We start from the raw sequence: 57,671 nt of genomic DNA, 5'->3' as shown, positions 1-57,671 counted from the left end.
ATAAAAAAAGACAAACAAACGGGTGCTCGATTAGGTGTTGTACACACACCTCATGGATCTTTTGAAACACCTGCATTTATGCCAGTAGGTACACAAGCAACTGTAAAAACAATGGCTCCAGAAGAGATCAAAGAGATGAATGCTGGTATAATTCTTAGCAATACCTATCATTTATGGCTTCGTCCAGGAAACGAAATTATTCGTGAAGCAGGCGGACTTCATAAATTTATGAACTGGGATCGTGCAATTCTTACAGATTCTGGAGGATTCCAAGTATTTAGTTTGAGTGATATGCGTAAAATTGAAGAGGAAGGTGTTCATTTTCGTAATCACCTCAACGGGGATAAATTATTCCTAAGTCCTGAAAAGTCGATGGAAATTCAAAATGATTTAGGCTCTGATATTATGATGGCATTTGATGAATGTCCACCTTATCCCGCATCTTTTGAATATATGAAAGCGTCTGTAGAACGTACATCGCGTTGGGCAGAGCGTTGTTTAACCGCTCATACAAATACAGATAAACAAGGGCTATTTGGAATCATCCAAGGTGGAGAATTTGAAGAATTACGCCGTCAATCTGCACAGGATTTAGTTTCTCTTGATTTTCCTGGATATGCAATTGGAGGATTATCTGTTGGTGAACCAAAAGATGTGATGAATCGTGTACTTGATTTTACAACACCAATGATGCCTGAAAATAAGCCTCGTTATTTAATGGGAGTTGGTTCACCTGACTCATTAATAGATGGTGCTATTCGAGGTGTAGACATGTTTGACTGTGTATTACCAACACGTATTGCACGCAATGGTACATTCTTTACTCATCAAGGTCGTCTAGTTATTAAAGGCGCTAAGTTCGCTCGCGATTTTGGACCTATCGATGAAAAATGCGATTGTTACACATGTAAAAATTATTCACGTGCATATATTCGCCACTTATTCAAAGCGGATGAAACATTTGGTTTACGTCTAGCGTCTTACCATAACCTGCATTTCCTAATGAAATTAATGGAAAATGTAAGACAAGCAATACGTGAAGATCGTCTACTTGATTTTAAAGAAGAATTTTTTGAAGAATATGGGTATAACAAACCAAATGCAAAAAACTTCTGATTCTTGTATACTAGGTAAAGAGATAAAAGGGGGGAAATAAATACATGGATACATTAGTAGGTTTGTTGCCAATTATTGCTATGTTCGCAGTAATGTGGTTCTTCATTATTCGACCAGCACAAAAGCGCCAAAAAAACACAGCTCAAATGCAAAACAATATTAAACGTGGCGACGATATCATCACTGTAGGCGGGTTACACGCTAAGGTAGATGCAGTAGATGATCAAACTATCTTCGTTACCGTTGCAGATGGCACTCGTTTACAATTCGAGCGCGTAGCAGTAGGACGAGTAGTGTCAGAAACTAAGTAATAATGAAATGTGAAAGCGCCTATGAAAAGTCTTTGAACATTTGCGACTCAGATAGGCGCTGGAACAAACTACATAACTTCGTAGTACACTAATTAGATCCGAGACTGATTATCTAAACTAAGATACATAAGAAAAAGAACTTATTCATTTTATGAGTAAGTTCTTTTTCTTTGGGCAAGGTAATTATGAGGTGATTATGTGCAAGATTTACTCATAATTATGATTCGGACATTTATTTTGTATTGGTTTATTTTGTTAATTCTTCGTCTGATGGGGAAAAGAGAAGTCGGCGAGCTAAGTATTTTCGACTTAGTTGTCTTTCTTTTGATAGCGGAGGTCGCAGCATTTTCATTGGACGATCCTCACAGTAGCTTTATCCATGCAATTGTTCCAGTGATTATATTGTTTCTCATTCAGATTGGAGTATCCTACTTTTCTTTAAAAAGCAAAAAGTTTCGTGATGTGATGGAAGGCGAGCCTTCTATACTAATCAGAAATGGGATTATCATTGAAAGAGAGATGAGAAAACAACGTTATAATTTAGATGACCTGCTTCAACAACTACGAGAACAACAGATTGGTTCGATTCAGTCTGTCTCCTATGCTTTTTTGGAGCCATCAGGGAACTTATCTGTCTTTAAAAAAGAAGGAGAACAATACGTTTTTCCTCTCATCATCGATGGCGATATACAACAAAGACATCTAGAGCACATTGGTAAAAATGAAAAGTGGTTGATACAAGAACTAGAGCAAAAGCAAATCATGAACTATAAAAAAATATTTTACTGTAGCTATGAAAACGAAGTACTATATATTCAGCTAAAGACTTCTTTTTAGCAGTGATTTCTCAAAATCTGTTTTTAGATGTTTTTGCAATCTTGAAAATGACGCTTAGCTCTTTTCGTTTAATCTGTCTAAAAAGTACTAAAGCAACTGTTAAATATAGCATAGTCAATAGACAATCAATTAGTAAAGGACGACTTCCAATAGAAAGTATTAATGGTCTTGAGATGATAGTTAATAAAAAGACAGCATAAGGAATTACAAAGAATGAGAAGCCAATTTGTGCTTCTTTTTTTTCCTTTAAAGAAGCGATATGTAAAAAAGAAGTAATCAATACTCCAAATCCAATCGCAACAATAGCACCTTTTTCTTGAATAGTTGCTTGAGAAGCAAGGAAAAATAGTAGCAATAGTTTTCCTACACCACCATATAGGGAATTGAGAAAGGCAGCTTTTGAATTATTTAAGGCCTGCAAAATAGAAAACAAAGGGCTTTGGATATAATAAAAGAAAAAAATAGGCGACAGAATTTTCATATAAACCGTTGCATTCTCTACATGAAATAGCTTTTCTACTAGCTCACCACCATGTAGGTAAAACAGTGTAGCTGCATAACAGCCCGTTAACGTGGAGAATTTTAGAGAAAGGTGAATTCTTTCTTTTAATAGCTTGAAATTTTTCCGTGCAAATGCATCACTAACTGCTGGTATTAGGACAATAGAAAGTGCGTATGGGATGAAAGATGGGAACAATAACAAAGGAACTAAAACACCTGAAATAACTCCATAAAGTGTAGTAGCTGCAACGGCAGTAATTCCTGTAATAGCTAAAGCCTTGATAAAGATAATCGGCTCCAAAAACCATGTGAAGGATCCGAAAAGTCGACTTCCTGAAGACGGTAATGCAATTGCGAAAAGTGGAGAAAGTGGATATCCTTTTGATGTTTTGTTATAAGTTTGTTTTGCTTTCCATCTGTCATACTTCCATTTTAAGTATAGTAGTGCTACAAGTTCAGCGATTAGAGCTAAGACCATCGCATATGCAGCGGCTTCTTGTGGAGTAGCAGCAGTTAAAAAGAAAGGAAGTAGAAAACTTATTAAAATAATGCGAACGATTTGCTCCATTAATTGTGCAACTGCTGTTTCTTCTAATCGTGCTATTCCTTGGAAAAAACCTTTCAATATTCCTCCAGCTGCAGCAATTGGAACGATTGCGATAGATACATATAATGTCATAGTGATTGCATCATTTTTTAATAGACTACCTGAAATATATGGAGTTACAAAGATAAAAAGTGGCGTGAAAAGTAAGATGGAAACAACCGTAACGATAACAGAGGTTCGCATAACTGAGAAATAGTCCGATGTCGCACTTCTTGCGCGTAGTTCCGCAATAATTTTAGCCATTGCAATTGGAATACCAAGTTGTACCAAAGAAAGAAAAAAGATAAAAGCTGGATAGGCAGTCATATATATCCCAACTGTTTCTTCACCAGTTAAGCGAACAAACTGCATACGATAAATAAACCCTAAAAACTTAGATAAAAAAATTGAAATCATTAACAAAATAGACCCTTTTAAAAATGTTGACAACTAAACACTTCCTTCTCAAATACAGGAACTTCGTATACAATAACAATATGCATATTGCTTGGTACATTATTCTTTAAAAGAGGTGCGATATTATGGAAAATAATTATGAAGCTATTTTTACGCACGTACTACCAGCTATAGAAAGTAAGAGAAATGAGTTTGTCGTTTATCAATACAATACGGTTACGGAAAAGGACATTTGGAAATTTTGTGTGACCAAAAAATGGAGAAAAAAAGATATAGCTTCCTTGCCTTTATATCAAATCATTAATGATATTCTCACCATTTCTCCAGCAGAATTTATGACGTTTGAACAAATTGAAAATCAACGAACATCTAATTGGTTTTCTGAAATTAATCAAGATGAGTTGCAATTGTTATTAAACCCTGGTTTCGAAGAAAAATAAGTGCATGGTTATTTGACAGTGAGAGCAACGTGTTTCATAATAAACTTGTTGCTTTTTTTTTGAGGAGGAAATCTACATATGAAAACTAGAGGACGCATAGTTGCGTTTTTATTGCTACTCGTTATTTTTGCAGGTACAATCAGTCCCACAGTTACAGGCGTATTGAACAATATTAAACTCGGTCTAGATCTTCAAGGTGGTTTTGAGGTTCTTTATCAAGTAAATGAATTAAAGGATGGGCAAGAAATAACGGAAGATGTTGTGGCGGATACTGCTTCAGCACTTACGAGTCGTATTGACGTATTAGGTGTAAGTGAACCTAGTATTCAAATTGAAGATGGCAACCGAATTCGAGTACAACTTGCTGGTGTGGATGATCAGAGTTCTGCCAGAGAGTTACTTTCTACACAAGCGAATTTAACATTCCGAGATTCCAATGATAATATAATGCTAGACGGGATGGACTTGAAGGAAAGTGGAGCTAAGGCAGCTTTTGATCAACAAGGACAACCTATCGTTACATTAGAATTAAAAGATGCAAATAAATTTGCAGAAATTACTTCAGAAATAGCTGCTAAACCAGCACCGGACAATGTTCTAGTTATTTGGTTAGACTTTGAAGAAGGTGTGGATTCATACAAAGAGGAAGCATTGAAGCCTGTTGAAGAACAAAAATTCACTTCAGCTCCACGAGTTTCTCAGCGTATAAACTCAGATAGCGTAGAAATTTCCGGTGCATTTACAGTTGATGAAACAAAACATTTATCGGGAATTTTAAATGCAGGTGCTCTTCCAGTTGAATTAGAAGAAATATACTCTACCTCAGTAGGTGCACAATTTGGGGAAGAAGCATTAAAGAGTACTATTTTAGCTAGTATTATTGGTATTGCGGCAATTTTCATCTTTATGATTGGATATTATCGTTTACCTGGTGTTATTGCGGTTTTATCTTTAGTGGTATATATTTTCTTAATCTTAGTTATTTTTGATTGGATTAATGGTGTATTAACACTTCCAGGAATCGCGGCAATTGTTCTAGGGGTAGGTATGGCAGTAGATGCAAATATCCTAACCTATGAGCGAGTGAGAGAAGAATTACGTGTTGGTAAATCAGTGAAGAAAGCATTTGATGCAGGAGCGAAAGAATCCTTTACTGCAATTTTCGATGCAAATATTACAACATTATTAGCAGCGGCGGTATTATTCTTCTTCGGTACAAGTTCTGTAAAAGGATTTGCTACACTGTTAATCATAAGTATATTAGTTATTTTCATCACAGCAGTATGGGCTTCGCGTATTTTACTTGGGCTACTTGTTCATAGTGGTTACTTCGATAATAAACCAGGTTGGTTTGGTATTCCGAAGAAAAGAATGCACGCTCCAGAAGAAGAGGTAGATACTCTTGACTTAACAACAAAATTCGATCGTTTTGATTTTGTTCATAGTCGTAAAATCTTCTATATTGCTTCTATCACACTGACGATTGCGGGAATTATTATCTTGAGTGTGTTCAAGTTGAATCTAGGTATTGATTTTTCTTCTGGAACACGTGTTCAAATAGAGTCTACTCAGCCGTTAACTCAAGCAATTGTTACTGAGAAAATCGAAAGCATTGGATTGCCTTCAGATGACATAGTAATTTCTGGAGAAAACGGGAATAGTGCAGTAGTCAGATACAAAGATGACTTTACACAAGAAGAAGTTAAAACACTAAAAACAGAAATGACTGAACAATTTGGTGTTGAACCTGCAGTAAGCACCGTTTCTGATACTGTAGGAAAAGAGCTTGTGAAAAATGCATTAAAAGCATTAATGTTTGCTGCTCTTGGAATAGTTATTTATGTTGCTTTCCGTTTCGAATGGAGAATGGGTCTTGCATCAATCGTTTCGCTGCTACATGATGCATTCTTAATGGTTACCGTATTTAGTATTCTACGGTTAGAAGTAGATATTACGTTTATCGCAGCAGTATTAACGATTGTCGGTTACTCTATAAATGATACGATTGTAACATTTGACCGTATTCGAGAAAACCTACATCGTAGTGCTAAGATTACATCAGAAGATGAACTGGCAACGATTGTAAATAAATCACTACGACAAACATTAGGTCGTTCTGTCAATACAGTTCTTACCGTTATTTTAGTAGTTGTAGCTCTATTGTTATTTGGAGCAGAAGGAATTCGTAACTTCTCTATCGCTTTATTAATCGGGTTATTAGCCGGAACGTATTCTTCCATTTACATTGCAGCACAAATTTGGTTTGATTTGAAAGTGAAAGAAATGCGTAAAAATGGTGGTATTGAAGTGAAAAAAGAAGAGAAAAAATGGGGTTCTGATGAGCCAGTCGTTTAATGTTTAAGTATAATATGGAGCAGGGTATAACAACATATACTCTGTTCCATTTTTTTCTATACTAATAAGAAAAGGAGTGACATGATGAAATTTCAATGGTCATTATTATTTGGTTTGCTATTCGCTATTATTATCGCTTTATTTGCTATTTACAATGTAGATACTGTTCCAGTTAATTATGTGTTTGGAACAGCACAATGGCCACTTATCCTTGTTATCTTGGGCTCAGCACTATTAGGGGCACTACTAAGTGGTTCTGTAGCAATTTATCGGTCATTTATGTTATCCCGGAAAGTTAAACACTTGGAGAAAGAGCTTGAAAAGAAAGAGGCTACCATTGGTGTTTTACAAAATGAGGTAGTTGCGTATAAAGAAAAACCAGTAGAATTTTTTGATAAGCCAGTAACAGTAAAAGATGAGAATTCAACTATTTAAGGACGAAACCTTTTGACATTGTCAGAAGGTTTTTTATTGGGAGAGAGGAAAGTGTACTAGGAAAAACTGGTTTTTAACAACGTTTCAACTTATGTTAAGGTATAATAGATTACAAGGAAGTGAATAAAATGATTCAATCTCAAAAAAAATGGCAAGTTTCAAGGCCTAATATACAAGTAGTAGAAATGCTAGAAAAAGAGCTTTCAATTCCGAGAGTTTGTGCAAAAGTATTGGCATCTAGAGGATTTGAGCATGTAGAGGATGCGAAATCATTTTTAAATGTAACGGAACAACAACTACATAATCCTTTTTTACTTCCAGGCATGGAAGCGTTAGTTTCTCAGGTGCATCAATCAGTTGATGCAGGAGAACGTATTATGGTTTACGGAGATTACGATGCGGACGGTATTACGAGCACAACTATCATGGTTAAGACTCTAGAGTCACTAGGTGCTGATGTCATCTATAAGATTCCAAATAGATTTATAGATGGCTATGGACCAAGTGAACGTTTGTTTCAAGAAGCCTATGATGAAGGCGTGAAACTAATCATTACTGTTGACAACGGTATTTCTGGTTTAAAACCTATTGAGTTTGCGAAGGGGTTAGGGATGGGCGTAATTGTGACAGACCACCATGAACCTGGTGAGAGTTTGCCAATGGCTGATATTATTATTCACCCAGGCTTAAAAGATACAACCTATCCATTTCCATATTTAGCAGGAGTAGGTGTGGCGTTTAAAGTAGCTCATGCATTACTTGGGGAAATTCCAAAGGAGTTCTTTTACTTAGTTGCGATTGGTACAATAGCGGATCTTGTTTCATTGACAGGGGAGAATCGTTATTTAGTCCAACAAGGGTTAAAACAAATGCAACATACAGATTCTGTAGCGATAGAGGCATTAGCAAACGTTAGCGGAGTAGAGCTACGTTCAATCGATGAAGAGACGGTTGGATTTATGTTTGGTCCACGGATTAATGCGGTAGGAAGACTAGGAGAAGCAGCACCTGGTGTAGATTTGTTCTTGACAGAAAATCCTAACCAAGCACTGGCATTGGCAAATATGCTCAATGAAAAAAATAAAGAGCGTCAAGCAATCGTCAAGCAAATTACAGATGAAGCAATGGAGCAACTAGAGCAATTTCCACCCGGGGAGGGACCAAGTGTCATTGTAGTAGGGAAGGTAGGCTGGAATCCAGGTGTGCTAGGTATTGTTGCTTCTAAGCTAGTCGAAAAATACTATAGACCTGCTATTGTATTAGGTTTTGATGAAGAAAAAAATATTGCAAAAGGTTCCGCTCGCAGTATCGAGGGATTCCATATGTATAAAGAGCTTGCAGAGAACCAAGATATTGTCCCTCATTTTGGTGGACATCCTATGGCTGCAGGTATGACATTGGCTTTAGAAAATGTAGATGAGTTTCGTGTTAGACTCAATGAACAAGCCAAAACAAGTTTAACAGAAGAACAGTTGATACCTATTGTATCTATTGATGTGCCGCTTGAGATGGATGAAATATCTACAGATTCCATTGAATCCCTAAAAAAACTAGCTCCGTTTGGTATGGACTTTGCAAAACCAGTTTACTGCATTGAAAATGTAGAGGTTTCGAGCGTTCGAAAAATTGGCTCTGCGCAAAATCATTTGAAAATGGAATTGAAACAAGGTGCTGTCTTATTAGATGCGATAGGATTTGGAAAAGGGCAACTAGCAGACGAGATAGCCCCAACAACCCAACTATCTTTTATTGGAGATTTACAGATCAATGAATGGAATGGACGTAAAAAGCCACAGTTAATGATACAGGATATAAAAACAGATGAATGGCAGCTTTTTGATATTAGAGGAATCCGACAAGTAAATCGTTGGAAATCACTTATTCCTGAAAAAGATACAGTATATGTTGCTTTTAATGAAATGACGATTAAGCATTTCAGTTCTACAATCGACAATAAAATCTATTTGATGAGTGAATTGGTAGAACAGTCTATCCAAGCACAATATGTTGTACTATTGGATTTACCTGGAGACGAGCAATCTCTGATTAAATTAATGCAATATCATTCTTGGAAACGGATATACGCACACTTTTATACGAATGAATCTTCCTATTTTGAGGGATTACCGACGAGAGATCAATTTAAATGGTATTTCTCTTTCCTAGCAAAAAGAAAAACATTTGCATTGAAACAGCATATTCACGAATTATCTAAGCATACCGGTTGGAGTCCAAATACATTTAATTTTATGTCGAAGGTGTTTTTTGAACTAAGTTTTGTTAGAATAGACAATGGGATGTTGGTGCTTAATGAAAGTCCAGCAAAAAAAGATTTATCTGAGGCACCATCATATAAGCATAGAGAGAAACAGATGGAACTTGAACAAAGATTATTATACGCCCCGTATATAGAGTTGAAACAATGGTTTGAAGAGCGAAAAGCAGTACAAACCGTTCCTGAGGAGGAGCAAATATGGATTTAAAGCAATATGTAACAACAGTAGAAAATTGGCCAAAACCAGGTATAAGTTTTAAAGATATTACAACAATTATGGATAATGGCGAAGCATATAAGTATGCGACAGACCAAATTGTAGAATATGCAAAAAAAGTTGATGCTGAACTTATTGTAGGACCAGAAGCACGTGGATTTATCACTGGATGTCCGGTTGCTTATGCACTTGGAATTGGTTTTGCACCAGTACGTAAAGAAGGCAAGCTTCCTCGTGAAGTGGTTCGTGCTGAATACGGCTTAGAGTATGGTAAAGATGTTTTAACAATGCACAAAGACGCTGTTAAACCAGGACAACGTGTGTTAATCGTCGATGATCTTTTAGCGACAGGTGGCACTATTGATGCTACTATTCGATTAGTAGAAGAAATGGGTGGAGTAGTGGTAGGTTGTGCATTCTTAATAGAACTTACATACTTAGAAGGACGCAACAAATTAGAAAACTATGATATTTGCACACTGATGCAATATTGATCATTGTGTGAATAAATGCTTGTAATTAGCAAGCTTATTTAGGGTGGACTTTACAAGTCCCTCTTTTTTTTTATACAATGTAGTTTATATACTATTTTAGAAATATAAAATGAAATCAGGTGAGTTGGCATGGCTAAAGATCAAGTGAAGACGGCAGAAGATGTGTTTGAAACACTCTCTACTTATATGAATGAGGAACATGTGAACTTTGTGAAAAAAGCCTATGAACTAGCAGAGCATGCACATAGAGAACAATTCCGAAATTCGGGTGAACCTTATATTCTACATCCTATTCAAGTAGCTGGTATTCTTGCTGATCTTCAAATGGATCCAGAAACCGTTGCTGCTGGTTTTTTACATGATGTCGTAGAAGATACAGAATATACCCGTGAAGATATAGTTAAGCAATTTAACGAGGAAGTAGCTCTGTTAGTAGAAGGAGTTACTAAACTAGGTAAGATTAAGTACATGTCAAAAGAAGAACAGCAAGCGGAAAACCATCGGAAAATGTTTATAGCAATGGCGCAGGATATACGTATTATTCTTATTAAGCTCGCGGACCGCTTACATAATATGCGTACATTAAAACATCTACCAGAAGAAAAACAACGTAGAATCTCCAATGAGACATTAGAAATATTTGCACCACTTGCTCATCGACTAGGTATCTCTGCTGTCAAATGGGAGTTAGAAGATACTGCATTACGATACTTAAACCCTCAACAATATTATCGAATTGTTAATTTTATGAAGAAAAAACGTACAGAACGTGAATCCTATTTAAATAATGTAATGGAAGATATACGAAAACAGTTAGTTGAAATGGAAGTTGAAGCTGATATCTCTGGTCGTCCTAAGCATATTTATAGTATTTATCGTAAAATGGTCGTCCAGAACAAACAATTTAACGAAATTTATGATTTACTGGCAATGCGAATCATAGTAGACAGCATTAAAGATTGTTATGCCGTCCTAGGTGTCATTCATACGCTTTGGAAACCGATGCCTGGTCGTTTCAAAGATTATATAGCCATGCCTAAACAAAATCTATATCAATCGCTGCATACAACTGTTATAGGTCCAAATGGAGAGCCTTTAGAGGTTCAAATTCGCACGGAAGAAATGCATAATATTGCAGAATTCGGTGTCGCTGCACACTGGGCTTATAAGGAAGGTAAAAAAGTAGAAGCGGATAAAAAAACGATTGATTCTCAACTGAATTGGTTTAGAGAAATTTTAGAATATCAGCATGAATCTTCGAATGCAGAAGAGTTTATGGAATCCTTAAAATTCGATCTATTTTCCGATATGGTCTATGTTTTCACGCCTAAAGGAGATGTGGTAGAACTTCCGGCAAGCTCTGTTCCAATAGATTTTGCTTACCGGGTACATTCAGAAGTTGGCAATAAAACAATTGGTGCAAAAGTTAATGGTAAAATGGTTCCACTTGATACGAAACTAAAAACAGGCGATATCATTGAAGTGCTGACTTCCAAACAATCATTTGGTCCTAGTAGAGACTGGATTAAAATAGCTCAATCATCTCAAGCAAAAAATAAAATCAAACAGTTCTTTAAGAAACAGTTGCGTGATGAGAATGTTATTAAAGGAAAAGAACAAATAGAGAAAGAAATTAAGTCACAAGACTTTGATATAAAAGAAGTATTAACTACTGAAAATATTAAGCGTGTATGTGATAAGTATGCATTTACAGGAGAAGAAGACTTATATGCAGCTGTAGGCTTTAATGGCATTACCGCGCAGCAAGTGGTGAATCGCTTAGCAGAAAAAATGCGGAAGATTCGAGATCAGGAAGAAGCATTAGAGAAAATAACAACCGAAATGCAGACTCCAATAGTCAACAAAACTACAGAATCAGGCGTGTTCGTTAAGGGAATTGAGAATATGCTCATCCGCTTATCGCGTTGCTGTAGCCCTGTTCCAGGTGATGATATAGTTGGATTTATCACAAAAGGACGTGGAGTATCAGTCCATCGATCAGATTGTCCAAATGTACGCAACGATGTCACAAATTCTCGGATCATTGAAGTAGAATGGGTAAAATATGATTCTCCAACTAAAAAAGAGTACCAAGTGGATATAGAAGTATCCGCATATGATCGATCGGGCTTGTTGAATGAAGTTTTACAAGTAGTAAATGAATCTAAAACTAATATCGCTGCTGTAACCGGTAAATCAGAAAATGATATTGCTATCATTCATTTAACTATTCTAATTTCAAACACTGCTCACCTAAACAGGATAGCAGATCGTATAAAGCAATTGCCGGATATATATTCTGTACAACGAATTATAAATTAAAGTGCTGTTATTATAAAAAATTAGCAGTGCCTTAGTAAAAAGGAGTTTTCTTTTCATGAAAGTATTGCTTCAAAGATGTAAAAATGCAAGTGTGACAGTGGATGGACAAGTCACTGGAAAGATAGACAACGGCTATTTATTGTTAGTTGGTATTACTACAACGGATACCGAAAAAGAAATAAATTATCTAGTGGAAAAAGTTGTTGGACTACGCTTATTTGAGGATACGGATGGTAAAATGAATCACTCCATCGAACAAGTTCGGGGAAGTATTTTGTCCGTATCTCAATTTACTTTATATGCCGATACTAGAAAAGGCAGAAGACCTAGCTTTACCGATGCGGCGAGACCAGATATTGCAAAACCTTTATGGGAACTCTTCAATGAGAAACTACAAGCAAAAGGTCTGCAAGTAGAAACTGGCGTATTTGGTGCTATGATGGACGTCACGTTTACGAACGATGGTCCAGTCACGATTATGTTAGAAGCTTAACTAAAAAAGTTGTATAAATTACTCTAATTGAGAGTAATTTGTACAACTTTTTTTAAAGAGAGCAATATTACTACAGATTTCCGTTTCAGGCGGACGCTTTCCGCGGGGTGAGCGATGAGCTATCACCGTAGCTCACTCATCCCGCTGGAGTCTCCGCCTTTCACTCCAATCAATAATTTGGGTAGTACTCAAGAATAAATTTAGAACCATCCTATCGCTAAGATTAAGTATTAGTTTTAGTAATTGTAGTGAACCATCCTGTGCTATGAACCAAGTGTTCCTAGTATTTTAAGAGTAGGTTCTATTAAATATTCTTGCAGATTTTCGTTTTAGGCGGACACTTTCCGCGGGGTGAGCATGAGCTATCACCGTAGCTCACGCGTCCGTTGTGATAGCTCATCTGTCTCACTCATCCCGCTGGAGTTGCCGCCTTTCACTCCAATAAATAAAGTGAGTAGTACTGAACATTAGGATTTAGTCCAATGTAGGTTTATTTTAAAATATTGGAGTTACAAAGAATAGTTAGTTTTTACCCAATAAAGAAGAAGGGGAGCGAACAAAATTGTATCTTCTGGCGCTTTTCCGATGGGTAGGAAAGAGTTTTCTTCTCTTCTTCCAAAAAGCAGTACTAATCCAGTACCTAAAGTTGAAAAAAGGCGACGGACAGATAAATACCGTAAGATTTCCGAAAAATGAGAGGCTGGTCGTGACGTCAGTCACGACCAGCCTCTCTAAAATTATATTGCAACCAGTCTGTACAAAGCCGTCTGAAAACGATAGAAACAGATTTTGACCTTTTATGATTAATCTAATTGAGCATCAAAATAATTTATAATCCCATTATAAATACCATGAGTAGCTTGTTCTCGATAGTTTTGAGTAGTTACATTCCGTTCTTCAGAAGGATTACTTAGATAACCCAACTCTATTAAAATAGCATTCTGTTTATTCTCTCGTAATACCAAATAATCCCCTGGTTGAGTGCCTCTATCTTTTAAAGAAATCATTTCACCAAGCCCACTATGGACATACTTAGCCAATTCTTTTTGGTAATTATGCATATAGTAGGTTGTGAAGCCTCTTACCGAGCTATTATCGATTGCGTCATAGTGTAAGCTTATGAATGCATCAGCATCGACTTGGTGCCCAATGGAGACGCGTTTTCGAAGGTCTACATATTCGTCCGATTCTCTAGTCAAAATTACATTAGCACCAGCTGCTTGTAATTTGGATGAAAGTAATTCTGATGTTATTAAAGTAATATCTTTTTCATCTGTTCCAAGTGCACCAGTCGTGCCACGGTCATTTCCACCATGCCCTGCGTCGATGACAATAGTTAATCCTTTTAAGGTACCCTTTTTACGTGTAACATCCTTTTTCTCCTCTTTTTCACCTTCGTGTTTTTCCTCTGATTGCTCAATTACATTAGATGCTGTGGATGAAGATGAAACTAACCAACTAGCTACATAAGCTGTTTGTCCATTATCTAAGATAATTTTATACCAATCATTTGTCTTTTCTGCTACTGAAAATGTAGTTCCAGCGTCAGCTCTTGAGACTACTTCACTACTCGTTGTGCTATCAGAGCGAAGGTTTGTCCCATTGTATAGAATAGTAATGGTTCCTTTTGTTTCTGCAGATTCAATACTTTCAGAAGTTGCAGAGAAGGTTCCATAAAAGCTATACAACCATCCTTTTTCTCCATTTTCAAGTTCTACTTGCACCCAATTATGATCAGAGTCAACAACTGAAAATTGATCTCCCTTATTAACCAGTCCTATTTTTTTGGAAGTTAAATCTGCTTTTGAGCGAACATTTAGTGCATCGACGGATACTTCAAATACACTTTCAGTAGTGTTCGTATCTTTGCTTACAGTTTGGTCGGTCACAGTGATATAGGTTTGATTGACCCAACCTTTTCGACCTTGAAAGTCTATTTCAATCCAATCATCTTGAGATTTGTAGGCAATTGTAGAATCACCCTCTTGTAATTGACCTATCACTGCGGAAGAGGTATTAGGTTCCGTTCGAACATTCAATCGATTTACTTTCGATACAATCTGCTTGTTTGTCAACTCAAGCGATTCTTTTGTTGTGTACCAGCTAGCTACCCAACCAGTGGAACTCCCAAAATTAACCTGAAGCCAATCATTTTCCTTGCCGATTACGTCTAATTTGTCATTTTTTGTAACAGCACCGATCGTATCATATGTAAGGCCTGGACCTGATCGTACTTTTAAAGAAGCAACATTTACGGTCACTTCATTCTCCTGTGCATCTACTTGCAAGTATGGTATAAGGAAACATGCACATAAAAAAATAATAGTCATTTTATGTATTATTTTAGCGTTCATTGAATCACTCCTATCCCTATTGTAAATAGTCTGATAAAAAAATTCTACCTTTTCTTCAAAAGGGTTGACTTATTTGTCTTACGTCATTAAGATAAAGTATAATCAAAAACTAAAACAAACCGATGACCGAAAAAGTAGCTGTCTAAAACGGATGACAAGAGAAGGAAAGACGTGGCTGAAATCTTTCCTACATACGCATTCAGTGAACAACATTCGAGAGGATTTTTGTCGAAAGAGATTATTCTTTAGTAGGCAGAAACGGAACTGGTCGTTATCCAGAATTGAGAGGGTCAATTTTTTGACCAACTAGGGTGGAACCGCGGAAGCTTATATAAGCTCTCGTCCCTTGCTATTTATAGCAGGGGATGAGGGCTTTTTTATATGCAATGGAAAGGGGCAATTGCCATGGATATTAAAGTACCTAGAGGAACACAAGACATTTTGCCATCAGAAACTAGTAAATGGCAAGCAGTAGAAGAACTAATTAGAGAGCAATGTCGTATGTATCAATACAAAGAGATTAGAACCCCTGTTTTTGAACATACTGAATTATTTACTAGAAGCGTTGGAGACACCACGGATATTGTTCAAAAAGAAATGTACACATTCCAAGATAGAGGGAATCGTTCCCTTACATTGCGACCAGAAGGTACAGCATCAACGGTAAGAGCGTTTGTAGAACATAAAATGTTCGGTTATCCAGATCAGCCAGTTAAGCTCTACTATATGGGACCGATGTTCCGTTATGAGCGTCAGCAGGCAGGTAGATACCGTCAATTCGTACAGTTTGGTATTGAAGCAATAGGTAGTGCGGATCCAGCAATAGATGCCGAGGTTATTTCTTTAGCAATGTCTGTCTATCAAAATGCAGGATTGAAAAAGCTAAAGCTTGTTATAAATTCCTTAGGGGACACTGAAAGTAGAATTGCTCATAAAGCGGCACTAGTTGGTCACTTTGAGCCACATATTGAAGAGTTTTGTTCGGATTGTCAAAATAGATTACAAAAAAATCCACTTCGTATTTTGGATTGCAAGGTAGATCGTAACCATCCGTTAATGGAAACAGCACCTTCCTTAGCAGATTTTTTAAATGAAGAATCAGCTGCTTATTTCGAAAAAGTAAAAGAATATTTAACGATATTAAATATTCCATTTGAGGTAGATCCTAATCTGGTACGTGGATTAGATTATTATAACCACACTGCTTTTGAAATTATGAGTGCTGCAGAAGGGTTTGGAGCAATTACAACACTAGCAGGCGGGGGAAGATACAACGGTCTGGTAGAAGAACTAGGTGGACCAGATGCTCCTGGAATTGGATTTGCAATGAGTATTGAAAGATTATTATTAGCTATTGAAGCAGAAAACAATGAATGGTCTGCTAAGTCGACATTAGATGTCTATGTAATTGGACTAGGTGAAGCCGCTAAGAAAAAAGCGGTCGAACTTACGTATCAACTTAGACACCACAAAATTACAGCAGAGATGGATTATTTAGATCGTAAAATGAAAACACAAATGAAATCAGCCGATCGTTTAAATGCAAAATTTGTATTAGTAATTGGCGATGATGAATTAGAAAAAGAAAGTGCTATGTTGAAGGATCTAGCAACTGGTACTCAAAATTTAGTTCCATTCAGTTCATTAATCGAACAAATAAAGACTAGTTTAACACAGTTGGAGGCAGAGGAATAATGAGTAGAACACACACAAGTGGACAATTAAATGAACAGCAAATAGGTGAATCCATCCAATTAATCGGATGGGTACAAAAACGTAGAGATTTAGGTGGATTAATATTTGTTGATGTACGTGATCGCACAGGGCTAGTACAAGTAGTTTTCAATCCGGAATTTTCAGAATCAGCTATTCAAATTGCAGATAAATTGCGCAATGAATATATAATAGAGGTAAAAGGTACTGTAGTTGCACGTGCAGCAAACCAAGTGAACAAAAATATTTCATCTGGAGCAATTGAAGTACATGCTAGTGAAGCTCGCATTATTAACGAAGCTAAAAACCCTCCATTTGCAATTGAAAACCAAACAGATGCAGGTGAAGATATTCGTTTAAAATATCGCTACTTAGACCTAAGACGACCAGTAATGTATGATACCTTCAAAATGCGTTCAGATATTACTAAAACAGTGAGACGCTTCCTAGATGATGAGGGATTCTTAGAAGTAGAAACTCCAATTTTAACTAAATCTACTCCTGAAGGAGCACGTGACTATTTAGTGCCAAGTCGTGTACACGATGGAGAATTTTATGCACTTCCACAATCACCACAGTTGTTCAAGCAGCTTCTAATGGTTGGAGGATTTGAAAAATATTATCAAATTGCTCGATGCTTCCGTGATGAAGATTTACGTGCAGACCGTCAACCAGAATTTACTCAAATTGATATGGAAATGAGTTTCCTATCGATGGATGAAATTTTAGAAATGAATGAACGCATGATGAAAAAGGTTATGAAGGACGTTAAAGGTGTAGATGTGACCATTCCTTTCAACCGTATGAATTATGATGAAGCGATGAATCGCTTTGGATCAGATAAACCGGATGTTCGTTTTGGATTAGAACTTGTTGATCTTTCGGAATTAGTGAAAGACAGCTCATTTAAGGTTTTCGCTTCAGCAGTGGAAGCTGGAGGGCAAGTAAAAGCGATTAATGTCAAAGGTGCAGCAGATAACTATTCTCGTAAGGATATTGATGCACTTGGAGAATTCGCTGGAGTTTATGGTGCTAAGGGGCTTGCTTGGTTGAAAGTGGACGAAGAAGGTTTGAAGGGTCCAATTGCTAAGTTCTTCGAGGGCGAAGCAGCTACAAGCCTTATCCAAACATTAGAGGCAACAGCAGGAGATTTATTATTGTTTGTTGCTGACAAATCCTCCGTTGTGGCAGATGCATTAGGTGCGTTACGTTTAAAACTTGGAAAAGAGCTTGAGTTGATCGATGAATCACGCTTTGAATTCTTATGGGTAGTTAACTGGCCGTTATTCGAATATGATGAAAAAGAAGGTCGTTACTACGCAGCGCATCATCCATTCACAAGACCTTTTGAGGAGGATCTTGCATTAATGGATACTGATCCAAGTAAAGTACGTGCGCAAGCGTATGACTTAGTATTGAACGGTTATGAATTAGGTGGAGGATCTCTACGTATATATTCTAGAGAAGTTCAAGAAAAAATGTTCGAGATACTTGGGTTTTCGGATGAGGAAGCTAAAGCTCAATTTGGTTTCCTAATGGAAGCTTTTGAATATGGAACACCTCCACATGGCGGAGTTGCATTTGGACTAGATAGATTAGTAATGCTTCTTTCTGGTAGTACAAATTTACGTGATACGATTGCATTCCCGAAAACAGCAAGTGCAAGTGATTTATTAACTTCTGCACCTAGCCCAGTGGCAGAGGCTCAGTTAGATGAGTTAAGCTTGAGCTTAAAATTGAAAACGAAGTAAATTATAGAAGGATTTGTCGTGACAATAGTCGTGATGAATCCTTCTTTTTTAGATTAAAGACTTTCTTGACACTTAACTCTGTGATCCAGGTATTTTGGAGAATCAGATATATGACACTGCTGATTTTCGTTTCAGGCGGACGCTTTCCGCGGGTACGGCTTCAATCTCCTGGTCACTACGTTCCTAATAAAATGTGTAAGACTCCATCTATAGCATAGCTTACTGCTAAGAAGATAAGATTTGTTAAGTTTTAGAAAGTGATAAAATTATTTGTAATCGTTTTTGAATTAGAAATACAATTATTCAATTTTGATGAAGTTAGATTTCATTTTTTACTAGTGGAATAAAGAGAAATAGTAAGTATTTACTAATAAAGAAGCGAAATAGCGAACGAAATTGCATCTTCGAGAGCTTTCTCTATGAATAGTGATGTATCCTTTCTCTAGTTATCCAAAAACGCATTAACCTGCTTATAGAAGTTGTAGGAGGGCGTTGGAAAGAGAAACGCCATATAATTACCGAAAAAAAGATGCTAGTTGGTTGTGGCGGATGTCACAACCAACTAGCATCCCTAAAAATTCACTCGGTAATAATATAGCAAGACGTCTGTCTAAGGCTCTTCGAAAACGATAGAAACAGGTTTTAAATTACAGGTGCTTGCGCTGTTCTTATAAACATATTTAAGGTGTTACTCAAATAATACTTACGATGTTTACATATAATTTCAATAGTACATATTCTTTTATTAAAGAGAGGTAGAAGATACTGATTATTGAGAAGGCATTATTATTTATTATCATACTTAGATTACTTTCAGGAAGTATAGAGTTATCTGCAGCAATGCTTATGATTAAATTTAATGATTTAGAAAAAGCTTTTTATATTAACTCTTTACTAGCTTTAGTAGGTCCTGTTGTTTTAATAGTTACAACTGGCATAGGTTTAACTGGCTTATCTGAAAAAATATCTTTAACAAGAATGGTATGCTTATTTGCAGGTATATTGCTCATCCTTTATAGTTTAAAGTCAAACTGAAAATATAAAATGGACTGGTTAGCTTATCGCTTTCCAGTCCATTATATTTATACTTTATGATTTTGTCCCTCAATTTCCTCTACTTTTATAAGTTTCATCGCAAGGAAAAACAAAGTAATTCCAATCACTCCAGCAACAATATAACTAATATTAAGATAATTTTTCATGACTAGTGACATGATTGGTGGGCCAGCTGCAACTCCGATGAATCTGGCAGAACTATAAAAAGAAGAGATCGTGCCTCGCTCTTCTTTTTTTATATTTTCGGTAATCAGTGCATCCAATACTGGTAACAATGCACCAATGGCTATTCCCATCACACTTGTTATAAGTAATAATAGAAACAGTTTTTCTTTTGTAAATCCTATAAATACTACAGAGATAGACATGACTATTAGACAAATCATCGTCATCTTTTTCATAGTGGAAACATTTCCTTTTATATTTCGACCAGTTATATAAGAAGCAATACAAAGCATGAGAAGTGGAATTGCTAATACAAATCCTTTTTTTATTCCTTTTATATCATGTGTTTTTTCAAGCATTTCGGATAGAAAAAACAAAACCCCGAATAATAGGAGCATAACAAAAGCGCCGTTTATAAATACAGTTAAAAGCCATTGACCTTCCTTTTTAAATGTCTTCCTTGTATTCCTCAAAAAGTCCTTGAATTTTATGGGTTCATCTTTTTCCTTTGGTACTTTTACAAAGAAAAATATCATCACGATGGAAATTAAACTAAAAATCGAAATTGAAAAGAAAGGTAAAAACCATAATACCGCTGCTAAAACAGATCCAAGAATAGGGCTTAAAACCTTTCCGAAGGTATTGGAGGTTTCGATAATTCCGAGACAGGAACTGGTTTTTTCATCATCATCTTTATATAAATCTCCTACTAGCGGCAATACTATTGGCATGGCACCAGCCGCCCCTATACCTTGAAGGATTCTTCCTATAATAATCCAAAAAAAGGGGTCATCTATTTTCCACGAGGCAAAACCAGCAATAATACCTCCGAGTAGCGCTAATATCAAGCTTGGTAAAATGACGATCTTTCTCCCGAAACGATCAGATAGGTATCCCGCCACTGGTATAAGAAAAATAGCTGCAATTGAATAACTTGTAATAATCATACTTGACTGGAATGAGCTGATACCTACCTTTTTTTCTAGAATAGGTAAAATAGGGATGAGCATAGAATTGCCAAGTGTCATGACGAGTGGGATAGAAGCCATACTAATAACGCACCATATACTTACATTGTCAGTTTGACTATTGTTATTTATCATATACACACCTCAACTAATGATCTTTAAGGTATGTTCTCCATCGTGAACTACAATATACGTTTCAAAAATCTACTAAAACAGAGCTTGAAATGCTTGCATGCCAAAATAGATACCGAAACCAATCATACCTAAAGAAGAAATAAAAGAAATAGCTTTTAAGAGAGGGGTGGACAATAAATTTCGTGAACTACTCGATAAGAAAGCCATTATAAAATCTACAAATCCAATACCAACTAATATGGCTATGCTTATGATAATCGTTTCAATACCAGATATTTCACCGCCGCCACTCACTAAAATAGACCCGTAAATACCTAGCCAAAATAGAATTGTTAACGGATTTAAAAAAGCCATTAGCAAACCAGCAAGTAGAGAGTGTCTGAACCGCACAATTTTCCGGAATTTTGGGTCCATAGAAATATTGTTTAACGTAAGTAAATTTTCAATTCCCGTATACATTAGTACAAAAAAGCCGAAGCACCATAAAAATATCCGCATATGAGGAGAATCGATAAATTGCCCTACTCCAAAGTAAACCATTAGCATATAAATTATGTCTGTTACTATTGCACCGAGTCCAAAAAACCATGCATGGAAAAAACCGTTTTTTATACCGGTGTTTAGGAGTGTTGCTTTAACAGGACCAATAGGCGCTGCTAAAGATATGCCTAACAAGAAATATGTACTTAACGAATTCATTCATGTCCTCCATTTTTGTTATATGATGCATCATATTCATGATGGACTTACCTTACAACTTATGGAACTAAATATTATTAAGTATAAGTTAAAGACGAATAATTATATTTACCTATTATTCAGAATAGTCAATTAAGTACATGATAAAATGATTGAATTTCGAAAATTTATATGTTATTATTCAATTAACACGAATCCTGATGTGTTCGCAATTTGCTAATCAGTTTTGACCGAACAACTATATCGTTGGGAGTCTAACTTTTATTATGAATGACATGCCTTTAATCGGGACGCCAAGATTAATAAAGAGGACACCCACCTGCTTCTTGCGGGTTCAAAACGATACGCTTTATTTGTCGGCACGATTGGGATTCGTATCATTTCTTAAATATCCTCTGGCGAATTTGCTAGAGGTTTTTTCTTGGGATTTAATCCTACTAATCTGATTTAAAATGGAGTGTTTTAAAATGTTGCATCAATTTTCTAGAAACGAACTTGCAATAGGTAAAGAGGGAATAGATTTATTGAAAGGTACTACTGTTGCTATATTAGGTGTCGGTGGAGTTGGATCTTTCGCTGCTGAAGCTTGTGCACGAAGCGGTGTTGGACGTATTATTTTAGTGGATAAAGATAATGTAGATATTACTAATATTAACCGTCAATTAGTAGCTTACATATCAACGATTGGACGTTCAAAATCAGAAGTGATGAAGGAACGGATTGCTGACATTAATCCTGAATGTGAAGTAATAGATATGCATATGTTTTATACTGAAGAAACGTATGAACAATTTTTTGCGATGAATATTGATTATGTTATAGATGCTTCTGATACGATCATTTATAAAATTCACTTAATGAAAGAATGTTTGAAACGTAATATTAAAATTATTTCAAGTATGGGTGCCGCAAATAAAACAGATCCGACTCGCTTTAAGATTGTGGATATTTCTAAAACACATACAGATCCAATTGCAAAAGTAATACGCACAAAGCTGCGCAAAGAAGACCGAATTACGAAAGGGATTCCAGTTGTATTTTCAGATGAGAGTCCAATTGTAGTTAGAGAAGATGTAGTTGAAACAGTAGGTAAACCAGAGGCAGCTATTAGAAAAGCTAAGATGCCACCTTCTTCAAATGCATTTGTTCCATCAACAGTCGGTTTAATATGTGCCAGCTGGGTAATAAACGACATTTCAAAAGATATTCATATTAATAGAGTACAGTAATTGCTTGAAGTTTTTTCCTGATGATTTATACTAAATTTATATAAACAAGGAGGGGAATAAAATGACTGAAACAAATAACCAAGAAGCACCTAAAAAGAAAATGACACTACAAGAAGCTGTTAAGCAAAAGCTTGAAGAGAAAAAGAATCAATCTGCCGGTGGTAAAGCTTCCCTTAACGGATCTACAGGAAGCCAAAAAATGAAAAGTCAACAAACTAAAAAGGTTAGTAACACTAGACGTAAAATGGGTGTCTAAAACATCAAAAATCCAGTCCCTATAAGGTGACTGGATTTTTTTGGGGATTTATAAAACTAATGCATGTAAATAATTTTCTATGAGTGATTTCCCGTCCGGACTCAAGCGATTTTGCTCAATTATATATATAAAGTTCCCATTCCATAAATCCAGTGATCCAGGTATTTTGAGGAATAGGATCTGTCCCTTAATACTGCTGTTCGAACTGTTTTTTTTAGTTGTAGGAGGGCGACGGACAGACAACGCCATAAGATTACCGAGAAAAGAGAGGCTGGTCGTGACGTCAGTCACGACCAGCCTCTATAAAGAACAGTCGGTATATAACAACAAGTCTGTCCAAAGCCTACCGAAAACGATAGAAACAGGTTTTAATGGCCGTTTGCGCATTCACTTTTGTTGTTTTCTTATTTTTGTGTTTTAAATTTCTCTAATCGCTTATAAATAGCCGCTAATCTTTTTTCTTCTCCAGCTTCTACTGGTTTGTAGAAGGAACTCCCTACAAGATTATCAGGGAGGTATGTTTGATTGACCCAGCCTCCAAAGGTTCCGATTTTATAGTCATGCGGATAAATATAGCCGCCATGACCTAAATCAGCAGCCCCTGCATAATGCGTATCCTTTAAATGACTTGGAATATCCCCAGTTTTTCCTTGGTGAATACTAGCTATTGCAGCGTCTAAAGCCGAATAAGCTGAATTGGACTTCTCGGAAAGACACATTAGGACAACTGCATTGGCTAAGGGGATTCTTGCTTCGGGTAATCCTAATCGTTCAGCAGATTGAATAGCAGCTAACACTTGGGGTCCAATAGAAGGATTGGCAAGACCTATATCTTCATAGCTCATCACAAGTAGCCGCCTAGATACAGCTACTAAATCTCCATTTTCCAATAAATGTGCTAAATAATATAGAGCAGCATCCGTATCACTACCGCGAACAGATTTCTGTAGGGCTGAAAGCAAGTTATAAAAATGAGAGCCTTTTTTATCTCCAAATACCCCGACCCGATCTACAAGACTTTTTAAGGTTGAATCCTCTACAATGGTTACCCCATTTTCTTCGAAACTTGCAAAGATGGTAGATTCTAATAGGGTTAAAGCTTTCCTAGCATCCCCATTTGCTGCATCTGCAATAAGTCTTCTTTGCTGCTCAGTAATTTGAATGTTCAATTGACCTAGACCTTTAATTTTATCTTCCAACGCTCTATTTAATAGTAAGTCTATGTCGTCTGTTGTTAATCTTTTGAGTTGTTTGATCTCTCCACAGCGTGATCTTATAGCTGGATTTACATCATGATAAGGATTTTCTGTTGTTGCGCCGATTAAAATAATGGATCCATTCTCGACGTGTGGAAGCAATGTATCCTGTTGTAGCTTGTTGAAACGATGAATTTCGTCCAGAAATAAAATAACCTTTCCACTTATACGTGCATCGGCTACTACATCTTCCACGTCTTTTTTCCCCGCTTTTGTAGCATTCAATGCAACAAAAGGTAGCTTTGTCGTACCTGCGATGGCGAAAGCAAGAGATGTTTTGCCTACGCCCGGGTCACCGTATAATAGCATAGAGGGTACATGTCCGTTTTTTATCATTTTATATAGAGCGGTGTTTTCTCCGATAACATGCTGTTGTCCAGCGAGGTCGTCAATAGTTTGAGGTCTCATCCGATATGCTAAAGGTTCATTTTGCAAAATGATCTCTCCTTATTTCGTACGTTTGTTCTTTTATTATATAGAAGATTGTCTGAAAAGTCATTTTGAAGTCGATATAGCGTGTAATTATGCTATACTAGGGAAAGAATTTTTTTAATCTTATGAGGTGAATTATATTGAAATTTTCAACAAAGGGAAGATATGGTTTAACGATAATGGTCGCTCTAGGCAAGCAATACGGAGAAGGCCAAATTGCCCTTCGACAAATCGCTGCAGAATATAATTTGTCCGAAGCGTATTTAGAGCAGATAGTCTCTCCTCTTAGAAATGCAGGGCTTGTGAAGAGTGTCAGAGGAGCATACGGAGGATATATGCTTTCAAGAACTCCAAGCGAAATAACTGCAGGAGATGTAATTCGAGTTTTAGAGGGTCCTATTCAAATCGTTGAGGGTATTGAAGAGGAAGCACCTCCACAGCGTGAATTATGGATGCGTATACGAGACGCAGTAAAAAATGTACTAGATACAACTACGATCGAAGACCTTGCAAAATACACTGAAGAAGATCCAGGGAACGCTGGATATATGTTTTATATATAAGGAGTTTAAAATGACTAGAATATATTTGGATCATGCAGCCACAACACCAATGGCCAAAGAAGTAATCCAAGTCTATACAGCTGAAATGAAGGAAGAGTTCGGAAATCCATCTAGCATTCATCAAACTGGAAGAAAAGCAAGAAAAAAAGTGGATGAGGCTAGAGTAATTTTAGCTAAAAGTATTGGAGCACATGAAACGGAAATTACAATTACTAGCGGAGGTACGGAAGCAGATAATTACGCTATTTTTGGAACTGCGTACGCAAGAAAGAACGAAGGAAAGCATATTATTACAACTCAAGTTGAACATCATGCCGTACTTCATGCATGTGAGCAACTTGAAAAAGAAGGTTTTGAGGTAACTTATTTACCAGTAGATAAAAATGGTTTGATCAGTATCGATGACTTGAAAAATTCACTGAGAAAAGATACTATTTTAGTTTCCATTATGTTTGCAAATAATGAGGTGGGCGTTGTTCAACCTATTGTGGAAATTGGAGAGCTACTGAAGGATCACCTTGCCTATTTCCATACAGATGCTGTACAAGCATATGGTTGTTTATCAATAGATGTTCAACTAGCCCAAATTGATTTACTAAGTGTTTCAAGTCATAAGATAAATGGACCTAAAGGGATAGGTTTTTTATATCAACGAAAAGGTGTTTCTCTAAAGCCTATTTTTTACGGAGGGCAGCAAGAGCGAAAAAAACGAGCAGGTACGGAAAATGTGCCGGCTATTGTTGCATTTGCAAAGGCAGTACAATTGAAACAAACAGCGATTATTGAGGGGACTGCAGCTTATAGTCAGTTTAAGAAAGTTTTCTTAACTGAATTGGAGAGATTAGACGTTCCTTTTAAAGTTAATGGCTCGCCTGAATTTGTTCTTCCACATGTATTAAATATTAGTATCCCCAATACAGATGTGGAGACTTTTTTGGTGCAATTAGATTTAGCTGGTATTGACGCATCTAGCGGGTCTGCTTGCACTGCCGGTTCGATTGATCCATCTCATGTACTAGTAGCGATGTATGGCGAAAACACACCGGAGCTACGCAATTCGGTTCGTTTTAGTTTTGGCTTGAACAATACGGAAGAGCAAGTGAAGGAAGCTGTAAAGAAAATAAGTAAGATAGTATTATAGTTCAAACTCAACTAAAGGTTTAACTTCATTTAGCTTGAGTTTGAATGTTACTACAATGAAGTTAAAGATTTAAGTGAAAAGAGTGAATACGATGAAAAAAATAGAAGATACAAGAGTAGTAGTTGGAATGTCCGGAGGGGTAGACTCTTCAGTTGCCGCTTATCTACTGAAGGAACAAGGTTATGATGTTATCGGCATTTTCATGAAAAACTGGGATGACACCGATGAATTTGGTATGTGTACTGCTACAGAGGATTATGAAGATGTTATAAAAGTCTGCAACCAAATAGGCATCCCTTATTATGCAGTAAACTTTGAAAAACAATATTGGGATAAGGTTTTCACTTACTTTTTAGAAGAATATAAAGCAGGGCGAACTCCTAACCCAGATGTTATGTGTAATAAAGAAATTAAATTTAAGGCCTTTTTAGAGCACGCATTAGCATTAGGAGCAGACTACTTAGCGACTGGTCACTATGCACAAGTAGAAGTTCGTGATGGACAAACTCGTATGCTACGTGGAAGAGACAATAATAAAGATCAAACATATTTTTTAAATCAATTAAATCAAGAACAATTAGAAAAGGTAATGTTCCCAATTGGACATTTAGAAAAGAAAAAAGTGCGTGAAATTGCATTGGAACAAGGTCTTGCTACAGCGACAAAGAAGGATTCCACTGGTATTTGTTTCATTGGCGAAAGAAACTTCAAGGAATTCTTGAGTCAGTATCTTCCTGCACAACAAGGTGCTATGGAAACGATGGATGGAAAAGTAATGGGACAGCATGACGGATTGATGTACTATACAATCGGTCAACGCCATGGTCTTGGAATTGGTGGTTCAGGTGATCCATGGTTCGTAATTGGGAAAGATTTGGACAGAAATGTACTTCTAGTTGGGCAAAATATTAACAATGATGCATTATTTTCAACTAGCCTAACTGCAACTGATTTATCCTTTACAACAACAATCGAAAAACCTCAATCTTTCCAAGCAACAGCGAAGTTCCGTTATCGTCAAGACGATGTAGGTGTATTCGTGGAGTTGATAGATTCTAATCGAGTTAGAGTTACATTTGATGAACCAGTACGTGCTATTACACCAGGACAGGCCGTAGTATTCTACCAAGGTGATGAATGTCTAGGCGGTGCTACAATTGATGAAGTATTCAAAGATGGCGTTAAACTGGATTATGTTGGATAACTGGAGGTAATAACATGAACTACAATGAACTAGGAATTCAAGCTATTCAAGAAGAGAATTACGAAAAAGCGGTTGAGTTTTTTACGAAAGCAATTGAAGAAAATCCAGATGAGGCTATCGGTTATATCAATTTTGGAAATCTTTTATCCTCGATGAATGAAGATGAACGAGCAGAGAAATTTTTTCAAAAAGCGATCACACTAGATGAGGGTGCAGCAACGGCCTATTATAGTCTTGCAAACTTATATTATAATGCGGAACGATTTGAGGAAGCTGCTAAGTTGTATGAAAAAGCAATTTCTAATGGTATTGAAGGACCGGACGCTTACTATATGCTTGGGAAGAGTCTTGAAAAAGAAGGTTTAACGAAGCTTTCACTTCCATACTTTCAAAGAGCATATGAACTAGCTCCTGAGGATACTCAAGTGAAATTATCTTATGGAATTGCACTGGCTAGTTTAGAAATGTTCGATCAAGCAGAACCGGTTTTTAAAGAGATAATTGAGACGGATGCTGAAAATGCAGATGCTCACTATAATTTAGGTGTTTTATATGCTGTTTCTACATCTAACACTGATGCTGCATTATCCCATTTAAAAGAAGCTTTTACGCTTCAACCCAATTATGATCAGGCACGCTATGTGCACGACATGATTTCCCTACGAAATTAATGAAACTCTGGAGGCGATAGCATGACCAACGAAATAAATAATGAAAAACAATTTATTACGGGTCGTCCTATCGTTTCGATTTTTCATAACCCTCAAAACTTATTCTCAATTATTAAAGTGAAAATCAAATCCACCAACACTACATACACAGACAAAGAAGTAATTGTATCTGGTTATTTCCCTCCATTAGTACTGGAAGAACCGTATAAATTTATTGGATATATTAAAAATCACCCGAAATATGGCGTTCAATTTCAAGTGGAAACGTTCCAAAAAGAAGTACCAGCGACAGAGCAAGGAATCATTCATTATCTTTCGAGCGATATGTTCACTGGTATAGGTCGCAAAACAGCAGAACAAATTGTAAAAAAACTCGGACCAAACGCCATTAACAAAATATTAGATGATCCAGAAGCACTAGATGTAGTGCCACGTCTTTCAGAAGAGAAAAAACAGACACTACGTGCAGTATTAGAACAAAATTTAGGTTTGGAAAAAGTGATGATTCAACTCAATGAATGGGGATTTGGCCCTCAAATAGCTATGAAAATCTATCAAGCCTATAGAGAAGAAACAATCACCGTCCTTACTAAAAATCCATTTCGTCTAATTGAAGAGGTAGAGGGGGTAGGTTTCGTTCGAGCAGACGAGCTTGGCTATAAATTAGGTATTCAAGGTAACCACCCAGATCGTATTAAAGCGGCGGTATATCACTTGCTACAATCTGCTTCGCTAGGAGAAGGTCATGTATTTTTATATGCAGAGCAATTATTAGAATCAGTTAAAAAGCTATTAGAAAATGCTCAGCGTGAAGAGATCCCGTATGAGGCAATAAGCAAATGCTGTATTGAACTTGCTGAAGAAAGTCGGATAGTCGGAGAGGTGAATCGTTTTTATATTCCTTCTTTATATTATTCCGAAGTTGGAATTGGTTCTAAAATTGAAACACTTCTAGCTGAAAATGATACACATCATCAATTTCCTTTAGCTGAGATGAAAAAGCATCTTGGGGGTATTGAAGAACGTTTAGGGGTGCAATATGCCCCGACACAGATTAATGCGATTGAAACAGCATTAAATGCAAGTATGACCTTACTAACGGGAGGTCCTGGAACTGGAAAAACAACCGTTGTTCGAGGGATTGTCGAGCTATATGCAGAGTTACATGGACTCTCACTGGATCCGAAGGAGTGGGTAAAAGACAAGAAACCATTTCCGGTAGTTTTAGCTGCTCCAACTGGTAGAGCGGCCAAACGACTAAGTGAATCGACAGAATTACCGGCTATGACTATTCATAGATTATTAGGCTTTAATGGTCAAGAAGATGCGGATGTCGAAGGCAAAGAGATAGAAGGTAAACTAATTATCATTGACGAAACATCTATGTTAGACACCTGGTTAGGATATCAACTATTAAAGGCTATACCAAAGGATGCCCAAGTTATTTTTGTAGGGGACCAAGATCAACTCCCACCAGTAGGACCCGGGCAAGTATTAAAGGATTTACTTGCTTCCAAACGAATCCCTACAGTTGAACTAAAGGATATTTATCGACAAGCAGAAGGGTCCTCGATTATAGAACTGGCACATGAAATGAAGCAAGGGATGGTCCCAGCATCTCTATTAGACAAGACAAAGGATCGATCCTTTATAAAAGCTACTACTGATCAGATCCCGAAAGTGGTGGAACAAGTATTAAAAAGTGCATTATCCAAAGGACATTCCATTCGAGAAATGCAAGTATTAGCACCTATGTATAGAGGTCCGGCAGGTATTGACGCTCTTAACAAAATGATCCAAGAAATGGTCAATCCTAATACGGACGGAAAGCGAAAAGAAATGGTATTTGGTGAAACTATCTACCGTATTGGGGATAAAGTTCTACAACTAGTCAATCAACCAGAGAGTCATGTGTTTAATGGAGATATGGGGGAAGTTATTAGTATTTTCAGAGCTGCAGAAACAGTCGAGAAAAAAGAGATGTTAATAGTTTCATTTGATGGCAATGAAGTAACCTATGAAAAAAATGATTTGAATCAGCTTACACTTGCTTATTGCTGTTCAGTCCATAAATCACAAGGTAGTGAATTTCAAACGGTTATTATGCCCATAACAAGAAGTTATATGAAGATGTTAAGAAGAAATTTACTTTATACAGGAATTACTCGTGCTAAAAACTTTCTCATATTATGTGGAGATCCTGAAGTGTTTAAGTTCGGAGTTCAAAGAACCGATGATCTTCAGCGATTAACAACATTAAAAGATCGTTTATCTAATGTAGAAGAATCAGAGCAAGAAGATAAAGAAATAGTAAAAGAATTAGAATCAGAATCAGATGGGACTCAAACTGACTTCACATACTTAACTGCTGAAAATTATCATAAGATAGACCCTCTTATTGGGATGAATGGTGTCACGCCATATCAATTTATGGATACAGACAATTGACACAGGACGATTTGTTTTTTATAATCAATTGCATATAGTAAAATGTTGACGGAGAAAGTACTAATTGTTATCTGACTAGAGATGAATTCCTTGGCTGAAAGAATTCACTGATCTAACATTTAGGAAAGCTACTCCTGAGTACAGTTAAAACCTGTCGTTCGGCCGCGTTAAGGCTTCTTGAGAGACATAGTAGCAATTCTACTATGTAACTAGGGTGGTACCGCGAAACAACAGCTTTCGTCCCTTTTTTAGGGATGAGGGCTTTTTTTATTTGTTTTGGCTTTTATAACATCTACAGTTTAAGTCTTTTAATTAGTAGGGAAATGTTTTTCTAAGATTTCTAAGAAGTAATACTATTGATTTCCGTGTCAGGCGGACGCTTTCCGCGGGCGAGTCCGAGCCTCCTCGTTCGCTGCGCTCACTGCGGAGGCTCATGCGTAGCGTGCAGCAGCTCACATCCGTATAGAAAATCCTATTTGGCTCACTTTACCACAACTTAAATCAATACTTACCGTAAGCTGATCCAAAATTAAATCATCAACGTATACCGACCCAAAATACAAATTATTAGGAGGAACTAAACATGAAACAATTAACTGGTGCTCAAATTAGACAAATGTATTTAGACTTTTTTATTGAAAAAGGTCATTCCCAGGAACCATCAGCTCCACTTGTACCAATCAACGACCCATCTTTACTTTGGATAAACAGTGGTGTAGCTACATTAAAAAAATATTTTGACGGTCGTGTTGTTCCTGAAAACCCTCGTATCACGAATGCGCAAAAATCCATTCGCACAAACGATATTGAGAACGTCGGAAAAACAGCAAGACATCATACTTTCTTTGAAATGTTAGGTAACTTTTCTATTGGCGACTACTTTAAAAAAGAGGCAATCCAATATGCATGGGAGTTTTTAACAGATTCTAAGTGGATGGCTTTCGATCCAGAAAAATTATCTATTACGATACATCCAGAGGATGAAGAAGCATATAATATTTGGAAGGATGAAGTTGGAATTCCGGAAGAAAGACTTATTCGTCTGGAGGGCAACTTCTGGGACATTGGAGAAGGTCCAAGTGGTCCTAACTCAGAGATTTTCTACGATCGTGGAGTAAGCTATGGTAATGACATGAACGACCCTGAGTTGTATCCAGGTGGGGAAAATGAACGTTATTTAGAAATTTGGAATTTAGTGTTCTCCGAATTCAATCATAATCCAGACAATACGTACACACCTTTACCAAAACAAAATATTGATACTGGTATGGGACTAGAGCGTATGGCAAGTGTAGTGCAAGATGTTCCAACAAATTTTGACACGGACTTATTTATGCCAATTATTCGTCAAACAGAACAGATTTCTGGTAAGCCGTATCGTTCAAATGATGTTGATGATACTGCATTTAAAGTTATTGCTGACCACATTCGTACAGTAGCTTTTGCTATTGGAGATGGTGCATTACCATCAAACGAAGGAAGAGGATATGTTCTTAGAAGATTACTTCGTAGAGCTGTTCGTTTTGCAAAACAATTAGGGATTGAAAAGCCATTCTTACATGAACTTGTTCCAGTGGTAGGAGAAATTATGCAAGATTTCTATCCAGAGGTTACAGAAAAACAAGATTTCATCATGCGAGTTATTAAAACTGAAGAAGAAAGATTCCATGAAACACTTCATGATGGCTTAGCTATATTAGAAAAGGTTATTGAGGAACAACAAGCAAAAGGTGAATCTTCAATTCCAGGTACAACGACGTTTACGTTATATGATACGTACGGATTCCCAATTGAATTAACGGAAGAATATGCAGAAGAAGCAAATATGACCGTTGATCATGAAGGATTCAAATCAGAAATGGAAAGTCAACGTGCACGTGCTCGTGCAGCTCGTCAAAATGTAGATTCTATGCAAGTACAATCCGAAGTGTTCGGAAATCTTCATGATGAAAGTGAATTTATTGGATATGACACAATTTCTGTGTCCACAAAAGTTACTTCAATTGTTCGAGATCAAGTATTAGTAAAAACAGCACACGAAGGTGAAGAAGTTAAAGTTGTTTTAACAAAAACACCTTTCTACGCTGAAAGTGGTGGGCAAATTGCCGACCATGGAGTAATTGAAAACGATACATTTAAAGGATACGTAAAAGATGTCCAGAAAGCTCCTAATGGACAAAACTTACACACAGTAGTTATTGAATCAGGAGAAATCATTGCTGATGCTGAAATTTTGGCAACTGTCGACAATTCTCTTCGTGGACATACGATTAAAAATCACTCAGCTACACATATTTTACATCAGGCTTTGAAAGATGTATTAGGAACACATGTAAACCAAGCTGGTTCTTATGTTGGTCCTGATCGTTTACGTTTTGACTTTTCTCATTTTGGACAAGTCACAAAAGAAGAGCTTGAACAAATAGAACGTATAGTAAATGAAAAAGTGTGGGATAATATCCCGGTGGTTACTGGTTTCCATAATATTGATGAAGCAAAACAAATGGGTGCAATGGCATTATTCGGAGAAAAATACGGTGATATTGTAAGAGTGGTTAAAATGGGCGATTTCTCATTAGAGCTATGCGGTGGTATTCATGTCCAAAACACTTCAGAAATTGGATTCTTTAAAATCCTTTCAGAAAGTGGAATCGGAGCTGGTACTAGACGTATTGAAGCTGTAACTGGTAAAGGTGCTTATGAAATGGTTAAGGAAGAGGAACATATGTTAAATGAGGCAGCAAATTTATTGAAGGCACAGCCAAAAGATTTGATGAATAAGGTTGCTCAAACATTACAAGAGCTAAAAAATGTTCAAAAAGACAATGAGTCCCTATCTGCAAAAATAGCAAATAGCCAGGCTTCTTCTGTATTGTCATCAGCACAAAAAGTGAATGATGTTACCGTGTTATCCGTAAAAGTAGACGCGAAGGATAATAACCAATTACGTCAAATGATGGACGATTTAAAACAAAAGCTAGAAAAAGCGGTCATTGTTTTGGGTGCAGTTGATGGGGATAAAGTAATGATTTCTGCAGGAGTAACAAAGGATATAGTTGGTGGGAACTACCATGCCGGTAATATCGTTAAACTAGTGGCGGAGCAATGCGGAGGTAAAGGTGGAGGTCGTCCAGACTTTGCAATGGCTGGTGCTAAAGATGCAAGTAAGCTAGAAGGTGCCTTAAGTTCTGTATTGGATTATATTAAATCTCTTTAAACTATTTCCAAAATAGGGTATACTGATACAATAGATACATTAGTTACTAACTACAAATGGAAAGCGAGGTGCTGATCATGAGCTCTTTTGATAAAACGATGAAATTTAATTTCCCTGAAGAATCGATGGAACAAGAAGTAAAACATGTGATGATACAAGTTCACTCTGCACTAGAAGAAAAAGGGTATAATTCTATCAATCAAATTGTAGGCTATTTATTGTCAGGTGATCCAGCTTATATTCCTCGCCATCAAGATGCACGAAATATGATTCGAAAACTTGAACGAGATGAAATATTAGAAGAACTAGTGAAGTTTTATATTAAAAAAAATAATGAGGCTTAATGATGCGAATTATGGGGTTAGATGTTGGATCTCGTACCGTTGGAGTAGCAATTAGTGATGCACTAGGTTGGACTGCACAAGGTATTGAAACGATAAAAATACATGAAGAAAATTTAGAATTTGGTCTAGAACGAATTGATGAACTCGTGAAAGAGCATAATGTAACTGAATTTGTTGTAGGTTTTCCGAAAAACATGAATAATTCTATTGGTCCACGTGCTGAGGCTTCAGAACAATATGCCAAGCTATTAACCGAGAAATATCATTTCCCTGTAACATTATGGGATGAACGATTGACAACGATGGCTGCAGAACGTATGTTAATAGATGCTGATGTTAGCCGTAAGAAACGTAAGCTAGTGATCGACAAGATGGCTGCTGTAATGATTTTACAAGGCTATCTTGATAGAAAAAATAGATGAGGTGACTGCAAATGGACCACGGTCAAGAAAATATTACAATTGTAGATGAGAATGGAAACGAACAACTTTGTAACGTGCTTTTCACATTTGAATCAGATGAATATGGAAAATCCTATGTACTTTATTATCCAATAGGAGCAGAAGAAGATGAAAATGAAGAAATCGAAATTCATGCATCATCCTTCACTCCAAATGAAGACGGAGAAGACGGAGAGTTACTTCCGGTAGAGTCTGATGCTGAATGGGATATGATCGAAGAAATGTTAAGTACATTCCTAGATGAGCAAGAAGACGAAGACGAAGAATAAGATTATCTATTCAAGGTGGATGAGGGAAGCCTCATTCACCTTTTTCTTTGTTTAGGAAATTGTAAAATCCTGGAACTGTTTATAACTGTCTACAAGTAATTCACAGTCTAGATATAGATGGTTTAATTTAAAGTAGGAAAAATATTGTCCTCACTAAAAAATCATTAATTTTAATCTAGCAACAAGTCTATAGAAAGCTCATCGAAAACGTTAGAAATAGGTGTCTACTTTAGCCGGCGCTTGCGCTTTTGTTCTTTTGTATGTTTTCTTGTATAATGAGATGGGATAAAGTGAAACTTCAATCAGAGGGGAGTTATTCGTCCCCTCTGATTGTTAGTTGAACCATTCGGGCTTTTACGGGCAGTTATCTCCCACTTATGCTTTATTACTTTGGCTAAACCTTGAAGTGGGAGTCTTACTGAACAGTTAATGCGTGATAAAGGGGGAGAACCCGTGGAAAATGAAACAAAAAAAGATATTATGTTTAAAAAAATGAAAAAAAAGAAAAAAGAAGTGAAACTTGTTAGAAAAATTGTTTTAATCATTACGTTTCTGTTAATCGTCGTAGGGGGTATAGGTGGTTTAGTTGTCTATAATTTTGTAGAATCAGCACTTCTACCATTAGATCCTAATTCTGAAGAGACCATAACAGTGGACATCCCTATCGGATCAGGATTAGATACTATCTCCAACGAGTTAGAAGAAAGTGGAATTATAAAAAACGCTAAAATTTTCAAGTATTATGCAAAGTTTAATAATGAATCTCAATTTCAGGCTGGGGAGTATAGTTTAACGAAGGCAATGACATTAGATGAAATTATTGAAAGCTTAAAAACTGGTAAAGTGTACAGGAAACCAGTTTTCTCGTTGACTATTCCTGAAGGATTAACAATCGAGCAAATAGGACAAGTAGTTGAAAAAAATACAAACCATTCTGCCGATGACTTCTTCGCCCTCGTAACAAGTGAGGAATTTGTGGACAGAATGATGATTAAATATCCAAATTTATTAGGTCCGGAGATTAAAGGAGAAAATGTACGCTATGCTTTAGAAGGATATCTTTTCCCAGCGACTTATCCATTTTTCGAGGAAAATCCTTCTATCGAGGCGATAGTAGATACAATGCTTGCTAATACTGATAAAGTAGTAACTTCATACGTAGACCTATTGCAAGCAGAAGAAAAATCAGTTCACTGGTTATTAACTTTTGCATCCTTGTTAGAAGAAGAAGCTACAGCCCAAACAGATCGAGCAACCATAGCAAGTGTCTTTTTTAACCGTATAGAAGAAGGTATGCCATTACAAACAGATCCAACTGTCCTTTATGCAAAAGGAACGCATAAAGATCGTGTGTTGTTTGAAGACTTAGAGTTTGATAACCCTTATAATACGTATCAAAATCCTGGTTTACCACCTGGACCAATTGCAAATGCTGGTAAATCATCTATTGAAGCTACACTGGATCCAAGTGATACAGATTATTTTTACTTCTTAGCCGATAAAGATGGAACTAATCACTTTTCTGTAACTTATGATGAACATCTTCAAAAAATTGACGAATTTTTAAAATAATTTTAGTGCAGGAGAGGGAGTGATGTCGCATTCCTTCTCCTGCTATGTTATTATAAGAGTTGTTTTTTTACATAATAGGGATTACTATTTTATTGACCTAAAGGGGTTAGTTTTGATGAATATAAGTGATGATTTTTTGAAGGATCTGATTAAACCTAGATCCGCTATTTTTTTGGAAATGGAACAATATGCAAAAGATAATCATGTGCCTATTATGCAACTGATGGGTATGGAATCGTTATTGCAGCTTCTTTCTTTACAAAAGCCTAAGTCTATTTTAGAACTTGGAACTGCGATTGGATACTCTTCCATGCGTATGGCGACTAAACTAGAGCAAACAACCATTGTGACTATTGAGCGAGATGAAACTAAGGCAGAACTGGCTAAAAATTATATGGAGCGTGCGGATTTGCAACACCGAATTCGAGTAATTGTTGGAGACGCATTAGAAATTTCAGCAAAAGAGCTTGAAGACTCCAAATTTGATGCTATTTTCATTGATGCAGCTAAAGGTCAATACAAAAATTTCTTCGAAAAATATGCCCCATTTTTGAATGATGGTGGCGTTATTTATTGTGATAATTTATTGTTAAATGGTTTGTCTGAATTACCGATGAGTGAAGTGCCTAGAAGAAAAAGAACTATGGTCCGAAACCAACATCAATTTATGGAGTGGCTGATGAATCATCCGGATTATGACACTGCATTCTTACCTGTTGGAGATGGAATGTTAGTAAGTATTAAGAGGTGAAAGATATGAACAAAACAGAATTATTAGTTACACCAGCAAGTATTAGTCACTTAGAGGATTTAATCGTAGCTGGAGCTGATGCCTTTTTAGTTGGTGAACAGTTTTTTGGTCTGAGACTTCCAGGAGAATTTACATTGGAAGAAATTGCAACAGCAAGAACTCTCACCTCTAAACAAAACAAAAAGCTATATGTTGCGATGAATGCCCTTTTCCATAACGATAAATTAGAAGCACTGGCACCTTACATGACAAAGCTTCAAGAGATTGGCGTAGATGGAATTGTGTTCGGAGATCCAGCAGTTATTATAGCTAGACGTGAAGCTGAAGTAACCATTCCCCTACATTGGAATACGGAACAAACTGCAACCAATTATTTTACAGCGAATTATTGGGGGAAACGTGGGTCAACCAGAGCCGTTCTTGCAAGAGAACTAAGTCTAGATGAGGTAGTCGAAGTAAAAGAAAATGCTGAAGTTCAAATAGAAGTACAAGTCCAAGGTATGACTTGTATTTTTCAATCTAAGCGGTCACTGTTAGGTAATTATTTCTTATTCCAAGAAAAAGCAATGGAAGTAGAAAATCGTTCGAAAAATAAAAATATGTTTTTACATGACAAAGAACGATCTAATAAATATCCGATTTATGAGGATAGCAATGGTACTCATATTTTTAGTCCAAACGATATGTGTATGATCGATGAACTAGATGAGTTATTAGATGCTGAAATTGATAGTTTAAAAATAGATGGAATCTTACAAGACCCATCTTATGTAACAGCTGTTACAGGCTACTACCGTCAAGCAATCGATGCTTATTATGAATCGAGAGCAGCTTATAAAGCTCGCAAAAAAGAGCTATTTAACAAAATAGAAGAAATCCAACCAGCATTAAGACCATTAGATACTGGCTTTTTCTTTAAAGAAACTGTGTACTAAAGAAATTTTGTTTTTGTAATTACATATAACTGAAAAGCTTAAGTAATGCTTATCAGTTAGGAAAGGGTAGGTTGTATTTGAGTAATACAAAAATAGATAAAATAAGTGAGCTAATTGATGGTAAACGTGTTATTACGAAAAAACCTGAATTATTAGCGCCTGCTGGAAGTTTAGAAAAGTTAAAAATTGCTGTGCATTATGGTGCCGATGCTGTATTTATAGGTGGACGAGAATTTGGACTTCGATCTAATGCGGGAAACTTTTCAATAGATGAAATGCGTGAAGGAGTAGAATTTGCTAATCGGTACGGTGCTAAAGTGTACGTAACCACTAATATATTTGCCCATAATGAAAATATGGATGGATTAGAAGAATACCTACAAGCAGTTGAATCCACCGGAGTCACTGGTATTATTGTTGCAGATCCATTAATAATTGAGACGTGTCGGACCGTAGCTCCCAAACTAGAGCTTCACTTAAGCACACAACAATCCTTGTCCAATTGGAAAGCTGTGCAGTATTGGAAAGAAGAAGGGCTTGATCGAGTTGTACTTGCTCGTGAAACAAGTGGAGACGAAATTCAACTGATGAAAGAGAAAGTTGATATTGATATTGAAACGTTTGTGCACGGTGCAATGTGTATTGCTTACAGTGGTAGATGTACACTTTCCAATCATATGACTGCCCGTGATTCGAATAGGGGCGGATGCTGTCAATCGTGTCGTTGGGATTATGATTTATATGAACAGACAGACACAGAAGAACAGGCGTTATTCACTGGAGATGATGTTCCATTTGCCATGAGTCCGAAAGATTTAAAATTATTGGAATCGATACCGCGTTTAATCGAATTAGGGATAGATTCTTTAAAAGTGGAAGGTCGTATGAAGTCAATTCACTATATTGCTACTGTTGTTAGTGTTTATCGTAAAGTAATTGATGCATATTGTGACGATCCTGAAAACTTTCAAATGCAACCGAGCTGGGTAGCAGAACTAGAAAAATGTGCAAATCGTGAAGCAGATACAGCTTTTTTTGTGGATGAACCTGGTTTTGAACAACAAATGTACGGGGTACATGATAAAAAATTAGGGTTTGATTTTGTGGGACTTGTGTTAGAGTATAACGAAGAAACACAAATAGTTACACTGCAACAACGTAATTATTTTAAGCCAGGAGACAAAGTAGAGTTTTTTGGCCCAGAAATAGAAAACGTTGAGATGGTTATAAATGAAATTACAGACGAAAAAGGACAGGTGTTGGATGCGGCTAGACATCCTTTACAAGTTGTCCAATTTAAATGTCTAACAAAATTATATCCAAATAATATGATGAGAAAAGGGATGAAATAATGACTAAGAAAACTCCTCTTATCATTGGGATCACAGGTGGATCAGGATCGGGTAAAACGAGTGTAACTAACGCAATAAGTGAAGTATTTAAGAACCATTCAGTAGTAGTAATACAACAAGACTTTTATTATAAAGATCAAAGTCATTTAAAATTTGAGGAAAGACTTGATACAAATTATGATCATCCTCTAGCCTTTGATAATGACTTATTACTTGAACATATTCACAATTTGTTAGACAATAAGGCAATTGAAAAGCCAGTATACGATTATGCAAAACATACTCGCTCTTCGGAAACGATTAAAATAGAGCCTAAAGACGTAATTATTTTAGAAGGTATACTAGTATTAGAAGATGAGCGCCTTCGAAATATGATGAATATCAAATTATTTGTGGATACAGATGCAGATTTACGTATTATTCGTCGTATATTACGTGATATTAACGAAAGAGGACGTACAGTAGACTCAGTTGTGGATCAGTACCTCAATGTAGTTCGACCAATGCACAATCAATTCATCGAGCCAACTAAAAAGTATGCTGACGTAATCATTCCAGAAGGTGGCCAAAATGAAGTGGCTATCGATTTAATGGTAACAAAAATAAAAACTATTCTTGAAACGGATGTTATTGTATAATATGATGATTGAGATTGACAATAATTTCATGAAATTCATAACATTGTGATTAGATGCATATGAATAATACATGATAGAGTTTTAAGTGTGTATTTAAAGGAGTGTATGGGAGTGTCAACAGAGAAACAATATCCAATGACCGTTGCTGGTAAACAAAAATTACAAGATGAATTAACGCATTTAATAACGGTGAAACGTAAAGAGGTAGTAGAACGTATTAAAATTGCTAGAAGTTTTGGCGATCTATCAGAGAACTCTGAATATGATTCAGCTAAAGAAGATCAAGCGTTTGTAGAGGGTCGAATCTCAACTCTTGAGTCAATGATTCGCAATGCAGTAATCATCGAAGAAGAAGGAAACAACGATATTGTTACGCTTGGTAAAACTGTAACATTTGTGGAGATTCCAGATGGCGATGAAGAAACTTACACTATTGTAGGTTCTGCAGAAGCTGATCCAATCGAGGGCCTAATATCAAATGATTCTCCAATTGCTAAAGGTTTAATTGGCAAGTCTACAGGAGATCGAGTGAAAATCCTTACTCCTGGCGGAGAAATGGACGTAGAAATAAAAACCATATCATAAAATGAAGAGGTAAACGAAACCGTTTACCTCTTTTTTTGAGAAGAAAATATATGAAATGCACCGTGTATACTGGGTTCATGGGGCTTAGAAGAATGAATAATACTACTGATTTCCGTTACAACCCACTTTCATGTTTCGAAGCTAGCATAGCGATGCAGAAACAGGTGGACGCTTTCCGTGGGCGTTGCCTTAGCCTCAGGCCAATAGGATGTTGGTCATGAAGGCGTTGCCACACGAGGTGGCGTTCTTAGCCTTCCTACTATAGTTCGCTGTGGGGTCTTCGCCTAACGCTTTTCCCGCTGGATTCGCTACCTTTCACTACAATCAATTAAGTGAGTAGTACGCAGGCTATAAGTTATAGCATAGCATATCGCTAAGATGGTAAGAATTTTCAAAGTTAATATAACGATATAACCATCTGTTGTATTAGGGATGTTTTCTGAAAGAAGGATGAAGAAAGTAGATTTCCTTTTTTACTAATGAAAATTAAGAGAGATAATAAGTAGTTACTAAATAAAGAGGCGAAATAGCTCACGAAATTGCATCTTCGTGAGCTTGCTCTATCAATATGTAAGTATCTTATCTCTAGTTATCCAGAAACGCACTTACTTGTTTCTAAGAGCTGCAGGAGGGCGCCGGATAGACAAATGCCATAAGATTACCTAAAAAAATTCCTCGGTAGTCATATAGCAAAACGTCCGTCCAAAGTCCTTTAAAAACGTTAGAAACAGGTTTTGACTTAGAAAGGACGCTTTCACTTTTCGAAAATAGAATCTTTTACCTAAACAAGAGGTCTTGTAGTACAGAGAAAATAGTCTTGATAAAATAAATCATAAAGATCAATTGTCCTATTTTTGAGTATGTTGAAACATAACCCTATTAATATCGTCTATTTGTAGTATATTCTCTTATATAGAAGGAGGAATTACATGCCAGAAAAAAATTCGAAATTTGACACGCGGTTAGATCAACGAAATCACAAGAGAAAAAAGAATAATATTCTAAATATCCTTATAGGAATAGTAATTCTCCTAATAATTATAGTGACAGTAAATATTGTTACAGGTGACGACGAGAAAGAGAGTGCTAATACATCTACCACAAACAGTGAACAAGAAGAAAATACTGAAAATGAATCGACAGAGCAAGAGAAAGAACAGGAATCTGAAGAAGTAGTGGGCAATAGCACGGAATCCATAGATTCTACTTCGTCAAATGAAGAGACAACTTCAGAAACAGAAGAGAATGAAAGTACTGATACAGAAGAAAATGAAGCTGGTACTGTTACTACTGAGCCATCAAACGATAATAATGTTGAATCAGTGGTTATAGATTCTGGATGGGCGCCAATAGGAACAGAGCAATCCGGTAATCACGTTTCTAGCTATGATAGTAATTCTGTAGACTGGGATGAAAAAGTTAAAGCATTAGCCTATGCTGCTAATTTAGATACGTCCAATATGTATGTAAAATTTTTAGGTAATGGTGGAAGCCCTCAAAAATCGATAGGAACCGTTACTTCAAAGGATGGCAGTGAAATTTATCGCATATCCATAGAATGGATTGATGGTGAAGGATGGAAACCAACTAAAAAAGAAAAACTTAAAACATTAGAATAGTGACCCGAATATATTTGCAAAAAGAAAAGCTTCTTGACTTAAGAAGCTTTTTTCCTTATTTTTAAAGAAGTGCATTTTAGAGAGGGGCAACTAACAATGAAAATAGCAGTTATAGGTGCAATGGAAGAAGAAGTAGAGCTTCTGAGAAATGAAATAGAAAATCCTAAAATACAGAACATAGCAAATAGTGAATTTACAAGCGGGACATACAAAAATCATGAAGTTGTTTTATTGAAAAGTGGAATCGGGAAAGTGAATGCGGCAATGACAACTTCCATATTATTAAGCGAATACAAACCTGACTATGTGATTAACACTGGATCAGCAGGTGGTTATGATCCGAATCTAGAAGTAGGGGCTATCGTAATTTCAGATGAGGTAAGACATCATGATGTAGATGTAACCGCATTTGGTTATGAAATCGGTCAAGTACCTCAGCTTCCAGCAGCATTTAAAGCAGACGAGCACTTAATGAAATTAGCAGAGGATGCTGTATCCGAAATTGGTGAACACCAAGCTGCAACGGGTTTAATTGCAACGGGGGATATCTTTATGCATGATCCTGCAAAAGTTGAACAGGTTCGTATTAATTTTCCACAAATGAAAGCTTGTGAAATGGAGGCTGCTGCAGTTGCGCAAGTTTGTCATCAATTTGAAGTTCCTTTTGTGGTAATCCGTGCACTTTCTGATATTGCTGGAAAAGAGTCTTCTATCAGTTTCGATGAATTTTTACCGGTTGCTGCAAAACATTCGACACAAGTAGTGTTACATGTAATTGAAAAATTATAAGTTTGTCATTAATTTGCCATACTGAGTAGTTTGCCGCATATTAATAATTCTCTTATTATGTGCTATGATAAGGTCATCAAGCGCTTTCAATGTAAGAGGGGGAGATCGAATGTTATTTATAATGGCGATGTCAGTTTTAGTAACAGCAGTTTTAGCATTTATCATGATCGCAGAGACAAGTGAAGATTGATCTTAGCTAAGCTCTTTTGGTGTTTGATACATCAAAAGAGTTTTTTTCATGTATATAGGATTGATACAGTTTAACTAATGCGCGTTTTTCAATCCGAGATACGTAACTTCTAGATATTTTTAATTGTTTAGATATATCTTTTTGAGTCATCGGTTCATGACCAAGTAATCCATATCTTCGGACGATAATTTCTAGTTCCCTGCTTTCGAGTTGAGACAAATGGCGGTATAAGCTATTCGTATCCTCCTCCTCTACTAGTTGTTCATCTGTGCTTTTATCGATACCTGGAAGTAGGTCTGTAATTTCTAAAGAGTGACCATCTTTATCCATACCAATTGGCTCATGTAAGGAAACGTCTTTTTGTACTTTCTTTAATGATCGCAAATACATCAATATTTCATTTTCAATACATCTGGCAGCGTATGTGGCTAGTTTAGTTTTCTTAGTAGGAGTATAGCTATTGACGGCCTTCATCAGACCAATTGTACCTATGGAGATATAATCATCCAATAATTCATGTTTTGGGTGAAACTTTTTTACAACATGGGCAACCAAACGCATATTTCGTTCGATAAGTTCGTCACGAGCTGTTAAATCTCCGCCTAAAAAACGATCTATCATGACTTTTTCTTCTTCCGGAGTGAAGGGTTGATGAAATGCCTGGCCTTTCAAATAACCAATAACGAGAGGGAAATCTACAAAGATGCTTATAAAGGCAGTCATTAGACCTGTAATGAGGTTCACCTCCATCTTGTTGTTAGACCAATATATGTCGAAAGCTGACAAAATATGAAAAAAAGCGACCGCAATTTCGCAGCCGCTTTTCCTATTAAACTTTTCTTAATGTAAATGTACTGATCATAAGTAATGCGAGGATAATGAATAAAAACATGTACGAGACAGATGGTACATATTCTATCGCAAAATAAGAAAGCGTTAAGATCACACCAGCTACAGTAATTGGTAGACCTGTAAAAAAACCATTCGGTTCAGAAATATTAAATCGTGCGAGCCTGAAAGCACCACATGCTATATAGATAACGGTTATTATCATTCCAGTAACACTAAACTCTTGTAATACTAATGAATACATCAGTAATGCAGGGGCTATCCCGAATGAAATAATATCGCTCATGGAATCTAGTTGTTTGCCTAATTCGGATTCAAGATGAAATTTTCTTGCTACAATTCCATCAAATCTGTCCAAGAGGCCAGCTATAAATATAAATAATACACTAAACGTGTAATTTTCATTCATCGTTGCCATGATGGCTGCACCACCAAAAGCAAGATTGCCAATGGTGACCATATTCGCCGCATGTGATTTCAATTTTTTTACTGTTTGATACATTGCGTTTTGTAAAAACATTGCAAATCACTCCTTTACAAATAACATATTTGTTCATTATACTTCGATTAAGTAAAAATAGTAAGTTTAATTTTTCCTAGGGAGCTAAAAAATGAAAGAAAAATTATACCAAACCATGATTGAATTAACCAATGGGAAATGGTCTTCGTCACTGATCCGAAGCTTTACACAGTCTAATGTTAGTAGACGTATGATTCCCTTTTATATTAATTATTTTAATATATCAACTCACGATACGATACAAAAAAGTAATGATTTCACAAGTTTACATGAATTTTTTATTCGTAAGGTTAAAGAGGAAAGCCGTCCGATTGATCAGGAAGCCAATAGCATTATTAGCCCGGTAGATGCTACAATAGAGACCTTTGGGGATATTACAGGGGACGGGCTCTTTTATGTAAAACAGAAAACCTACACGTTACAAGATATGCTAGGTTCAGAGAAAATAGCCTCGTCCTTTCAAAATGGAAAGTATATCATTTTATACTTAAGCCCTGCAGAATATCACCGAATACATTCTCCAGTAGATGGGAAAGTACTAAGTCAATATAGTCTTGGTGAAAAATCGTATCCAGTTAATAAATGGGGACTTCAGTTTGGAAAACAAACGATAAGTGGTAACTACCGTTTGCTAACAGAATTAGAAATGCCTAACGAAAAAAAATGTATACATATAAAAGTAGGTGCCATGTTTGTAAATTCAATTGAGCTTACAAATAATTCTACTATATGGAATAAAGGAGAAGAGGTCGGATATTTCTCCTTTGGATCGACAGTTGTTATGCTATTCGAAGCAGATAGCGTGGAGTTCTCAAGTAAAGTTCACCCTGGTAAATTTGTCCGAATGGGTGAGAATGTAGCAAATATGCTATAATCATAAATAGAAAAAGCCTCGAATTGGAGTGTTCGTCTTTGTATTCATATTTTATACCTAGTGAATTTGTAAGAAGTGTCTTTCATATAACACCTGAAATGCTAAAAGATAAAGGGATAAAGGCCATTATTACAGATTTAGATAACACATTAGTTGAATGGGATCGACCAGATGCTACCCCTAAATTGATCGAGTGGTTTGCAAGTATTAAAGCTGCCGGGATTCAGGTAACAATTGTTTCAAACAATAAAGAGCTGCGAGTTAAATCCTTTGCAGATCCACTTGGAATTCCGTTCATATTTAAGGCTCGTAAGCCACTTGGAAAAGCATTTCTCCAAGCATTAAGTATTATGTCGGTGAAGCGAGAGGAAGTAGTAGTCATTGGTGACCAGTTATTAACCGATGTGTTTGGCGGGAACAGACAAAAACTTCATACGATTTTAGTCATTCCGGTTGCGAAATCAGATGGATTTGTGACCAAATTTAATCGTATGGTGGAACGAAGAATTTTTAGTTACTTGGACAAAAAAGGACAAGTTACATGGGAGGAAGAAGCGTGACAGAAGCACCAAAATGTATCGGTTGCGGTACAACAATTCAAACAGAAAAAGTAGGAGAGCCTGGTTATGCGCCAGTTTCCTCTTTAGAAAAAGAAGATATTATATGTCAGCGTTGTTTCCGATTGAAAAATTACAATGAATTACAACCAGTTTCATTGACAGATGATGATTTTCTTCGAATTTTAAACAGCTTAGGTACTCAAAAAGGATTGATCGTTAAAATAGTTGATATCTTTGATTTTAATGGTAGTTGGTTACCTGGTTTGCATCGTTTTGTAGGCAATAATCCTATTTTATTGATAGCAAATAAGGCTGATTTATTGCCGAAATCAGTGAAAAAAAATAAAGTCATCAATTGGATGAAACAGGAAGCTAAAAAACTAGGCTTGTCTCCAATAGACGTATTGTTTGTTAGTGCACATAAAGGTACAGGTATGCCAGAAGCAATGGAAGCAATCGAGCATTATCGAAAAGGCGAAAATGTTTATGTTGTTGGTTGTACGAATGTTGGTAAGTCAACTTTTATTAACCGTATTATTAAACAAGCAACTGGAGAAGATGCAATTATTACTACTTCACATTTCCCCGGAACTACATTAGATATGATTGAAATTCCATTAGATGACACTAAGTCATTATTTGATACACCTGGTATTATAAATCACCATCAAATGGCGCATTATTTAGATCCGTCGGAATTGAAATATATTACACCCAAAAAAGAAATTAAGCCGAAAGTATTTCAGCTAAATAGTGAACAAACATTATATTTAGGTGGCTTATCTCGTTTTGACTTTATCAAAGGTGACCGTGCAGCGTTTACCTGTCATATAGCAAATGATATTCCAATTCACCGCACAAAATTAGAGAATGCGGATAATTTATATAAAGAGCATAAAGGTAAATTATTATCTCCACCTAGTGAAGAGTTTGCTGATCTATTGCCTCCTTTAGTTCGTCATGAATTTAAGATCAAAGATGACAAAACAGATATTGTATTTTCTGGATTAGGGTGGATTACTGTACAACGTGGCGGAGTTATTGTAGCTGCGCATGCCCCTGCAGGTGTAGAAATATCTATTCGTCCATCGTTAATATAGGGGGTTTAGGTTTGAAAAAATGGTTTGCAGTTATAGGAAATCCGATATCTCATTCCTTATCACCTAATATGCATGATACATGGTTAAAACAGCTGAATATTGATGCAAGTTATATTCCTATACATGTAGAACAAGATCAATTAGAGCAAGCTGTGGAATCGTTAAAGCTTCTAGGATGCAGTGGCTGGAATGTGACTGTTCCTTTTAAAGAGGCGATTATTCCATTTCTTGATGATGTGGATGATTCTGCAAAAGGAATTGGAGCAGTAAATACAGTAGTGAGAACATTGGACAATAAGTATGTCGGGTATAATACCGATGGATTAGGTTTTATTGAATCCCTTGGCTACATTTTACCTGAGCATAACATATTGCTGATTGGAGCTGGAGGAGCTGCGCGCGGTATAGCTCATGCTTTTGAGCGTCTTGGTTTTACACAAATAACAATAGCGAATAGAACGTTAGAAAAGGCAATAGTATTAGTGGATGAACTACAGACAGGACAGGCATTGACTCTTGATGAAGCAGAAAATAATTTGAACAAGTTTGATATCATTATTCAAACGACACCACTCGGCATGAAAAGTAGCGAGGCATCGTTACCAATTCAGCTAAATCGATTAAAAGAGAATGCAATTGTTGCGGATATCGTATATAATCCTTTAGTTACCCCTTTTATAGAGGAAGCGAAGAAATACAATGTTCGAACAATTAATGGTCTAGGAATGCTTGTACATCAGGGAGCACTGGCCTTTTCATATTGGAATGGAGTAATACCCGATACAGATGGGATGATCCAACAATTGATAGAGCAAATAGGAGGAAATTATGTTAACAGGTAAACAAAAAAGATTTTTACGTAGTCAAGCACACAATCTATCTCCGATTTTTCAAGTCGGTAAAGGTGGAGTGAACGATGCGATGATTAAACAAATCGGAGAAGCACTTGAAGTTCGAGAATTGATCAAAATCAGTATTTTGCAAAACTGTGAAGACGATAAGCACGAAGTAGCAGAGGCGCTTGTAAAAGGAACAAAGTCAGAACTAGTACAACTGATTGGTTTAACAGTAGTACTGTACAAACCGTCAAAAAATAATAAACGAATCGAGCTTCCAAAAGCGAGTCGTGCATGAGAAAAAAAGTAGGGATTTTAGGTGGAACTTTTAACCCGCCGCATATTGGTCATTTGATAATTGCAAATGAAGTACTACACGCATTGAAATTAGATGAAGTGCGTTTAATGCCAAATGCTACCCCTCCTCATAAAGTGATTCAAAATAGTGTCACAGCTCAACAACGTCTGACTATGGTGGAATTGTCCATAAAAGAGATTCCCATGTTGGAAATAGAAACGATTGAAATCGATCAAGGTGGAACTTCTTACACTTTTGATACGATGGAGCTTCTTAGAAAACGTGAACCGCAAACTGATTTTTATTTTATTATCGGTGGAGATCAGGTGGAGGATTTACCTGAGTGGTATAGAATCGATGAACTTATACAAAATGTGCATTTAGTAGGAGTTCCAAGACCAAATAAATTACTCAAAACTGCATATCCTATAGTAACATTAGAGATACCTCAAATCGATTTATCTTCTACTATAATTCGAAATCGAATTGCAAATGGTGAAACTACACGATTTCTTATTAGTGATGCTGTTCGGGATTTTATCCGAAAGGAGAAGCTATATGAAACATGAACATTTGCTGGAGCAGATGAAAAGTCGAATGCCTGAAAAACGATTTATACATACAAAAGGTGTAGCTGAAACAGCTATACAATTGGCCAAAATGTATGGAGAAGATTTTGATAAAGCAGAGATTGCGGGAATTTTGCATGATAGTGTAAAGTATGCCGATAAAGAGTGGCTAAGATCCATAATTGTTTCAGAAAAAATGAATCCATTATTATTGGATTTTAATCATGAATTATGGCATGCTCCTGTTGGTAGTTATGTTGCAAGGACAGAGTTTCAAATTACAGATCAGGATATTTTGCGGGCAATCGAGTTTCATACAACGGGTCGAGCTGGTATGTCCAAATTAGAAAAAATAATTTATGTCTCAGATATGATAGAGCCTAGTCGGAAATTTTCAGGAGTCGATCTTTTACGCGAAAAAGCAAAGGTTGATTTAGAAGATGCAATGACCAATTGTATAAAGCATAGTATTTCATTTTTAATAGAAAAAAAACAACCGGTATTTCCGGACTCATTTCATTGTTACAATGATTTGATACAACAGAGAGGAACAGTGAAAGAATGACATCTTCAAATTCATTAGTAGAAATCGCCTATAAAGCAGCGGACGATAAAAGAGCAGAGGATATTGTAGTATTAAATATGCAAGGGGTTTCTTTACTTGCTGACTACTTTTTAATCTGCCATGCGAACTCGGATCGTCAGGTTCAAGCAATTGCAAAAGAACTAGAGGACCAAGCCTTTAAAGCAGGATTTAATGTAAAACGATTAGAAGGTTTTGATGAAGCAAGATGGATTTTAGTTGATATGGGTGACGTTGTAGCACATGTATTCCACAAGGATGAACGTGCTTATTATAATTTAGAGAGACTTTGGGGAGATGCACCAATGATTCAGGTTGGGCAAGATGCTTAATGTCTACGTATGAACAATTTGCTTATATTTATGATTCATTAATGTCCGACATTCCGTATAACAAATATGCGGAATGGATACAACAGAACGCGCCATTGACTACATCCAGAAAATTAGTTGATATTGGCTGTGGAACAGGGGTTCTTAGTATCCAATTTGCAAAAGCAGGATATGAGGTAATAGGTGTAGATTTATCGGATTCTATGCTTACTGTAGCTCAAAATCGAAGCTTTGAAAATGGAACGGATATCACTTTTATATGTCAATCAATGGCTGATCTTGAAGGTGTAGATGAAGTAGATGTAGCAGTTATTGCTATAGATTCTCTTAATTATCTAGAGACATTACAGGAAGTAGAACAGACATTTAAACGTTTGTTTGCAGCTTTAAATCCAAATGGACAATTGTTTTTTGATGTCCATTCTCTTTATAAAATGGATGAAATTTATCCAAATGGACCCTTTACGTATGAGGATGAGCAAGTTGCTTATCTTTGGCATACTGAGCCAGGGGAAGAAGAACATTCTATTTATCATGATATTACTTTTTTTGTTCGAGATGAATCCGGTTATTATGAACGATTTGAAGAATCCCACTATCAACGTACGTATTCGGTGGAAACATTCAAAAATCTTCTAGAAAAAGTAGGATTCCATTCCGTGAAAGTCCGTGATGATATTTTTGGAAAGCCTACAGATGAAGTGGATAGATGGTTTATCCATGCTGTAAAATAAGAAAAAAGAGCCGTTGATTAGGCTCTTTTTTTATTCGAAATATAATAAGTGACTACTCATCTCTCTCCCGAGGTGGCGCTCTTAGCCATTGTTCAAGATTAAGAAAGTATATAAAAATATCCCGTGAATACTGGGTTCTTGATAATTAACAAATAATAATTCCACTATGATTTTGGCTTCAGGCGGACGCTTTCCGCGGGCTTGGCTTCAGCCTCCTCGTTCGCTGCGCTCCTGCGGGGTCTTCAGCTCAAGCTAATCCCGCTGGAGTCGCCGCCTTCCGCTACAATCAATATAATGTGTAGTACTCAATTATAAGATTTAGCATAGCCTATCGCTTAGATGATAATAGTAGTCAAAGTTAATATTGTGATAAAATCGTCTATTAAATTCGGAAATCATATAGTAAAACTGTCCAAAACCCTCCGGAAACGATAGAAACAGGTTTTGAGACCTTAAAGGACCGGGCTTCTATTCGGCTTGTTTCTGCGTCGCTGCTCTAGCTTCGAAACATAGTGCGTTGAAACGGAAATTAGCAGTCGATTATTAATGGACAACTAGATTACCAGCTCGATATCTATTTATCTTTATTATTTTATTACTTTTAAATTATCTCTTTTCAACTTGAGGTAAATTTAGTATAGTCTTCTTAACTCCATATAATTACCTCTTATGAAAGAGGTTGATAAATCTGATCCAACTGTTTATCCAGAAATATAAGAAAAAGCTATTACTCCCAGTAGTAGTAATAGGAATAATACTGTTTATCAGTATTCAATCCTTTTTAAAATCGGCAACCCCCAAAGCCGATTCCATTCAAACTATCCCATTAAAAAATTTTACAGAAGAAGAAACAATTGAATATGTAGAGGACCCTGTTGTATTCGTAGAAGTAAAAGGTGCTGTTACGAAGCCTGGAGTCTATGAACTTTCCGAAGGAGATCGTGTGTTAAATGCGATTGAAATGGCTGGAGGTTATTTGGTGTCTAGTAACTCTAAACACATTAATCATGCAGAGCGTGTGAAAGATGAAATGGTTATTTATGTTCCAGAAGAAGGCGAAGAAGAAGAGGAAGAAACGACGTTATCCATTAGTAGTTCACAATCATCGTTAGTAAATATAAACAATGCAGACGCCACAGTTTTGTCTACTCTACCGGGTATTGGAGCAGCTAAAGCAGAGGCAATTATCGCTCATCGCGAGCAGGTCGGTGCCTTCAAAGATAACCAGGATTTGATGAAAGTGACGGGTATCGGACAAAAAACGTATGAGAAACTGGAACCATTAATAACAGTTAAATAACAAATGGATTATTGAAGTTTCTTGCATAAACTACTACACTTAAAGAAATGTTTATTTTGGGGGTAGTTATATGGAGAGAATAACTTGGGATCAATTTTTCTTGGCTCAGAGCCATTTACTTGCACTAAGAAGCACATGTACACGTCTAGCAGTAGGTGCAACGATTGTTCGTGATCGCCGAATAATGGCTGGAGGATATAATGGATCTATTTCAGGTGGCGACCACTGTATTGATCATGGATGTTATGTCGTAGACAATCATTGTGTGAGAACGATACACGCAGAGATGAATGCTCTTTTACAATGTGCAAAATACGGGATTACAGTGAGTGGTGCTGACTTGTATGTAACTCATTTTCCATGTCTTCCTTGCACCAAGTCAATCATTCAATCTGGGATCAGTCGTCTCTACTATGCCCAAGACTACAAAAACAACTCTTATGCCATTGAATTGTTAAATAAGGCTGGAGTCGAAGTTATTCATGTGCCTTTCGATGAAAGAAAGATAGATTTCCTTAGTGATGAAAAAGTTGCTCTGTACGCAGAACTGATTTCAAAGCTAAGAGAAAAAGGAGCAAGTAGTGAAGAACTGGAACCGTATGAAATGAAGGTGGCAGAACTATTTGGATTAACAACTTCCATGGAAATTTAATATATATCGCAATAACGGCGATAGTAGGTGTAATAGCTGCTTACGAATCTACCCTTATCCTTTTCTTCCTGTTTGCTATTCTGTCTCTGCTGTTATATAAACAGTTTCCGATATTATTTATAGCCTTTACTTTAAGCATAGGAATTGGAAGCTTTTTTTATACGGAGCACAGGATACCTGTTCCTCCATTAGAGAAAAGTGTCACTCAAATTACTTGGACCGACACTTATCGCATCAATGGTAGTACTTTACGGGGGTTTGCTATATCGGAGAACAAGGATAAGTGGTACGTTCAATTAAAGCTGGAAAGTGAGCAGCACAAGGAAGTATTCACAGAACATTCGATTGCAGGATTGACTATGAATATTCTCTCGGAAGAAACCTCTAATAGACCAAAGGCACATATGTATGCATTTGATATGGATAATTATTTAAAAAGCAATGGCTCTGTCGGACAACTTCAGATTACTCAGTATGAGCTCATTGGAAAGAATACAGATTTTATAACCTTTATGGCAGGTCAGCGTTTTAAGATGAAGCAGCATATAGAGAGGCACTTTCCATTATCTCTCCAAGCAGAGGCAGAAGCCCTTTTAATAGGGAGTAGGGAGCAAATGCCCACCGATATGCAAAATGCCTATCAGACACTCGGTATAACGCATTTATTTGCTATTTCAGGTCTTCATGTAGCGCTAATCGTTTGGTTAATCTATGAAATGATGATTCGTATAGGTGTAAGGAGAGAAACCGCTAACTGGTTGCTAATAATCGCGCTACCTTTTTATGCTTTGCTTGCTGGAGGTGCACCTTCTGTATGGAGATCCGTTTCAGTAACTGAGATTGTATTAATCTCGATGCTTTTTCAAAGGAAAATAGCAATAGAAGACGCTTTTTCACTAGGTATTATCGGTTTTGTCTTTTTAACACCTTGGATTATATTTCAAATTGGTTTTCAACTCTCCTATTTAGCCGCATTTTCACTTATTTATTCCTCGATTTTATTGATATCAAGTCATTCCTATTTATTACAATCATTTATTATAACTGCTGTTTGTCAACTCATCGTATATCCTATTCTTCTCTATCATTTTTATGAAATTTCTATTTCTTCTTTTCTCGCGAATTTAGTATTTGTCCCATTATTTTCGTTTCTTATTTTACCCCTAAATCTTTTGTTGCTGCTGCTAACATTTATATTACCGTTTTTCTCTGAAATTCTATTTCTTGTGTATGAACCTGTTCGAGGGCTACTGGATCTTCTCATTTTAAAGTTAGGTACATTACCGTATCAGATGTGGAATCCGATGAGGCCCGCCGGTGGGGTGGTACTACTTGCATACTTTAGTGTAGTTCTGTTGCTTGTTTCATTTGAAAGAAAAAAGAACCTATTTTTAGGCACTCTCTTTTTTTTAGTTGTTGTAGTAATCATTCAGATTGGACCTTATATGGATCCCTCTACCAGAATTTCTTTTGTAAATGTTGGACAGGGTGATTGTATACTTATTGAAATGCCTTACCGAGAACAAGTGATTATGATTGATACTGGTGGCATACTTAGGTTTGATCAAGAAATTTGGAAGCAAACAAGTGAGCCTTATGAAATCGGCAGGCAGGTTGTTTTACCTTTGTTAAAAGGAAAAGGTATCAACACAATCGATACACTAATTATTACGCATGCAGATGCTGATCATATGGAAGGTGCAGAAGAGGTACTAAGAGGAGTAAAGGTAAAGGAAATTCATATTACTCCTGGATCTGCGGAGAAAGAAGTAATGGATGATTTATGGGGAGAAATAGAGAAACGGCGAATTCCAATCTATGAAAAGAAAGCCGGGGATATAATCTTATCGGATTATTTTCAATTCCAATACTTATATCCATTGGATGAAACATATGGAGGGAATAATGATTCACTTGTACTTTCCATGAGAAATATTAACTTTCATGGATTATTCTTAGGAGACTTAGAGGAACAGGGTGAATTAGATTTAGTGAAGCATTATACACAAGCACTAAAACAAATTGACGTATTGAAAGTAGGTCATCATGGCAGTAAAACCTCTAGCAATGAACAGTTTTTGACGTTGGTTCAGCCTAGTGTTGCTATTATTCAAGCTGGATTTGAGAATCGGTATGGTCATCCTCATCCAGAAGTGGTCGAACGGTTAGAAGAATTGAGTATTCCGTATTTACAGACCGGGACGGACGGCACTATTGAAGTTGAAATTAATAAAAGTGGGGAAATGTTTGTTACAACTCCATAAGTTGAAGCGCAAGGCGGCGACTCCAGTGGGAATAGCAAATGTTTTCTGCACCAAAAGCGTCCGCTTGTTTCTGCATAGCTACGCTAGCTTCGAAACATGAAAGTGCGTTGGAGCGAAAATCAATTTTGTTCGGATTTTACTACTTATTACTTCATTATGAAATTGATTCATTTAAACGAAAAAAGGGTTTTACCTCCACGAGGCAAAACCCTTTTAATTTTCAATCAGTATGATTGAAGAATATCTCACTAATTGAAGTTTTATTTTATCCCGCTTTAACGGGCAGTATGACTTCCACTTCACGGATTAGCTGAAGCACAATGTAGAAGTGGGAAATAACTGCCCGTAAAAGCCCGAATGGTTTAACTAACAATCAGTGTGGAATAATAAAACCCCACTGATTGAAGTTTCACTTTATCGAGCTACGAACTCAATAACGGTTGCAATGACAAACATTATTGCAAAAAAACCAAAGGAGACTACAAAACCTACACCAGAGTCGATCGCGTCGTTACGTTTCGACTGGACATTTTGTTCAAATTCATTCATTGTTACCCCTCCTATTTCCACCTTATTATAAAGGATTGCCTATGAAAAATCTATAAACAAACTTTTCTTTTTCTAGTAAGGCATATAATGTCACAATTTATTCACGTATTTACGATATAATGAAATTTAACTATACATAGCAGGGAGCACTTAACATGATTTCAGAAAAGTGGATGCAAATATCTAATAACAACATTTCTTCTGTGTATTTATTATACGGTATAGAGGCGTATTTTATCGAAGAAACATTAAAAAGAATTAAAAGGCAGTTAAGTGATCAAGGGGAATTAGAAGTTATTACCTTTGATATGGAGGAAAGTAAAGTAGATGAGGTAATGTATGAGGCAGACACTATACCTTTTTTTTCCGATAAAAAACTGGTGATAGCTAAAAATGCTTTCTTTCTAAAGGCAACAGAAAAAGGTAAAGAAAAAATAACTCATGATACGGTTAGTCTAGAAGAGTGGCTGAAGTCCCCTTCACCATCAGCGATAACCATTTTTATAGCGCCATATGAGAAACTTGATGAACGCAAGAAAATTACGAAGGCTATGAAACAGACAGCTAATGTAATTGAGTCAGCTAGTTTACAGGTCCATGATTTAAAAGGGTGGATTTTACAAGAGCTTTCAACACATGGGAAAACGATGTCTGATGAGTCTATTGATTGCCTGATAGAACTTGGTGGAACTGATCTTGTACATCTGCAGACAGAGTTAACAAAAATAGCAACTTTTGTTGGAGAAGAGCCAGAGATTGATATAGAAACTATAAAGAAATTACTTGTCCGGACATTAGAGCAAGATGTTTTTACATTAGGAAATGCATATCTTTCAGGGAATAAAAGTGTAGCAATTGAAATTTATCATGATTTATTAAAACAAAAAGAAGATCCTTTAAAGCTAAATGCATTAATAGCAACGCAAGTTAGATTAATGGTCCAAGTCAGCCATTTAAAGAAAAAAGGCTACCACGCACAGCAAATTGCTAATCAGCTGAAAGTACATCCATATCGAGTAAAGTTATTAATAGATCACCCAATGCTTCACAATGAACAAAAACTATTGCAAACACTGAATGACCTAGCGACAGTAGATTTACAATTAAAAACACTCAACATTAACCGTGATCGAATTTTAGAAATGTTTTTACTTAAATAAGAGAACTTTACCGGAAAAGGTTAATCATTGAATCAATTTTATAAAAGTATATTATATATTGAAATACGAACAATGTTATCACCGCTTCAGAGGGGCGTTTTCCGCTCAGCACGGCTGCAATCTCCTCAGGTCAACAGAATAGTGGTCATGAGGGCGTTGCCACACTTAGTGGCGAACTTTATCTTTGTTACTGGGAAACGTTTTTGCGAGGATTACAGCTCGTGCTTTCCACGCCTGGAGTCCACCATGCACTTCAACCACTTCAGAAAGACAGAAGAAGTTTTGAAGGGGATATGATCATTTTTGGTTGGTTCGAATTTGAATTATTCGCTCAATCCCATCCCGTAAAAGAACAGTATGCTTATCTGCATATGGTAATTGAAAATTCTCTATTAGAGCAGTTTCCCTACATAAGGGCTGAACAGTTAAAAAAGAAGGGTTTAAAACAGAGCCTGCTTTTTGGGAGAGGGAGACCCATATGATGGTCTTTTATACTACGGTAGTCGTATAGGGATGTTTTAACTTTCTTATTTAACTAACGGATGTTTTTTTCATTAGTTAAAAATGTAACTTATAAGTATAAAAGTTAAGGGGAAAACATTTGCGATATAACTTAGTATTGTATACTTCAATTTGTTTGATGCAAGTAATAATTTTGACTAATATAACTCTTTTTGATGGACAACTTAATGGAATTACAATATGGCTATGTACAGCCATTTTTATTTTTTCTTCCACAGTATTTGGCTTAAGTAGAAAAAATAAAAATTCCTGATCAACCAAATTAAATTAGTGGAAGTAGCCATGTAGTAGTTATACAAGGAGAATCAGACTATGAAAATTAATACATATTTTATTCAATTAGCCATTACGATAATCGTTATATTTGGAGGGGCTTTTACCTTTCGTTACTTAAGAACAGGTGAACT

The 57,671-nt window shown here is 36.4% G+C and carries 55 protein-coding genes, 1 other RNA gene and 2 other annotated features (2 of these 58 only partly in view); of the genes, 48 read left to right on the top strand and 8 right to left on the bottom strand.

The features are described 5' to 3' along the window. The 3 genes from tgt to KD050_RS02650 form a co-directional block, all read left to right on the top strand. On the top strand, nt 1–1,116 hold the 3' portion of the coding sequence (gene tgt / locus KD050_RS02660; protein WP_211894724.1) for a tRNA guanosine(34) transglycosylase Tgt. Its footprint begins 24 nt before the window's first position; 1,116 of the gene's 1,140 nt are visible here — the last part of the coding sequence; its start codon lies beyond the left edge, outside the window; the stop codon is at nt 1,114–1,116. Nucleotides 1,117–1,160: 44 nt separating this feature from the next. Continuing rightward, nucleotides 1,161–1,427, top strand: a complete 267-nt coding sequence (gene yajC, locus KD050_RS02655; RefSeq protein WP_211894723.1) for a preprotein translocase subunit YajC — start codon at nt 1,161–1,163, stop codon at nt 1,425–1,427. Nucleotides 1,428–1,625: 198 nt separating this feature from the next. After that, entirely contained in the window at nt 1,626–2,264 is a 639-nt protein-coding gene (locus tag KD050_RS02650; protein WP_211894722.1) for a DUF421 domain-containing protein, read from the top strand. 10 nt (nt 2,265–2,274) lie between these two features. Here KD050_RS02650 and KD050_RS02645 read toward each other — a convergent pair whose 3' ends face one another. Continuing rightward, nucleotides 2,275–3,801 carry a putative polysaccharide biosynthesis protein gene (locus tag KD050_RS02645; RefSeq protein ID WP_211894721.1) on the bottom strand — a complete coding sequence of 509 codons (1,527 nt, stop codon included), beginning with the start codon at nt 3,799–3,801 and terminating at the stop codon, nt 2,275–2,277. Between the two features lie 92 nt (nt 3,802–3,893). Here KD050_RS02645 and KD050_RS02640 point away from each other — a divergent pair, with 92 nt between their 5' ends. The 7 genes from KD050_RS02640 to dtd all read left to right on the top strand — a co-directional run bounded on the left by KD050_RS02640 (nt 3,894) and on the right by dtd (nt 12,799). Beyond that, a complete protein-coding gene (locus KD050_RS02640) occupies nt 3,894–4,208 on the top strand; it encodes a post-transcriptional regulator (protein ID WP_211894720.1) in 315 nt (104 codons plus the stop codon). Nucleotides 4,209–4,286: 78 nt separating this feature from the next. Continuing rightward, nucleotides 4,287–6,563, top strand: coding sequence for a protein translocase subunit SecDF (secDF, locus tag KD050_RS02635; RefSeq protein WP_211894719.1), 2,277 nt, complete (start codon nt 4,287–4,289; stop codon nt 6,561–6,563). An 84-nt stretch (nt 6,564–6,647) separates the two neighbouring features. Next, complete coding sequence (locus KD050_RS02630; protein WP_211894718.1) at nt 6,648–6,998, top strand: LapA family protein; 351 nt, start codon at nt 6,648–6,650, stop codon at nt 6,996–6,998. Nucleotides 6,999–7,126: 128 nt separating this feature from the next. Continuing rightward, complete coding sequence (recJ, locus tag KD050_RS02625) at nt 7,127–9,481, top strand: single-stranded-DNA-specific exonuclease RecJ (RefSeq protein ID WP_211894717.1); 2,355 nt, start codon at nt 7,127–7,129, stop codon at nt 9,479–9,481. Beyond that, a complete protein-coding gene (locus tag KD050_RS02620) occupies nt 9,472–9,984 on the top strand; it encodes an adenine phosphoribosyltransferase (RefSeq protein WP_211894716.1) in 513 nt (170 codons plus the stop codon). The genes recJ and KD050_RS02620 overlap by 10 nt, the downstream gene beginning before the upstream one ends. Nucleotides 9,985–10,113: 129 nt before the next feature. Beyond that, nucleotides 10,114–12,306: a RelA/SpoT family protein gene (locus tag KD050_RS02615; RefSeq protein WP_211894715.1), complete on the top strand. Its 2,193-nt coding sequence runs from the start codon at nt 10,114–10,116 to the stop codon at nt 12,304–12,306. Nucleotides 12,307–12,361: 55 nt separating this feature from the next. Then, nucleotides 12,362–12,799: a D-aminoacyl-tRNA deacylase gene (dtd, locus tag KD050_RS02610; protein WP_211894714.1), complete on the top strand. Its 438-nt coding sequence runs from the start codon at nt 12,362–12,364 to the stop codon at nt 12,797–12,799. Nucleotides 12,800–13,602: 803 nt separating this feature from the next. On the opposite strand, the gene KD050_RS02605 is transcribed toward dtd, so the two are convergent. Then, nucleotides 13,603–15,153, bottom strand: coding sequence for an N-acetylmuramoyl-L-alanine amidase family protein (locus KD050_RS02605; protein ID WP_211894713.1), 1,551 nt, complete (start codon nt 15,151–15,153; stop codon nt 13,603–13,605). A gap of 113 nt (nt 15,154–15,266) precedes the next feature. Beyond that, nucleotides 15,267–15,503: a binding site (T-box leader), on the top strand. Nucleotides 15,504–15,558: 55 nt separating this feature from the next. Between KD050_RS02605 and hisS the strand changes: the two genes are divergently transcribed. From hisS to KD050_RS02590, 3 genes are all read left to right on the top strand, one after another. Then, a complete protein-coding gene (gene hisS / locus KD050_RS02600; protein ID WP_211896186.1) occupies nt 15,559–16,848 on the top strand; it encodes a histidine--tRNA ligase in 1,290 nt (429 codons plus the stop codon). Then, nucleotides 16,845–18,617, top strand: a complete 1,773-nt coding sequence (gene aspS, locus KD050_RS02595; RefSeq protein ID WP_211896185.1) for an aspartate--tRNA ligase — start codon at nt 16,845–16,847, stop codon at nt 18,615–18,617. The genes hisS and aspS overlap by 4 nt, the downstream gene beginning before the upstream one ends. A 762-nt stretch (nt 18,618–19,379) precedes the next feature. Beyond that, complete coding sequence (locus KD050_RS02590) at nt 19,380–19,652, top strand: YqhV family protein (RefSeq protein WP_211896184.1); 273 nt, start codon at nt 19,380–19,382, stop codon at nt 19,650–19,652. A 47-nt stretch (nt 19,653–19,699) separates the two neighbouring features. Here KD050_RS02590 and KD050_RS02585 read toward each other — a convergent pair whose 3' ends face one another. Both KD050_RS02585 and KD050_RS02580 read right to left on the bottom strand, forming a co-directional pair. Beyond that, entirely contained in the window at nt 19,700–20,941 is a 1,242-nt protein-coding gene (locus KD050_RS02585; RefSeq protein ID WP_235753904.1) for an MFS transporter, read from the bottom strand. 72 nt (nt 20,942–21,013) lie between these two features. After that, the gene (locus tag KD050_RS02580) at nt 21,014–21,640 is read right to left on the bottom strand and encodes a LysE family transporter (protein WP_211894712.1); all 627 of its coding nucleotides are present in this window, start codon (nt 21,638–21,640) and stop codon (nt 21,014–21,016) included. A 191-nt stretch (nt 21,641–21,831) separates the two neighbouring features. Here KD050_RS02580 and ssrS point away from each other — a divergent pair. The 3 genes from ssrS (at nt 21,832) to KD050_RS02565 (ending at nt 23,125) form a co-directional block, all read left to right on the top strand. Then, nucleotides 21,832–22,016: non-coding RNA, 6S RNA (gene ssrS / locus KD050_RS02575), on the top strand. A gap of 91 nt (nt 22,017–22,107) precedes the next feature. Then, nucleotides 22,108–22,869 (top strand): tRNA threonylcarbamoyladenosine dehydratase, encoded by a 762-nt coding sequence (locus KD050_RS02570; RefSeq protein ID WP_211894711.1) that lies wholly within the window; start codon nt 22,108–22,110, stop codon nt 22,867–22,869. Between the two features lie 61 nt (nt 22,870–22,930). Then, nucleotides 22,931–23,125, top strand: a complete 195-nt coding sequence (locus KD050_RS02565; protein ID WP_211894710.1) for a hypothetical protein — start codon at nt 22,931–22,933, stop codon at nt 23,123–23,125. 404 nt (nt 23,126–23,529) lie between these two features. On the opposite strand, the gene KD050_RS02560 is transcribed toward KD050_RS02565, so the two are convergent. Then, nucleotides 23,530–24,816: a replication-associated recombination protein A gene (locus tag KD050_RS02560; RefSeq protein ID WP_211894709.1), complete on the bottom strand. Its 1,287-nt coding sequence runs from the start codon at nt 24,814–24,816 to the stop codon at nt 23,530–23,532. 137 nt (nt 24,817–24,953) lie between these two features. Between KD050_RS02560 and cymR the strand changes: the two genes are divergently transcribed. The 17 genes from cymR (at nt 24,954) to mtnN (ending at nt 43,372) form a co-directional block, all read left to right on the top strand. Next, nucleotides 24,954–25,376 (top strand): cysteine metabolism transcriptional regulator CymR, encoded by a 423-nt coding sequence (cymR, locus tag KD050_RS02555; RefSeq protein WP_211894708.1) that lies wholly within the window; start codon nt 24,954–24,956, stop codon nt 25,374–25,376. Nucleotides 25,377–25,386: 10 nt separating this feature from the next. Next, nucleotides 25,387–26,517, top strand: coding sequence for a cysteine desulfurase family protein (locus tag KD050_RS02550; RefSeq protein WP_211894707.1), 1,131 nt, complete (start codon nt 25,387–25,389; stop codon nt 26,515–26,517). A 91-nt stretch (nt 26,518–26,608) separates the two neighbouring features. Next, nucleotides 26,609–27,721 (top strand): tRNA 2-thiouridine(34) synthase MnmA, encoded by a 1,113-nt coding sequence (gene mnmA, locus KD050_RS02545; RefSeq protein WP_211894706.1) that lies wholly within the window; start codon nt 26,609–26,611, stop codon nt 27,719–27,721. A gap of 14 nt (nt 27,722–27,735) precedes the next feature. Continuing rightward, nucleotides 27,736–28,392: a tetratricopeptide repeat protein gene (locus KD050_RS02540; protein ID WP_211894705.1), complete on the top strand. Its 657-nt coding sequence runs from the start codon at nt 27,736–27,738 to the stop codon at nt 28,390–28,392. Between the two features lie 21 nt (nt 28,393–28,413). Beyond that, nucleotides 28,414–30,840, top strand: a complete 2,427-nt coding sequence (locus KD050_RS02535; RefSeq protein ID WP_211894704.1) for an SF1B family DNA helicase RecD2 — start codon at nt 28,414–28,416, stop codon at nt 30,838–30,840. A gap of 36 nt (nt 30,841–30,876) precedes the next feature. After that, nucleotides 30,877–31,088, top strand: a binding site (T-box leader). Nucleotides 31,089–31,423: 335 nt separating this feature from the next. Next, nucleotides 31,424–34,057 (top strand): alanine--tRNA ligase, encoded by a 2,634-nt coding sequence (gene alaS / locus KD050_RS02530; protein WP_211894703.1) that lies wholly within the window; start codon nt 31,424–31,426, stop codon nt 34,055–34,057. 77 nt (nt 34,058–34,134) lie between these two features. Further along, a complete protein-coding gene (locus tag KD050_RS02525) occupies nt 34,135–34,401 on the top strand; it encodes an IreB family regulatory phosphoprotein (RefSeq protein WP_090563918.1) in 267 nt (88 codons plus the stop codon). Between the two features lie 2 nt (nt 34,402–34,403). Continuing rightward, complete coding sequence (gene ruvX / locus KD050_RS02520) at nt 34,404–34,823, top strand: Holliday junction resolvase RuvX (RefSeq protein ID WP_211896182.1); 420 nt, start codon at nt 34,404–34,406, stop codon at nt 34,821–34,823. Between the two features lie 11 nt (nt 34,824–34,834). Next, nucleotides 34,835–35,131 carry a DUF1292 domain-containing protein gene (locus KD050_RS02515; RefSeq protein WP_211894702.1) on the top strand — a complete coding sequence of 99 codons (297 nt, stop codon included), beginning with the start codon at nt 34,835–34,837 and terminating at the stop codon, nt 35,129–35,131. 453 nt (nt 35,132–35,584) lie between these two features. Further along, nucleotides 35,585–36,703, top strand: coding sequence for an endolytic transglycosylase MltG (gene mltG / locus KD050_RS02510; protein ID WP_211894701.1), 1,119 nt, complete (start codon nt 35,585–35,587; stop codon nt 36,701–36,703). Nucleotides 36,704–36,818: 115 nt separating this feature from the next. After that, a complete protein-coding gene (locus KD050_RS02505; protein ID WP_211894700.1) occupies nt 36,819–37,454 on the top strand; it encodes an O-methyltransferase in 636 nt (211 codons plus the stop codon). A gap of 5 nt (nt 37,455–37,459) precedes the next feature. Further along, entirely contained in the window at nt 37,460–38,389 is a 930-nt protein-coding gene (locus KD050_RS02500) for a peptidase U32 family protein (protein ID WP_211894699.1), read from the top strand. A 77-nt stretch (nt 38,390–38,466) separates the two neighbouring features. Beyond that, nucleotides 38,467–39,741, top strand: coding sequence for a peptidase U32 family protein (locus KD050_RS02495; protein ID WP_211894698.1), 1,275 nt, complete (start codon nt 38,467–38,469; stop codon nt 39,739–39,741). After that, a complete protein-coding gene (gene udk, locus KD050_RS02490) occupies nt 39,741–40,379 on the top strand; it encodes a uridine kinase (RefSeq protein WP_211894697.1) in 639 nt (212 codons plus the stop codon). The genes KD050_RS02495 and udk overlap by 1 nt, the downstream gene beginning before the upstream one ends. A 111-nt stretch (nt 40,380–40,490) precedes the next feature. Further along, nucleotides 40,491–40,964 (top strand): transcription elongation factor GreA, encoded by a 474-nt coding sequence (greA, locus tag KD050_RS02485; protein ID WP_211894696.1) that lies wholly within the window; start codon nt 40,491–40,493, stop codon nt 40,962–40,964. A 929-nt stretch (nt 40,965–41,893) separates the two neighbouring features. Then, the gene (locus tag KD050_RS02480; RefSeq protein WP_211894695.1) at nt 41,894–42,583 is read left to right on the top strand and encodes a YrrS family protein; all 690 of its coding nucleotides are present in this window, start codon (nt 41,894–41,896) and stop codon (nt 42,581–42,583) included. Between the two features lie 96 nt (nt 42,584–42,679). Continuing rightward, nucleotides 42,680–43,372, top strand: a complete 693-nt coding sequence (gene mtnN / locus KD050_RS02475) for a 5'-methylthioadenosine/S-adenosylhomocysteine nucleosidase (RefSeq protein ID WP_211894694.1) — start codon at nt 42,680–42,682, stop codon at nt 43,370–43,372. A gap of 196 nt (nt 43,373–43,568) precedes the next feature. On the opposite strand, the gene sigK is transcribed toward mtnN, so the two are convergent. Further along, nucleotides 43,569–44,297, bottom strand: coding sequence for an RNA polymerase sporulation sigma factor SigK (gene sigK / locus KD050_RS02470; protein ID WP_211896181.1), 729 nt, complete (start codon nt 44,295–44,297; stop codon nt 43,569–43,571). Between the two features lie 94 nt (nt 44,298–44,391). Continuing rightward, the gene (pssA, locus tag KD050_RS02465) at nt 44,392–44,931 is read right to left on the bottom strand and encodes a CDP-diacylglycerol--serine O-phosphatidyltransferase (RefSeq protein WP_211894693.1); all 540 of its coding nucleotides are present in this window, start codon (nt 44,929–44,931) and stop codon (nt 44,392–44,394) included. A 91-nt stretch (nt 44,932–45,022) separates the two neighbouring features. Here pssA and KD050_RS02460 point away from each other — a divergent pair, with 91 nt between their 5' ends. From KD050_RS02460 to KD050_RS02405, 12 genes are all read left to right on the top strand, one after another. Continuing rightward, nucleotides 45,023–45,805 (top strand): phosphatidylserine decarboxylase, encoded by a 783-nt coding sequence (locus KD050_RS02460; protein ID WP_211894692.1) that lies wholly within the window; start codon nt 45,023–45,025, stop codon nt 45,803–45,805. 38 nt (nt 45,806–45,843) lie between these two features. Then, a complete protein-coding gene (locus KD050_RS02455) occupies nt 45,844–46,365 on the top strand; it encodes a YqeG family HAD IIIA-type phosphatase (protein ID WP_211894691.1) in 522 nt (173 codons plus the stop codon). Beyond that, the gene (gene yqeH / locus KD050_RS02450; RefSeq protein ID WP_211894690.1) at nt 46,362–47,465 is read left to right on the top strand and encodes a ribosome biogenesis GTPase YqeH; all 1,104 of its coding nucleotides are present in this window, start codon (nt 46,362–46,364) and stop codon (nt 47,463–47,465) included. Before KD050_RS02455 ends, yqeH begins: the two co-directional genes overlap by 4 nt. 11 nt (nt 47,466–47,476) lie before the next feature. Next, nucleotides 47,477–48,307, top strand: coding sequence for a shikimate dehydrogenase (gene aroE / locus KD050_RS02445; RefSeq protein WP_211894689.1), 831 nt, complete (start codon nt 47,477–47,479; stop codon nt 48,305–48,307). After that, nucleotides 48,294–48,599 (top strand): ribosome assembly RNA-binding protein YhbY, encoded by a 306-nt coding sequence (yhbY, locus tag KD050_RS02440; protein ID WP_211894688.1) that lies wholly within the window; start codon nt 48,294–48,296, stop codon nt 48,597–48,599. Before aroE ends, yhbY begins: the two co-directional genes overlap by 14 nt. Beyond that, a complete protein-coding gene (locus KD050_RS02435) occupies nt 48,596–49,168 on the top strand; it encodes a nicotinate-nucleotide adenylyltransferase (RefSeq protein WP_211894687.1) in 573 nt (190 codons plus the stop codon). Before yhbY ends, KD050_RS02435 begins: the two co-directional genes overlap by 4 nt. Further along, entirely contained in the window at nt 49,158–49,733 is a 576-nt protein-coding gene (gene yqeK, locus KD050_RS02430) for a bis(5'-nucleosyl)-tetraphosphatase (symmetrical) YqeK (RefSeq protein WP_211894686.1), read from the top strand. The genes KD050_RS02435 and yqeK overlap by 11 nt, the downstream gene beginning before the upstream one ends. Continuing rightward, nucleotides 49,730–50,083 carry a ribosome silencing factor gene (gene rsfS / locus KD050_RS02425; RefSeq protein ID WP_211894685.1) on the top strand — a complete coding sequence of 118 codons (354 nt, stop codon included), beginning with the start codon at nt 49,730–49,732 and terminating at the stop codon, nt 50,081–50,083. Before yqeK ends, rsfS begins: the two co-directional genes overlap by 4 nt. Further along, complete coding sequence (locus KD050_RS02420) at nt 50,083–50,817, top strand: class I SAM-dependent DNA methyltransferase (RefSeq protein WP_211894684.1); 735 nt, start codon at nt 50,083–50,085, stop codon at nt 50,815–50,817. Before rsfS ends, KD050_RS02420 begins: the two co-directional genes overlap by 1 nt. Before the next feature lie 679 nt (nt 50,818–51,496). Next, a complete protein-coding gene (locus KD050_RS02415; protein WP_211894683.1) occupies nt 51,497–52,117 on the top strand; it encodes a helix-hairpin-helix domain-containing protein in 621 nt (206 codons plus the stop codon). 70 nt (nt 52,118–52,187) lie between these two features. Beyond that, on the top strand, nt 52,188–52,769 hold the full coding sequence (locus KD050_RS02410; protein ID WP_211894682.1) for a ComE operon protein 2: 582 nt from the start codon (nt 52,188–52,190) through the stop codon (nt 52,767–52,769). 77 nt (nt 52,770–52,846) lie between these two features. Then, nucleotides 52,847–55,033, top strand: a complete 2,187-nt coding sequence (locus tag KD050_RS02405) for a DNA internalization-related competence protein ComEC/Rec2 (protein WP_370627217.1) — start codon at nt 52,847–52,849, stop codon at nt 55,031–55,033. 414 nt (nt 55,034–55,447) lie between these two features. On the opposite strand, the gene KD050_RS02400 is transcribed toward KD050_RS02405, so the two are convergent. After that, the gene (locus KD050_RS02400; protein WP_090563866.1) at nt 55,448–55,582 is read right to left on the bottom strand and encodes a YqzM family protein; all 135 of its coding nucleotides are present in this window, start codon (nt 55,580–55,582) and stop codon (nt 55,448–55,450) included. Nucleotides 55,583–55,737: 155 nt separating this feature from the next. Between KD050_RS02400 and holA the strand changes: the two genes are divergently transcribed. The 3 genes from holA to KD050_RS02385 all read left to right on the top strand — a co-directional run. Continuing rightward, the gene (holA, locus tag KD050_RS02395) at nt 55,738–56,742 is read left to right on the top strand and encodes a DNA polymerase III subunit delta (RefSeq protein WP_211894681.1); all 1,005 of its coding nucleotides are present in this window, start codon (nt 55,738–55,740) and stop codon (nt 56,740–56,742) included. A 293-nt stretch (nt 56,743–57,035) separates the two neighbouring features. Next, nucleotides 57,036–57,224, top strand: a complete 189-nt coding sequence (locus tag KD050_RS02390; protein WP_211896179.1) for a DUF4269 domain-containing protein — start codon at nt 57,036–57,038, stop codon at nt 57,222–57,224. Nucleotides 57,225–57,576: 352 nt separating this feature from the next. Continuing rightward, nucleotides 57,577–57,671 carry the 5' end (the start) of a hypothetical protein gene (locus KD050_RS02385; protein WP_211894680.1) on the top strand. 106 nt of this gene lie beyond the right edge of the window, so only the first 95 of its 201 coding nucleotides appear in the window; its start codon is at nt 57,577–57,579; its stop codon lies beyond the right edge, outside the window.

Origin of the sequence: Psychrobacillus sp. INOP01 (assembly GCF_018140925.1) — a bacterium.
Taxonomy (GTDB): Bacteria; Bacillota; Bacilli; order Bacillales_A; family Planococcaceae; genus Psychrobacillus.
The sequence above is the reverse complement of the archived record's forward strand: the minus strand, read 5'-3'. Positions and strand labels throughout refer to the sequence as shown.

Excerpts from the sequence above, each read along its gene's own strand:
- KD050_RS02420 (WP_211894684.1), top strand. The coding sequence starts at position 50,083 with ATGTCTACGTATGAACAATTTGCTTATATTTATGATTCATTAATGTCC.
- mnmA (WP_211894706.1), top strand. The coding sequence starts at position 26,609 with ATGAAAAAAATAGAAGATACAAGAGTAGTAGTTGGAATGTCCGGAGGG.
- KD050_RS02525 (WP_090563918.1), top strand. The coding sequence starts at position 34,135 with ATGAGCTCTTTTGATAAAACGATGAAATTTAATTTCCCTGAAGAATCG.
- KD050_RS02535 (WP_211894704.1), top strand. The coding sequence starts at position 28,414 with ATGACCAACGAAATAAATAATGAAAAACAATTTATTACGGGTCGTCCT.
- yajC (WP_211894723.1), top strand. The coding sequence starts at position 1,161 with ATGGATACATTAGTAGGTTTGTTGCCAATTATTGCTATGTTCGCAGTA.
- yqeK (WP_211894686.1), top strand. The coding sequence starts at position 49,158 with ATGAAACATGAACATTTGCTGGAGCAGATGAAAAGTCGAATGCCTGAA.
- KD050_RS02565 (WP_211894710.1), top strand. The coding sequence starts at position 22,931 with ATGACTGAAACAAATAACCAAGAAGCACCTAAAAAGAAAATGACACTA.
- KD050_RS02630 (WP_211894718.1), top strand. The coding sequence starts at position 6,648 with ATGAAATTTCAATGGTCATTATTATTTGGTTTGCTATTCGCTATTATT.
- KD050_RS02460 (WP_211894692.1), top strand. The coding sequence starts at position 45,023 with ATGAAAGAAAAATTATACCAAACCATGATTGAATTAACCAATGGGAAA.
- KD050_RS02580 (WP_211894712.1), bottom strand. The coding sequence starts at position 21,640 with ATGAATTCGTTAAGTACATATTTCTTGTTAGGCATATCTTTAGCAGCG.
- KD050_RS02540 (WP_211894705.1), top strand. The coding sequence starts at position 27,736 with ATGAACTACAATGAACTAGGAATTCAAGCTATTCAAGAAGAGAATTAC.
- KD050_RS02435 (WP_211894687.1), top strand. The coding sequence starts at position 48,596 with ATGAGAAAAAAAGTAGGGATTTTAGGTGGAACTTTTAACCCGCCGCAT.
- holA (WP_211894681.1), top strand. The coding sequence starts at position 55,738 with ATGATTTCAGAAAAGTGGATGCAAATATCTAATAACAACATTTCTTCT.
- KD050_RS02605 (WP_211894713.1), bottom strand. The coding sequence starts at position 15,153 with ATGAACGCTAAAATAATACATAAAATGACTATTATTTTTTTATGTGCA.
- pssA (WP_211894693.1), bottom strand. The coding sequence starts at position 44,931 with ATGTTTTTACAAAACGCAATGTATCAAACAGTAAAAAAATTGAAATCA.
- ruvX (WP_211896182.1), top strand. The coding sequence starts at position 34,404 with ATGCGAATTATGGGGTTAGATGTTGGATCTCGTACCGTTGGAGTAGCA.
- KD050_RS02585 (WP_235753904.1), bottom strand. The coding sequence starts at position 20,941 with ATGATAAATAACAATAGTCAAACTGACAATGTAAGTATATGGTGCGTT.
- KD050_RS02615 (WP_211894715.1), top strand. The coding sequence starts at position 10,114 with ATGGCTAAAGATCAAGTGAAGACGGCAGAAGATGTGTTTGAAACACTC.
- KD050_RS02620 (WP_211894716.1), top strand. The coding sequence starts at position 9,472 with ATGGATTTAAAGCAATATGTAACAACAGTAGAAAATTGGCCAAAACCA.
- secDF (WP_211894719.1), top strand. The coding sequence starts at position 4,287 with ATGAAAACTAGAGGACGCATAGTTGCGTTTTTATTGCTACTCGTTATT.
- KD050_RS02640 (WP_211894720.1), top strand. The coding sequence starts at position 3,894 with ATGGAAAATAATTATGAAGCTATTTTTACGCACGTACTACCAGCTATA.
- dtd (WP_211894714.1), top strand. The coding sequence starts at position 12,362 with ATGAAAGTATTGCTTCAAAGATGTAAAAATGCAAGTGTGACAGTGGAT.
- mtnN (WP_211894694.1), top strand. The coding sequence starts at position 42,680 with ATGAAAATAGCAGTTATAGGTGCAATGGAAGAAGAAGTAGAGCTTCTG.
- udk (WP_211894697.1), top strand. The coding sequence starts at position 39,741 with ATGACTAAGAAAACTCCTCTTATCATTGGGATCACAGGTGGATCAGGA.
- KD050_RS02505 (WP_211894700.1), top strand. The coding sequence starts at position 36,819 with ATGAATATAAGTGATGATTTTTTGAAGGATCTGATTAAACCTAGATCC.
- recJ (WP_211894717.1), top strand. The coding sequence starts at position 7,127 with ATGATTCAATCTCAAAAAAAATGGCAAGTTTCAAGGCCTAATATACAA.
- KD050_RS02400 (WP_090563866.1), bottom strand. The coding sequence starts at position 55,582 with ATGAATGAATTTGAACAAAATGTCCAGTCGAAACGTAACGACGCGATC.
- KD050_RS02480 (WP_211894695.1), top strand. The coding sequence starts at position 41,894 with ATGCCAGAAAAAAATTCGAAATTTGACACGCGGTTAGATCAACGAAAT.
- KD050_RS02410 (WP_211894682.1), top strand. The coding sequence starts at position 52,188 with ATGGAGAGAATAACTTGGGATCAATTTTTCTTGGCTCAGAGCCATTTA.
- hisS (WP_211896186.1), top strand. The coding sequence starts at position 15,559 with ATGGATATTAAAGTACCTAGAGGAACACAAGACATTTTGCCATCAGAA.
- KD050_RS02550 (WP_211894707.1), top strand. The coding sequence starts at position 25,387 with ATGACTAGAATATATTTGGATCATGCAGCCACAACACCAATGGCCAAA.
- rsfS (WP_211894685.1), top strand. The coding sequence starts at position 49,730 with ATGACATCTTCAAATTCATTAGTAGAAATCGCCTATAAAGCAGCGGAC.
- KD050_RS02500 (WP_211894699.1), top strand. The coding sequence starts at position 37,460 with ATGAACAAAACAGAATTATTAGTTACACCAGCAAGTATTAGTCACTTA.
- KD050_RS02570 (WP_211894711.1), top strand. The coding sequence starts at position 22,108 with ATGTTGCATCAATTTTCTAGAAACGAACTTGCAATAGGTAAAGAGGGA.
- yhbY (WP_211894688.1), top strand. The coding sequence starts at position 48,294 with ATGTTAACAGGTAAACAAAAAAGATTTTTACGTAGTCAAGCACACAAT.
- KD050_RS02515 (WP_211894702.1), top strand. The coding sequence starts at position 34,835 with ATGGACCACGGTCAAGAAAATATTACAATTGTAGATGAGAATGGAAAC.
- alaS (WP_211894703.1), top strand. The coding sequence starts at position 31,424 with ATGAAACAATTAACTGGTGCTCAAATTAGACAAATGTATTTAGACTTT.
- KD050_RS02390 (WP_211896179.1), top strand. The coding sequence starts at position 57,036 with ATGATCATTTTTGGTTGGTTCGAATTTGAATTATTCGCTCAATCCCAT.